Source organism: Bradyrhizobium sp. SUTN9-2 (assembly GCF_003122645.1).
Taxonomy (GTDB): Bacteria; Pseudomonadota; Alphaproteobacteria; order Rhizobiales; family Xanthobacteraceae; genus Bradyrhizobium; species Bradyrhizobium yuanmingense.
Genome location: NZ_LAXE01000001.1, coordinates 3,185,308 through 3,233,596 on the forward strand (window position 1 = coordinate 3,185,308; position 48,289 = coordinate 3,233,596).

Genomic DNA, 48,289 nt, shown 5'->3' on the forward strand with positions numbered 1-48,289 from the left:
CGAGAGGTCGATTACGCCTCGGCGCGGCCGCTCTTCGATCCGGACGTGCTCGCCTTCGGCACCCATAGCGACGTCATCCCCGGCCTCGATCAATGGGTCAAAACCCAATGGGACAATGTCTGGCCGAAGACGACCGACTTCCGTTTCGTCCTCGATCAGACCTCCGTTCTGGCATCACCGGACGGTATGATGGCAACCGTCGTCGCGCCGTGGACGAGCACGGGCTATCATCCCGATGGCAGCACGTTCGCGCGCCCAGGCCGCGCGACGATGGTGTTTTCGAGGAACGGCGATGGCTGGCTGTGCGTGCATTCGCACATGTCGCTCAATCGCGGTGTGCCGCAGGCGAGCCACGCCAATCGGCCGGTAAAGGCCTGGTAGCTCGACCGCGTGCACGATCGACATGCAAAAGGCCCCATTCCGGGGCCTTTTGAGTTCGAGCTGCAGCGAGCCTTATTCCGGCTGGCCGATGCTGACCTTCAGCGTGCCGATGCCGTCGACGCCGCATTCGAGCTTGTCGCCAGGCTGGAGCTGCGACACGCCGGCGGGCGTGCCGGTCATGATGATGTCGCCGGCGGCGAGCTTCACCTGCTGGGAGAGCTGCCAGATGATCTCGGGCACGTTCCAGATCAACTCGGTGAGGTCGCCCTTCTGCGCTTCCTTGCCGTTGACCGTCAGCCAGATCTTGCCCTTGGAGGGATGGCCGATCTTCGAGGCCGGCTGCAGCGCGGAGCAGGGCGCCGAATAGTCGAACGACTTGCCGATCTCCCACGGGCGCTCCTTCTTGCGCGAGGCGATCTGGAGATCGCGCCGGGTGAGGTCGATGCCGACGGCGTAGCCGTAGACGTGGTCCAGAGCCTTGTCGGCGGGAATGTTCAGTCCACCGCTCTTCATCGCGACGACCAGCTCGACCTCGTGATGCAGATCCTTGGTCAGAGGCGGATAGGGAATGGTGGCGCCGTCGGGCACCAGCATGTCGGCATGCTTGGCGAAGAAGAACGGCGGGGCGCGCTCGTCATTGCCCATCTCGCGGATGTGCTCGAGATAGTTGCGGCCGACGCACCAGATGCGGCGTACCGGATAACGGCCGCTCTCGCCGACGACGGGAAGCGAAGCCTGGGGCGGAAGCGGGATGACGTAGGAGGCGGCGTTCATGCGGGTCTCGCTGCTCTTGAGGTGGAACGAACTCTATGCGGTTGCGCTGATCGGCGCCAGAGCGCCGGCGTCGTGATGCTGCAGGCGGAAGAACGAGGCATAGCGGCCGCCGCGACGGAGCAGCTCGTCATGGCGGCCCTGCTCGACGATCTCGCCGCCTTCGACCACCAGGATGCTGTCTGCGTGCATGATGGTGTGCAGGCGGTGCGCGATCACGATGGTGGTGCGGTTCTGGCAGAGATGCTCGATCGCCTCCTGCACCTGCCGCTCGGATTCGGAATCGAGCGCGGCAGTGGCTTCGTCCAGGAGGATGATCGGCGCGTTCTTGAGCAGCGCGCGCGCGACCGCAATGCGCTGGCGCTGTCCGCCCGAGAGCTGGGTGCCGTGCTCGCCGACGGGCGTGTCGTAGCCGAGCGGAAAGCCCGTGATGAAGTCGTGCGCGCAGGCCGCCTTCGCCGCCTCGACGATCTCGTCCTCGCTGGCGTCCGGCTTGCCGAAGGCGATGTTGTTGCGGATGGTGTCGCGGAACAGATAGACGTCCTGGCCGACATAGGCGGTCTGGGCGCGCAGTGATTTGCGCGAGACCGACGAGATCGGCTGGCCGTCGATCACGATGTCGCCCTGCGTCACCTCGTAGAAGCGCAGGAGCAGGCCCAGCACGGTCGACTTGCCGCCGCCGGAGGGGCCGACCAGCGCAGTCACCTTGCCGGGCTCCGCGACGAAGCTCATCCGGTTGAGCACCGTCTCGCCCGAGCGATAGGAGAAACTGACATCGCGCAGCTCGATACGGGCATCTGTCAGCTTCAGCGCCGGCTTGTCATCGTCGGACTGCTCGCTCGCGGGGCTGTCGACGACCTCGAGCAGCATACGGGCGCCGACGAGCTGGCTGTTGAGATCGATGTTGAGCCGGGCCAGCCGCTTGGCCGGCTCGGTCGCCATCAGGAATGCGGTCATGAAGGAGAAGAACGCGCCGGGCGTGGCGTTCAGCGCGACCACGGCATAGCCGCCATACATCAGGCAGCCCGCGACGGCGAAGCCGCCCAGCATCTCCATCAGCGGGTTGGAGCGGTTGGCGACGCGGGCCATCTTGTTGGCGTTGCGCTCGACGACCGCGATGTTCTCGTCGATGCGCTTCTGCATGGTCTCTTCGAGCGTGAACGCCTTGACGGTGCGGATGCCCTGCAGCGATTCCTGCATCGTTTCCATGATGTCGGCGGTGCCGGTGAACTGGTTGAAGGCGAGGCCCTTGATGCGCTTGACCAGCTTGCGCAGCACCAGCATCGCCGGGGGCACTGCGACGAGGCCGATGAACGACATCAGCGGATCCTGCCACACCATCACGCCGATCATGGCGAGCAGCATCAGGAGGTCGCGCCCGACGGCGTTGACCAGCATGTTGAGGACGTCGGTGATCGACTTGGCGCCGGCGGTCAGCCGCGCCAGGAATTCGGAGGAGTGCCGCTCGGAAAAGAAGCCGACGCTCTCGCGCATCAGCTTGGCGAACAGCTGGCGCTGGTTGGTGGCGAGGATGGCGTTGCTGATCTTGGTCAGGATCACCATGTGGCCGTAGGTCGCCACGCCTTTGATGAAGAGCAGAACGACCGTGATCCCCGAAAACATCGCGATGCCCGGGATGTTCTTGTCGACATAGGCCTGGTTGATGACCTGGCCGAGCACGTAGGTCGCGCCTGCGGTCGCACCGGCCGCCAGCGCCATCAGCGCGAAGGCCACGAGGTAGCGCCGCCAGTAGATGATTCCCTGTTCCGTGATCAGGCGGCGAATCAGGACCGCTGCCGCGTAGGGATCGTCGGTGATTTTCTTTGGAAACTGGGCCATCCGGTGTCCATTGACGGCGCAGGACAAAAGCCTGCCCGCGCGTCAGGGATCGATGGGCCTCTGTGCCCGCTCAAGCCGGGTTTTTCAAGCCCAATTAAGGGCTTGCGCTTGGGATGATTCTAGGCGGAGGCGGCGTGGCGGAGCTCGCCGTGGCGCTCGCGGAACAACTTGTCCTCCCAGGCCAGCGCATGGGCTGCGATGGTCTCGAGGTCGTCGTATTGCGGCCGCCAGTCGAGCAGGCTGCGGATGCGGCTGGTGTCGGCGACCATGGTCATGATGTCGCCGGGCCGGCGCGGGGCGTATTGCACGGCGAAGCTGCGGCCCGAAACCCGGCGCACCGCGTCGATGGTCTCCAGCACCGAATAGCCGCGGCCATAGCCGCAATTGAGCGTGGACGAGGCGCCGCCATTGCGCAGATAAGCGAGTGCCGAGCGATGGGCCTGCGACAGGTCCGTGACGTGGATGAAGTCGCGGATGCAGCTGCCGTCCGGGGTCGGATAGTCGGTGCCGAACACGTCAATCTTGGCGCGCTGGCCGGTGGCGGCCTCAACCGCAATCTTGAGCAGGTGCGTGGCGCCGACGGTGGCTAGCCCAATGCGCGCCTGCGGATCGGCGCCGGCGACGTTGAAATAACGCAAGGTCACGTATTGCATGCCGTAGGCGGCAGCGACGTCGTGCAGCATGATCTCGGTCATCAGCTTCGAGGAGCCGTAAGGCGACAGCGGCCGCGTCGGCGCATGCTCGGGCACCGGCACCTGATCCGGATTGCCGTAGACCGCAGCGGTCGAGGAAAAGATGAAGCGGCCGATGCCGCGCTTGACCGCCACGTTGAGCAGGTTACGCGCAGTGGTGAAGTTGTTGCGGTAATAGCCGAGCGGATCGCGCATCGAATCCGGCACGACGACCGAGCCTGCGAAATGGATGATGCTCTCGATGTCGTGCTGAGCGATCACGCCTTCGAGCAGGTTCTCGTCGCCGGCATCGCCGATGAACAGCGGCACGCCTTCGGGCAGGTAGGCCGAGAAACCGGTGGAGAGATCGTCGATCACGACGACGTCCTCGCCGGCTTCCGCCAGCGCCAGGACCGTGTGACTTCCGATATAGCCGGCGCCGCCGGTGACTAGCACAGTCATGATCTCACCCGTCTTCGATCAACGCGCAAGGCTAGCGCTTGCGTGGTGAAGAGGGGGTATCGGAGCGGCTGAACTGGTCACTATGCTTAATGTTGCGTATAGGGACTTTGCGAAATGGAGTGTGACGTGGCGGGTTTCCCCGGCGATCTCGAATTGATCGTGCCAAATCTGCACAGGCGCTATTCCGGGGTCACCGCGACCAACCGGATGGTGGCGCCGCGGCTGGCAAAGCTGTACCGCGCCGCCTGGTTCGGCTCGGACGCGCCGGCGGGGATCGCGCGCCTGAGCATCGGAGATCTCCTCAAGCTATGGCGCCGCAAGCGGTCTGTGATCTGGCATGCGCGCCGCAACAACGAGATGATCGCGGGCGTTGGCTTGCGCGCGCTCGGCTGGCCGCTCAAGCTCGTGTTTACCTCGGCGGCGCAGCGGCACCATAGCTGGATCACGCGCTGGCTGATCCGACAGATGGATGCGATCATCGCGACGAGCGACATCTCGGCCTCGTTCCTGAAGGTGACGGCGACGGTGATCCCGCACGGCGTCGACACCGACGTCTATGCGCCGCCCCAGGACCGCGCTGCGGCCTTTGCCGAAAGCGGCCTGCCGGGCCGCTACGCCATCGGCTGTTTCGGCCGCGTGCGTGCGCAGAAGGGCACCGATCTGTTCGTCGATGCGATGTGCCGTCTGCTGCCGCGTTATCCGGATTTCACTGCTGTCATCGTCGGGCAGGTCACGGCCGAGCAGACGCCCTTTGCCAACGACCTGAAGAAGCGCATCGAAGCAGCAAACCTGCAATCGCGCGTCGTCATCACCGGCGAGCTGCCGATCGAAGCAGTGCAGCGCTGGTATCAGCGGCTGACGATCTACGCCTTCACCTCGCGCAACGAAGGTTTCGGTCTGACGCTGATCGAGGCGATGGCGGCGGGCAGCGCGCTCGTGGCCGCGCGCGCCGGCGCGGCGGAGCTCGTCGTCGAGGATGGTGTCACCGGCGTGCTGATCCCGACGGGAGATGCCGACGCGCTCGCTGCGGCGCTCGAGCCGCTGATGCGTGATGTGGCCGTGGCGACCGCGATGGGCGAGCGCGGGCGGGCGCGGGTGCTCGAGAAGTTCAGCCTCGATGCCGAGGCGGCGCGGATCGGCGCGGTCTATCGGCCGCTGCTCTGAGGCCGTTTTCGCCTGTCGCAAACAAAACCGCGAAATAAACCCCATGCACAGTAGCCGGGGTCAGCAAAATCAAGGAGTTGGCGGAGAGTTCGAGAGATTGCGGATTTTTCGAACGAATTTTGACTCGTCGGGCAAAACAGTGGCAGGATGTCATCATCCGCCCGAGCCACGATCGCCTCAGTTCGTCACCCGCTTCCCGCTTCCCCCAGCACCCTCTCCGCAATCCCCACCACCTCGCTTGCCGCAATATTCCGCATGCAGCGGTGGTCGTTCACCTTGCAGACCGTGCTCTGGCAGGGCTGGCAGGACAGCTTTTCCTTGTCCTGCACCAGTGTCGCGGCGAGGCCGTTCAGCGGGGCCCAGAGATAGGGGCTGGTGGGACCGAAGATGCCCATGGTCGGCGTGCCCAGGGCGGCTGCGATGTGCATCAGGCCGGAATCGTTGGAGATGGCAACGCCGGCGGCGGCCATGGCGAGGATGCCGTTGCGCAAGTCCGAGCCGGTGAGATCGCGGACGCCCGGGCCGCCGGCGGCGACGATCTCCTGGGCGAGCTCCATTTCGGCGGGACCGCCGACCACCCAGACCTCGAGGCCGCGCTCGACCAGCAGGCGGGCGGCTTCGGGATAAGAGGTCCAGCGCTTGGAGACGCCGACCGAGCCCGGGGCGAGTGCCACCGCAGCGCCGGCACCGAGACCATTGGCCTCGCGCCACCGGGCGATCTCCTCGGCCGGGACGCGCAGTTGCGGTACCGGCCATTCCGCGGGCAGGGGCGCGCCGTCGGGCTGGGCGAGGGCGGCGTTCTTGTCGATGAAGCGGGGCAGCTTCTTCTCACCCCAGCGCCAGCGGTTGAGCAGGCCGAACCGGAACTCGCCGACGAAGCCGATCCGTTCAGGAATACCGGCGAGTGCCGGCGCGATGGCCGCTTTCCAGGTCCGGGGCAGCACCAGGGCAGTGCCGTAATTCTGTTTCCGCAGCAGCCCTGCCAAGCCGAACTGGCGTGCGACGGCCAGCCGGCTGCGCGGCATATCCCAGACGATGCCGGCGCGCACCCCGGGCATGTAGTCCACCAGCGGGGCGCACAGGGAGGTGGTGAGGAGATCGACCGGCCGGTTCGGCCAGCGCTCCTTCAGGACCCGCACGACGGTGTGATTCCGCACGAAATCGCCGATCCACATGTAGGGGACGATCAGGATCGGGCGTGTGTCGCTCCGATCTGCATCACTACCAAGTTGCGAATCAATATTCATTCGTTATGAGGGCCGAACACGTGCCGATATGGCGGCTCGGTTAGCCGCTCCGGGCCGGCAGGTAAAGGCGGCAGAAGAGCAATCCCAAAACAGCTTACACTTTGGCGGATCATGCGCTAGGGCAGGATCGGGCACCTAAAATCGGGCAGGTAGGTGGAATGTTGCTGGTGACCGGCGGGGCCGGTTTTATCGGATCGAATGTCGTGGCCGCGCTGAACGAGGCCGGTCGCAGCGACGTCGTGATCTGCGATCTCCTCGGAACCGAAGGCAAATGGCGCAATCTCGCCAAGCGGCAGCTTGTGGATATCGTTCCCCCGACCGAGCTGATGGACTGGCTGAAGGGCCGCAAGCTGGAGGCCATGATCCATCTCGGGGCGATTTCCGCGACCACGGCGACCGACGGTGATCTCGTCGTCGAGACCAATTTCCGCCTGTCGATGCGCCTGCTGGACTGGTGCACGATGAATGCCGTGCCGTTCATCTACGCGTCCTCGGCGGCGACCTATGGCGACGGCACGGAAGGCTTCGACGACGATTCTTCGCTTTCGGCGCTGAAGAAGTTGCGGCCGATGAATCTCTACGGCTGGAGCAAGCACCTGTTCGATCTCGCTGTCGCCGAACGTGTGGCGCGCGGCGATCGGCTCCCGCCGCAATGGGCCGGCCTGAAATTCTTCAACGTGTTCGGGCCGAACGAATATCACAAAGGCTCGATGATGAGCGTGCTGGCGCGGCGCTTCGACGACGTCAGGGCAGGCCGCGTTGTGCAGCTGTTCAAGTCGCATCGCGAGGGCATCGAGGACGGCGATCAGCGTCGCGATTTCATCTATGTCGACGATGTCGTGCGCGTGGTCCTTTGGCTGCTCGCGACGCCGTCGGCGTCCGGCCTGTTCAACGTCGGCACCGGCAAGGCGCGCAGCTTCAAGGACCTCATGCTGGCTGCCTATGCGGCGCTCGGCACCAGGCCCAACATCGAATACATCGACATGCCCGAGCAGATCCGGGACAGCTACCAGTATTTCACCCAGAGCGAGGTCGATCGTCTGCTCCGCGCCGGCTATAACGGCGGCTTCACGACGCTCGAGGACGCGGTGAAGGCCTATGTCGGGGATTATCTCGACCGGCCCGACCGCTTTCGCTGAGGCCCTTTCGACCATGCCGACGCCCATTCTCGATTTCGATGCCCTCGCGCAAGCCATCTCAGGCCGTACGGTGCTGTGCATCGGCGACATCATGCTGGACGAGTTCGTCTACGGCGAGGTGTCGCGGATCTCGCCGGAAGCGCCGGCGCCCGTCATCGCCGCCCAGCGCAGCGAGATCCACGTCGGCGGCGCCGGCAACGTCGCGCGCAACGTCGCTTCGCTCGGCGCGCGCTGCATCTTCGTCGGCCTCGTCGGCGACGACGACGCCGGCACGCGGCTCGAGGCCGCGCTCAATGATCAAGCCGGCATCGAGAGCGTGCTGGTGCGCGACGCCTCGCGGCCGACCACGCGAAAAGTCCGCTTCGTCTCCGAACATTTTTCCACGCACATGCTGCGCGCGGATTGGGAGCAGGCGCTGGCTGCGTCCGACGAGATCGAAACGAAGTTGATCGACGCGATCCTGCCGCAGATCGCGCGCGCCGATATCGTGCTGCTGTCCGATTATGCCAAGGGCGTGCTGACGGCGCGCGTGATCCGCCACACCATCGATGCCGCGCGCAAGCTCGGCAAGCCGGTCATCGTCGATCCCAAGAGCCTGAACTGGGCGATCTATCGCGGCGCGACGCTGCTCACGCCCAACCGCAAGGAATTCTCGGAAGCGACCCGCAGCCGCGCCGACACGGTGCAGAGCATCGTCGAGGCCAGCGAGGACGTGACGCGGCTCGCCGACTGCGAGGCGATCCTGGTCACCCAGGGCGAGCACGGCATGACCTTGGTGCCGCGGAATGGCGGCGCCGTCCACGTGCCGGCCGTCCCGGTGAAGGTGCGCGACGTCTCGGGCGCCGGTGACACCGTCGCCGCTGCGGTTGCGGTGTCGCTCGCGGCCGGCGCGGACTGGGACACGGCACTGCGCATGGCCAACGCCGCCGCCGCCGTCGCGGTCGGCAAGCGGGGCACCGCCAGCGTCAGCGCGGCCGAGCTGCGACGCAAGATCCTGCCGCATGCCACGCTCGCGGCCGAAGAGAAGATCGTGCTCGACCCGGCAGCACTCGACGCGCAGCTCGCCGAATGGAAAAGGCAGGGCCTGCGCGTCGGCTTCACCAACGGCTGTTTCGACATCCTGCATCCCGGCCACGTCAAGGTGCTGACCGCGGCGCGCGCCGCCTGCGACCGCCTGATCGTGGGGCTCAACAGCGACGCCTCGGTGCGGCGGCTGAAAGGTGTCGATCGTCCGGTCCAGGACGAGCGCGCGCGTGCCGAGGTGCTCGCCGCACTGGAGGCCGTCGATCTCGTCGTCATCTTCACGGAGGACACGCCGATCGACCTGATCACCAGGATCAAGCCCGGCGTGCTGGTGAAGGGCGGCGACTACACACGCGAACAGGTCGTCGGCCATGAGGTGGTCGAGGCCGCGGGCGGGGCGGTCGTGCTGGTCGACATTCTCCAGGGCTTCAGCACGACGGCGTTGGTGCATCGCGCCCGGGGAGGGGGCAAGTGACGGCGCTCGCACGCGAGACCCCCGGCCAGATGTTGCGGCGGCGCCTGCGCAGTCCGGCGGCCTGGCGTGAAACAGTCGATCTGTTTGCGATCCTGACTGCGGCCTCGCTGCCCTGGTCGACATCGCTTGCGGGGATCTTCAACGCGCTGATGCTGATCTGCATGGTGCCGTTCCTCGATCTACGCGACTTCCTGCAGTCCTTGAAGCGTCCGATCTGCATTGCGCCGATCGCGCTGGTCGTTCTCGCGCTGCTGGGGACGCTATGGTCGGACGCGGCCTGGGGTGCGCGCTTCTACGCGGTCAATCCGACCGTCAAGCTGCTCGTGCTGCCGGTCCTGCTCTATCATTTCGAGCGCTCGCCGCGTGGCCACTGGATATTCATCGCTTTCCTGGTGTCCTGCGCCTTGCTGTCGGTGATGTCCTGGCTGGTCGCCTTCTACCCGAACCTCGCGCTCAAGACCGATCCGCCCGAGCGCGGCATCTTCGTCAAGAACTACATTGACCAGAGCCAGGAATTCGCGCTTTGCGCGGTGGCGCTCGCCTATCCGATCGTGATGCTGTTGCGCGAGAAGCGATACTGGTTCGCCGCGTTGCTGACGGCGCTGGCGCTTAGCTTCTTCATCAATATGACCTCGTGGTGGTGTCGCGCACCGCGCTCGTCACCATTCCGATCATGTTCGGCGTGTTTGCACTGCTTCACCTCAAATGGCGCAGCATCGCGATCATCTCCGGCGCGCTGCTCGTCGGCGCCGTTCTCGCCTGGCAGGCCTCGCCGCAATTGCGCCACACCGCCGAGAGGTTTACCACCGATTACACCGGCTATGTGGAACGGGGCGAGGCAACCTCCATGGGCATGCGGCTCGAGTTCTGGCGGAAGTCGCTCGGCTTCTTCGCGGAGGCGCCGATCCTGGGGCACGGCACCGGTTCGACCCGCGGGTTGTTCGAACGCGTCGCGACGCCCGCCGGTCAGGGGCGGGCGTCAGCCGAGGTGATCGGCAACCCGCACAACCAGACGCTGAACGTTGCGGTGCAATGGGGCGCGATCGGCGTCGCCATTCTCTACGCGATTTGGATATTGCATCTGCGGTTGTTTCGCGGCGACGGGCTTGCCAATTGGATCGGACTCCTAGTCGTGGTGCAGAACGTCTTTACCTCGCTGTTCAACTCGCATCTGTTCGACTTCCACGAGGGCTGGATGTACGTCATTGGCGTCGGCGTCGCCAGCGGAATGGTGATCCGGGAACAACAGCTTGGGGCGAAGATGAGGGAAGCCGGTTCCTGAGGGGCCACGCGGCTGGCAAGTCTTGTCGAGATGGGCTATCAGCGCGGTCAAGTTGCATTTAACTGGGTTTTCATCGGTCGGCGGATGACGCGACTTTCGCATCTCACCTCGCGCAATTTCCTGATCGCGCTCCACGACCTGCTGGCGACCACGGCGGCGCTTTTTGCCGCCTTCTATCTGCGATTCGAGGGTGGCGACGATTTCTTCGAGCGCCTACCGCTGCTGTTCCAGATCCTGCCCTACTTCCTCGCCTTCAGCGTGGTCGTGTTCTTCCTCTGCAATCTGACCACGACGAAATGGCGTTTCATCTCGCTACCTGACGCGCTGAACATCATTCGCGCGGCGACCGTGCTCACGCTTGCGCTGCTCGTGCTCGACTACATCCTCGTTGCCCCCAACGTTCGCGGCGCCTTCTTTCTCGGCAAGGTGACGATCGTCCTCTACTGGTTTCTCGAGATCTTCTTCCTCAGCGCGCTGCGCATGGCGTACCGCTACTTCCGCTATACGCGGGTGCGGCGTCACGCGAGGGGCGGGGAGGCCGCGCCGACGCTGCTGATCGGCCGCGCCGCGGATGCCGAAGTGCTGCTGCGCGGCATTGAGAGCGGAGCGATCAAGCGCATCTGGCCGATCGGCGTCTTGTCACCATCGCCTGCCGATCGGGGCCAGCTCATTCGCAACGTGCCGGTGCTGGGCGGCATCGACGACGTCGAGGATGTGATCTCGGATTTCGCCAAGCGCGACAAGCCCATCGCGCGCCTCATCATGACACCATCGGCTTTCGAGCCGGAGTCGCATCCGGAATCGATCCTGATGCGGGCGCGCAAACTGGGTGTGATCGTGAGCCGGATGCCCTCGCTGGAGAGCGGCGATACGCCAAGGCTCACGGCGGTTGCGGTCGAGGACCTCCTGCTGCGTCCGAGCGAGAAGATCGACTATGCGCGCCTGGAGGCCTTGATCAGGAGCAAGGCCGTGATCGTCACCGGCGGCGGCGGCTCGATCGGATCCGAGATCTGCGAGCGTGTGGTCGCCTTCGGCGCGGCACGTCTCTTGATCGTGGAAAATTCCGAGCCGGCTCTCTACGCGGTCACCGAGGCGCTGGCCGCGCGTGGTGCCACAGCACAGATCGAAGGCCGGATTGCCGACATTCGCGACCGCGAGCGCGTCATGCGCCTGATGGCCGAGTTCAAGCCCGACATCGTCTTCCATGCCGCGGCGCTCAAGCACGTGCCGATCCTCGAGCGCGATTGGAGTGAGGGCGTCAAAACCAACATCTTCGGTTCCATCAACGTCGCGGACGCCGCCGTTGCCGCCGGCGCCGAGGCGATGGTGATGATCTCTACCGACAAGGCAATCGAGCCGGTGTCGATGCTCGGCCTCACCAAGCGCTTTGCCGAAATGTACTGCCAGGCGCTCGATCGCGACCTCGCAGCCGGAGCGAGCGGCAGCAAGCCGCCGATGCGGCTGATCTCGGTCCGGTTTGGCAACGTGCTGGCCTCGAACGGGTCGGTGGTGCCGAAGTTCAAGGCCCAGATCGAGGCCGGCGGGCCGGTGACGGTAACTCATCCCGACATGGTCCGTTACTTCATGACCATCCGCGAGGCCTGCGATCTCGTCATCACCGCGGCGACGCATGCGCTTGGGACGCAGCGTCCCGACGTCTCGGTCTACGTGCTCAACATGGGCCAGCCGGTGAAGATCGTCGATCTCGCCGAGCGCATGATCCGCCTGTCCGGGCTGCAGCCGGGCTACGACATCGAGATCGTGTTCACCGGCATGCGGCCGGGCGAGCGCCTGCACGAGATCCTGTTTGCCTCGGAGGAGCCGACCCGCGAGATCGGCGTGCCCGGCATCATGGCCGCGCAGCCGAACGAGCCGCCGATGCAGACGCTGCGCAAATGGAATGCGGCGCTTGAGCAGGCGATCGCGCGCGACGATCGCGCCACCATCAGGACCATCCTGAAGGATGCCGTGCCGGAATTTGGATCCACGGCGGCCTGACCATTGTTGCGCAATCCAGCGCTCGGGGAGCGACGATGAGCGAACGCAAACCGGTCGTGCTGGTGACGGGAGCGAGCGGCTTCATCGGCCGTCACCTCGGGCAGGCGCTGGTGCGCAAGGGATGGTCGGTCCGCCCCGTCGTCCGCAAGCGGCAGGGCATCGACGGCGAGGTCGTGATCGAATCGATCGGCCCCGACACCGATTGGCGGGCCGCGCTCGAGGGGGTGGAGGCGGTCGTCCACCTTGCCGCGCGCGTGCATCACAGGCGCGAGGAGCATGCAGCCCAGCTCTACCAGGACGTCAACACCGCCGGCACGGTGCACCTGGCGCGCGCTGCGGCGAAGGCGGGCGTGCGCCATTTCATCTTCATCAGCACCGTGCTGGTGCATGGCCGCAGCAACGAGGGCAGGGCCCCGTTCAACGAGAACGACGTCCCGACGCCGCGCGGCCTCTACGGGACGTCCAAGGCGGCGGCCGAGGCAGGCCTGAGGACGCTCGCGGGCGAGAGCGACATGAAGATCTCTGTGATCAGGCCGCCCATGGTCTATGGCGCGAGCGCCAAGGGAAGTTTCGCTCTGTTGACGCGCGCGATGAACCTTGGGGTGCCGTTGCCGTTCGCCGCGATCCGCAATCGCCGCGCCTTCCTTGCCGTGCAGAACCTGTCGTCCTTCATCCTGCACCGGCTCGCTCATCCAGATGCGGCCGGCCATTTCGAGATATTCCTGCTCGCCGACAGCGAGCAGTTCTCGACGCCCGAATTCATCGCGCGTCTGGCTAAGGCCTCCGGCAAGCGCCCGCGACTGTTCGGCGTGCCGCCGGGCCTGCTCAGCGCGCTTTTCCGAATGATCGGCCGGCAGGACATGCATGACAGCCTGATCGGCTCGCTCGAGCTCGACGTCTCCAAGGCGCTCGCGACCGGCTGGCGGCCGGAGGTTTCGCTCGACGAGGGGCTGCGGCTCGCCGTGTCGGCTCAGGACGCCTGAGGCCGGGAGAAGCGGCGCAGCAGGAGGGCGACCGCGATGGCGCCGGCGATCAGCGCGGGCAGCGTGACGGCCACCGTCGCGGCGCGAACGGCGAGGATCGCCAGCCCTGCGAGCACGAGGTTAAGCAGGAAGACTTCGCCGCTCACCCGGGACACCGAGAAACCGTTGTCGGTCGCGCGCTGATAGAAATGCGAACGGTGCGCCGACCAGAACGGCTCGCGGCGCGCGATGCGCCGAAACAGCGTGATGGTGGCATCGGCGAGGTAGTAGGCCGGCAGCAGCAGCGCCGCAGCCGCTTGTCCGTGCCAGGCGAGCTCGAGCAGGCACCAGCCGAGCAGGAGGCCGATCGGCAGGCTGCCGACATCGCCCAGGAAGACTTTTGCGACAGGACGGTTGAACGGCGCAAAGCCGAGCATGGCGCCGCACAGCGCGGTGGCGATCAGCACGGCCGGCCATGGAAGATCCCCGAGCATTCCCAGCAGCAGCAGCGCAGCGGTGACCGGAACGACTTCCGCCACCGTCATCAGGTCGAGCCCGTCCATGAAGTTGACGAGGTTCACGAACCAGACGCCGGCAAGGACGATGAGGCCGCGCTCCAGCGCGAGCGGCAGCGCCGGCACGATGCGCGCGGTGTCCGGGGCGGTGAACACCACGGCGCCGACGCAGGCGGCCTGCAGCACCAGGCGCACCAGCACGGGCAGCGATACGATGTCGTCGACGAAGCCGACCAGCGCGATCACGATTGTCGCAGCGACCAGCGCCGGCGGGATCGCGACATTGGCGGAGACCCCCCACAGCGAGGCAACGATCAGCGTCGCGGCGATCACCGCGATGCCAGCGCCTGCGGGGTCGGGACGCGATGGGAGGACCTCGCATTCGGCCGCGCCAGCGCGTAGCGCTGCAGCAGGGGGCGGCTGGTCCAGGTCACCAGCGCCGAGATCAGCGCGGCCGCCGCAACGGCAAGCAGCAGGGCCGCGCCGGCGAGCGCATCGGCAGCCGAATTCACTCCGGCACTCCGATCGGGGCCGACCCTTGCGCGGCTTTCTCGGCGCTGAGGATCCAGACCAGGCCGCCGACTGCCCCGACCAGGAAGAACACGGCGCCGAACAGCAGCGAGACGTTGACGCCCTCGTTGGCGGAAAGTCCCGCGAAGCCGAACGCAAGGCTCATCGTGGCCTCACGCACGCCCCAGCCGGCGATCGAGATCGGCATCATCGTGATCAGCATCACCGGCGGCACGAGCAGAAAGACGTCGCTGAAGCGAACCGGGGCCCCAATCGACTGCACGACGCACCAGGCGATGACGACGGCGAGCACGTGAACGAGGACCGACAGGATCGCGACGACGGGGCCGCGGGTGCCGCTGAAGATCACGCGATTGGCGATGACGGCGCAGGCGTGGATGTGATGCGTTGCCCACCAGGTCTTCAGCCAGCGCCATTTCAGCGCGCCGAAGATCAGGAAGCCGAGGCCGCCGGCGAGCGCCAGGAGGTCGATGAGCAGCAGCGCCGAGCGACCGTGCGGATCGGTGATGAGGGTGTAGCTCCAGGGCAGGCTGGCGACGATCAAGATCGCGAGCGCGACCAGGCCAATGGCGCGGTCGACAAAGATCGAGTAGGTCGCCGTGCGCCAGCCGGCGCCGGCGCGGGCGACGAGCCACAGGCGCACCGCATCGCCGCCGATCGCCGACGGCAGCGTCTGGTTGAAGAACGAGCCGATCACGTTGTATCGCATGGCGCGGCCGAGCTCGAGCGGCGCGCCGCAGGCGGCGCTGATCTCGCGCCAGCGCAGCACGCCGACGAAGATCTGCAGGAACGTGACCGCGATCGCGACACCGAGCCAGAACAGGCTGGTCAGGGTGAATCGGGAAAACAGCTCGGATAGGTCGACCTTGCGCAGCGCCAGATAGAGCAGCGCCGCGGAAATCAGGATCTTGGCCGTCGACAACAGGATTCGGCGCATCTCGTCCGCATGAACAGGGTTTGCTAAGATTGAGGCAACCCGACGCGAGGCGCCGAATTCGGCCGCTTTGGTATGGTTTTGGCGCCGATCTTGCAATAGCCGTCGTTAAGGAGGCGTCGTTGAGGAGCCGTCGTTAAGGACGCCATGAGGAGATCGCGTGAAGGAGCGGGGAGCCTATTGCGACCCCGTCGAGGTGGCGGCTAGACAGGATCGGGCGAGGGATCACCCAGGGAACAGGATGACGGATCAGGCGATTTTGGTCACGGGCGCGGCCGGCTTCATCGGCTTCCACGTCGCCCGGCAGCTCCTGGGCGAAGGTCGCGCCGTCGTCGGGCTCGACAATCTCAACAGCTATTACGATCCGGCGCTGAAGAAAGCGCGCCTTGCTCTGCTCCGGGACCAACCGCGTTTCTCGTTCGTCGAGGCCGATCTCGCCGACCGCGAGACCATGGCGGCGCTGTTCGCGCAGCATCGTTTTGCCAAAGTCGTGCATCTGGCCGCGCAGGCCGGCGTGCGCTACTCGATCGAGCAGCCGCAGACCTACGCCGATTCCAATCTCGTCGGCTTTCTCAACGTGCTGGAGGGCTGCCGCAACAATGGCTGCGGTCATCTGGTCTACGCCTCGTCATCCTCCGTTTACGGCGCCAACACAAAACTGCCATTTGCGGTTGCGGACCGCACCGACCATCCGGTCAGCTTCTACGCCGCGACCAAAAAGGCGAACGAGGTGATGGCGCAGTCCTACAGCCATCTTTATCGCCTGCCGGTCACGGGGCTGCGGTTCTTCACCATCTACGGGCCATGGGGCCGCCCCGACATGGCCATGTTTCTGTTCGCGAGCGCCATCATGGCCGGCAAGCCGATCCGGCTCTTCAACCATGGCAAAATGCGCCGCGATTTCACCTATATCGACGATGTGACGCGCGTCGTGTCCAAGCTGATCGATCTTGTGCCTGCGGACGATCCGGCTGCCGCAAATGCGCCGTCAAAGCTCTACAATGTCGGCAATCATCATCCGGAGGAACTGATGCACGTCGTCGGTCTTCTGGAGCGGGAGCTGGGCCGGACGGCGATCAAAGAATTGCTGCCGATGCAGCCGGGAGATGTGCTGGAAACGTTCGCGGATGTCGAGGATCTCTCGCGCGACACCGGCTTTGCACCGTCAACGCCGATCGAGCATGGGGTTCATAACTTCGTCACCTGGTATCGGGACCATTTCAAGGTTTGAGATCACGATGGACAAACGCATAATCCCCCTGATCATGTGCGGCGGTGCCGGCACGCGGCTGTGGCCGGCTTCGCGCGAGGTTCGGCCCAAGCAGTTCCTGCCGCTGTTCGGCACGCGCTCGACGTTCCAGGACACGCTGCTGCGCGTGTCCGATCCCTCTTTGTTCGACCGGCCGATCGTCATCACCAACGCCTCCTACCGCTTCATGGTGCTGGAGCAGCTCGCCGAGATCGGCATTGAGGCCGACGTGATCCTCGAGCCGATGCGGCGCGATTCCGGCCCTGCCATCGCGGCCGGCGCGGTGTTCGCGCAGAACCGCGCCAGCGAGGCGATCGTGCTCGCGCTCGCCGCCGATCACGTCGTGCAGAATAATGCTGCCTTCGTCGCCGCCTGTCGCGAGGGCCTCACCGCCGCGAATGCCGGGCGCATCGTCACCTTCGGCGTCAAGCCGGAACGGCCGGCAACGGAATATGGCTACATCAATCCGGGCGACGTGATCGCGGGCGAGGTGCAGGCGGTTGCGCGCTTCGTCGAGAAGCCGGATGCGGTGAAGGCCTCCGACTACGTCAATTCGGGCTACCTCTGGAACAGCGGCAACTTCATGTTCCCGGCGAGCGTGCTGCTCGACGAATATCGCAGGGTCGATGCGGCAAGCGTCGAGGCCGTCATCAATGCGGTCAACAATGCCGGCCGCGATCTCGGCTTCGTCACGCTGGAGCCCGACGCGTTCGGCGCGGCCAAGGCGATCTCGATCGACTATGCGGTGATGGAGAAGACTTCGCGCGCCGCCGTCGTGCCGGTGTCGTGCGGCTGGTCCGACGTCGGCTCATGGCATGCGGTGTGGGAGCTGTCGGAGAAGGACGCGCAAGGCAATGCCGCGCACGGCACCGCCGTGTTCGAGGATTCCCGCAATTGCAACGTCACCACGGATTCCGCGCTGGTCGCGCTCGAAGGCGTCGACGATCTCGTCGTCGTCGCGACCGCGGACGCGGTGCTGGTCTCGCGGCAGAAGGATGCCAACGGGCTGAAGCGCCTGGTGACGAAATTGAAGTCGGTCGCGCCGAAGGTCACCGAAGAGCATCTCAAGGTGCACCGGCCCTGGGGCAGCTATCAATCCGTCGACAATGGCGAGCGCCACCAGGTCAAGCGCATCGTGGTGAAGCCGGGCGGGCGGCTGTCGCTGCAGAAGCACCATCATCGTGCCGAGCACTGGATCGTGGTCCGCGGCACGGCGCAGGTCACCGTCAACGAGACGGTGAAGACGGTGCATGAGAACGAGTCGATCTACATCCCGATGGGCGCCGTCCACCGGATGGAGAATCCCGGCAAGATCCAGCTGGAGCTGATCGAGGTCCAGACTGGAAGCTATCTGGGGGAAGACGACATCATCCGGATTGAAGACGACTATCAAAGGTCGTAACCAGCAAACTCCGAATCACGCAACCCGGGCCGAGAAGCGGTATCTTTTTCGGCCTAAGGCCCGGGGAACGTGTAACTTTTTGAATCAAATCGTGTCCGGCCCGAAAGGCGGGCATTCGCCACAAATGTGGCGTCCGTGCTAGAAGCGGCCCGGGGATTTGCGTTGAATCGGGGTTTGCTCAGATGAGTTCCAGGGGATCTGCACCGGCAAGAGCCGGCTTGCGCGTCGGTGTCATTGGTGCCGGCGTGATGGGCAGCAACCATGCGCGCGTGCTCAGCGGCCTGCCCGGCGTCAGCCTGGTCGGCGTCGTCGATCCCTCGCCGGCACATCGCGCACGGGCCACCGAACTCGCCAATTGCGAAAGCTTCGAGACGCTCGACCAGCTGTTCTCCGAAGGCGTCGATGCCGTCACCATCGCGGCACCGACCCATCTGCATCACGAGGTCGCGCTCGCATGCATCGCCAAGAACATCCATGTGCTGGTCGAAAAGCCGATCGCATCCACGGTGGAAGAGGGCCGCGAGATCGTCGCCGCCGCGCACAAGGCGGGCGTCACGCTGATGATCGGCCATGTCGAGCGCTTCAATCCGGCGGTCGCCGCGGTCAAGCAGGCGATCGCGGGCGAGGACATTCTCTCCATCGCGATCACCCGCGTCGGCCCGTTCCCGCCGCGCATGTCCAATGTCGGCGTCGTCATCGACCTTGCCGTGCACGACATCGATTTGATCCGCTGGTTCACCGAATCCGACATCGTCGAGGTGCAGCCGCAATTGTCGAGCGCGGTCGCCGAGCGCGAGGACATCGCGCTCTTGCAGTTCCGCACCGAGAGCGGCGTGCTCGCCCACATCAACACCAACTGGCTGACGCCGTTCAAGGCGCGCAGCGTCACGGTCGCAACGCGCGGCAAATACGTGATGGGCGATCTCTTGACGCGCCAGGTCACCGAATGCTTCGGCTTCAAGCCGGACGGCAGCTACTCGATGCGGCATCTGCCGGTCGGCCATGACGAGCCGCTTCGCGCCGAGCTGATCGCATTCCTTAAGGCGGTGCGCAACGGCGAGACGCCGGCAGTGACGGGCGACGAGGGCGTCGCCAGCCTCGAGATCGCCACGCAATGCCTGGAGAGGCCCTCGCGTCCTGCGGCGACGTCACCCGCGCGCAAGGGGCCGCGCCGCGTCGCCGGCTGATCCCTTCCATGTCGACCGCTCAAACGTCACAAGGCGTCATGAACCAGCACTTACGTTCCGAACCCATTCCCTTCATCGACGTCGCCTCGCAGCGCCGCCGGCTCGGCGCCTCGCTCGATGCGGCCGTGAAGCGCGTGATGGATCATTGCCAGTTCGTCAACGGGCCGGAGGTCTTCGAGCTCGAGAAGCAGCTTGCGGCCTACTCAGGGGCCAAGCACGTGATCGGCTGCGCCAGCGGCACCGACGCCATCCTGATGGTGATGATGGCCAGGAATGTCGGGCCCGGCGATGCCGTGCTGTGTCCGTCCTTTACCTTCATCGCGACCGCCTCGCCGGTGGCGCGGACGGGCGCGACGCCTGTCTACGTCGACGTCGACGAGGCGACCTTTAACATGAGCCCGGAATCGCTCAAGCGCGGCATCGCCACCGCCCGCAAGGCCGGCCTCAAGCCGGTCGCGGTGATTCCGGTCGATTTGTTCGGCCAGCCCGCCGATCACGATGCCATCGCCGAGATCGCCAGGGCCGAGGGCCTGTTCGTGCTCGACGACGCCGCGCAAGGCTTTGGCGCGAGCTACAAGGGGCGCAAGCTCGGCACCCTCGGCCACGCCACTGCGACCAGCTTCTTCCCGGCAAAGCCGCTCGGCTGCTTCGGCGACGGCGGCGCCATCTTCACCGATGACGACGAGCTCGCCGCCACCTTGCGCAGCATCCGCGTGCACGGGCAGGGCGTCGACAAATACGACAACGTCCGCCTCGGCCTGACCGGCCGGCTCGACACTATGCAGGCCGCGGTCCTGATCGAGAAGCTGAAGATTTTTGACGACGAGATCGCCGCCCGCAACAGGGTCGCGGAGCGCTATGCGCGCGGCCTGTCCAACGTGGTCACCGTGCCGCGCATCGCGCCGGGCAATACCTCAGTCTGGGCGCAGTACACCATTCGTCTTCCCAAGGGTATCGACCGCGACGGCTTCGCTGCCGCGCTAAAAGCCCAGGGAGTGCCGACCGCGATCTATTACGGCAAGTCGATGCACCAGCAGACCGCCTACAAACAGTACCCGGTCGCCGAGGGCGGATTGCCCGGTTGCGAGAGCCTGTCGCAGGACGTCATCAGCCTGCCGATGCATGCCTACCTGACCGAGGCCGATCAGGAGCGAATCATCGCCGCCGTCCGCGGCGCGCTGGCGGGCTGAGTTCTTCCCTCTCCCCTTGCGGGAGAGGTTGGCTTCGCGAAGCGAAGCCGGGTGAGGGGCCTCTCTCCGTACGGCATGCGCTGAGAGATACCCCTCACCCGATTGAGTCTGTATCTGCCTGCGGTGCTGCCCTCTCCCGCAAGGGGAGAGGGCGCAGTAATGCGCATCGCAAGATGCATCGACCTCCGTCCGATAAGTCTCTACAACAATCCGCATGCTCGGACGCATCTTCACGGTCGGTGGTTACACGCTGCTGTCGCGGCTGACGGGGTTTGCCCGCGACATCATGCTCGCGGCAATCCTCGGCGCCGGTCCGGTGGCGGATGCCTTTTTCGTGGCGCTGCGGCTGCCCAACCATTTCCGCGCGATCTTCGCCGAGGGCGCCTTCAATGCCGCCTGGGTGCCGGCCTATGCGCATGTCCATGGCGAGAAGGGGGAGGCGGCGGCAAAGCTATTCGCCGACCGCATCTTCACGCTGCTCCTGGCCTCGCAGGTGGTGCTGCTGATCGCCGCCTGGCTGTTCATGCCGCAGGCCATGAGCATCCTGGCGCCAGGCTTTGGTGAGGATGCCGAGCAGCGCAAGCTCGCGATCGAGTTGACCCGCATCACCTTTCCCTATCTGCTCTTGATCACGCTGGTGACGCTCTATGGCGGCATGCTCAACGTGATGCAGCGCTTTGCCAGCGCCGCGGCCGCTTCGATCTTCCTCAACGTCGCGATGATGATGACGCTGGCGGTTGCCGTCTGGTTTCCGACCGCAGGCCATGCCGCGGCCTGGGGCGTGCTGATCTCCGGCTTCCTGCAATATTTCCTGCTCGCGGGCGATCTCGCCCGCCATGGCGGCCTGCCGCGCTTTGCGCCCTTGAAGCTTGATGAGGACGTTCGCGGCTTCTTCAAAGCGCTCGGACCTGCGACGCTGGGCTCGATGGGCACGCAGCTCGCGCTGTTCGCCGACACCATCATTGCGACGTTCCTGCCCGCCGGGGCGCTGTCGGCGCTCTATTATGCCGACCGGCTCAACCAGCTGCCGATCGGCGTCATCGGCATCGCTATCGGCACGGTGCTGCTGCCGGAGATGTCGCGGCGGATCACCGCAAACGACCACGACGGTGCGCTGAGCGCGCAGCGCCGTGCCTTCGATTTCACGCTGCTATTCTCGATCCCGTTCGTCGCGGCCTTCCTCACCGTGCCCGATGCGATCATGCGCGCACTGTTCGCCCGCGGTGCGTTCTCCAAGGCCGATGCCGCCGCCGCCGGTGCGACGCTCGCGGCCTATGCCATCGGCCTCATCCCGTTCGTGCTGATCCGCAGTGCGGTCGCGACCTTCTATGCCCGCAAGGACACCGCAACGCCGGTCCGGGCGTCACTGACGGGCATCGCGGTCAATGTCGCGCTGAAGATTGCCTTGATGGGATCGCTCGCCCAGATCGGTCTCGCGCTGGCCACCGCCATCGGCGTCTGGACCAATCTCTTGCTGGTGCTGTTCTTCGCTGTGCGGCGCGGCTTTCTCGTGCTCGACCGCGCCTGGCTGCTGTCGCTCGCCAAGTTCTTGCTAAGCGGCCTCATCCTCGCCGCCGCGTTCTGGCTGATTGCACGTTTCAGCGGCCCCTGGCTGGGCGCGATGCACTTCCGGGATGAGTTGATGCTGGTCCTGCTCGCCGTCGGCGGCACGATCGTCTACGCGCTCGCGATCCTCGTGCTGTTCGGCCGCAAGTGGCTGGTCTCGCTGCTGCGTGGCTAGAGAGCACGGCATTCGCCTCCAGGCTGCAGCCAACATCGGCACATCTCTTGATTTTGCGCGATTGCGGTGGTAGGAGTCGCTCATGATCAAGTGCTCGCGCAAAGTCTCCCGCAACCACATCACCCGCTTCGGCTGGGCGGTGGGAGGAGTCGTGCGCTAGGATTTCGACGACATTTTTTCCACCAGGCCCCGCCGGCATCGGACGGGGCCTTTTCATTGGCCACGCTCCCTGCCGGCTCAACAGGAGGAGCGTCCGATGCCACCACAACTGACGAAGATCTCATCCGAGGCCGAGCACGACGCCGCGGTGCTTCGCCTCGACCGATCCATTGCGCTGGCGAAGGACGCCATGGACGAGGTCTTGGCGGCAGCGGCTCGCCTCAATGTGTCCGTTGCAACGCCGGGCCATGCCTTGTCGGGGAGAGAAGCTGCCGCAGCCGCGCCGGCGCAAAGCCTCCCGGGCCTGCTCAAGCGATATTGGTTTGCTTTTGCGAAGTGGCGTCTGCACCCGCGGGTCAGTTTGCTGGATCTGAGCGACAGGGAGCTGATGGACATCGGCCTGACGCGCGCCGAGATCAACTATCTCGCACCTGGGCGGGCGATCGATGCGCTCAGAGATAGTACGAGGTATCTGTTGAGCCGCGGGATGTGAGTAATCGACGATCCTCACGCTGGCATATGACCTGACGCGCGCGGCTTGAACTCGGCAAGGTCTGGCTCCATCCAGCCGTGCCGCGCCTCTCTCGAGAACAGCGCTTCGCGGCTCCAGAAACGTAAGAGTACGTCCTTTTCGGTTGCCGGGGACGCCAGCACCGCGTTGCAGGCGGCGACAATATCGTGTTGGCCGACCTCCGCGAGAATTCCTTCGATGATCATCAAGAAGGCCATCGTCATCGTGTGGTGATAGCCACGCACATCGTCGTTCACGCCGCCAGCGGCAACATTGTAGGCGCGGATCATCTCGGGGAGTTCGACCCGCCAGTCCCGAGCCGGATCAGTGGCGAGCAAGTAGCTCGTCACGATCAGATGTTCACGATGGCTGAAACGTGCCCCCGGAAGTGTACGCGCGAGGAAGCCCTCGCTCAGTTCGGCGACCTCTGCAGCATCCGTGCAGCAAATTCTGTTGCTCATGGCGGCGTCCTATGTTACCTTGGTACCAAGGTAACATTCTAGAACGGAAAAGGCAAATTGGGATCGGTCAACTCGGCCGCCCAAGCTCTGCCTGTGTGACAACAATCGTTCCGCGATCAGAGCGTCGACCCCGCAGGCGTCCGAACGAATCCAAGATTCACCTGGTCTCTGAGGACGTGAGTTGCAGGGCTGGAGACCGATGCCCGAGCAAGTCCGGCAATGGCATGATGCGACTAAACCCCCGCCTTCCGATCGAGGTCACACATTATGAACTCAGAAGCTCACAAACATTCAGTCCAACGCGTACAGACGGGAGTTCGGATCGAGAAGCGCATTCTCAAGGTCGCGAAGGGCCTCGCCGAATACCTGGATATGAGCCTCGGTGATTTGCTGGAGGGCGTTCTCCTGCATTCGTTCGAAGGCAAGACTCCGTTCGAGCCTGCGACGCTGCAACGCATTTCGACGCTGAAAGATTTGTACGGGCTGACGCTCACGGCCTCCGATGCTCATCAGCTATTTGAAGCTCGGGGTGAGCACGAGAACAGCTAAGTGGGAGCGCTTGGCTCTCGCCGTCAACGTCACACGATCACGCTGGGACCTTGCCGAGCATTCCCGTGAGGCACGCGTGGCGCGATTGAACCTGCGACCCCTGCGCCCGCCTAAACCCGTTTGCCTTGCCAGTTTTTCCACGGCAATATGCCCACAAAACAACCATGAGAACGGGAAGATAAAATGGCGGCTCCCATCAAGTTCGGCGTTGGCCAAAGCGTGCTGCGCAAGGAGGATGACGCGCTCATCCGCGGCAAGGGCCGCTATACCGACGATTACGCGCCGCAGGCCGCGCTCCGCTGCCTGGTGCTGCGCTCGCCGCATGCGCATGCCAAATACAGCATCGATGCGAGCCGCGCGCGCGGCCTGCCGGGCGTTGCGCTGATCCTGACGGCCGACGACGTCGGGGATCTCGGCAATCTGCCCTGCCTGTTCAACCTCGAGACCGATCCCTTCACCGGCCCGCCTTACCCGATCCTGGCCAAGGACGAGGTGCGCCACGTCGGCGATGCCGTCGCCTTCGTGGTCGCCGAGACCATCGACCAGGCTCGCGATGCGATCGAGGCGATCGAGGTCCAATGGTCGCCGCTGCCCGCGGTGACTGGCGTCGTCAACGCCGTGAAGAAGGGCGCAGCCTTGGTCTGGCCCGACAAGCCGGGCAACGTGCTGTTCGACGTCTCGATCGGCGACAAAGCGGCGACGGAAGCTGCCTTCGCGAAAGCACATGCGGTCGCCGAGATCTCCATCGTCAATCCGCGCGTGGTTGCAAGCTTCTTGGAGACCCGCGCGGCGGTCTGCGAATACGATTCCAAGCGCGACCATCTGACGCTGACGGTCGGCAGCCAGGGCAGCCACCGCCTGCGCGACATCCTCTGCCAGAACGTGCTCAACATCCCCACCGACAAGATGCGGGTGATCTGCCCGGACGTCGGCGGCGGGTTCGGCACAAAACTGTTTCCGTATCGGGAATATGCCCTGATGGCCGTCGCTGCGCGCAAACTGAAGAAGGCGGTGAAGTGGGCGGCCGACCGCTCCGAGCATTTCATGGGCGATGCGCAGGGCCGCGACAACGTCACCACTGCCAAGATGGCGCTGGCTGAAGACGGCAAGTTCCTCGCGATGGATTGCGACCTCATGGGCGACATGGGCGCGTATCTGTCGACCTTCGGGCCCTACATCCCGCATGGCGGCGCCGGCATGCTGCCCGGCCTCTACGACATCCAGGCCTTCCATTGCCGGGTGCGCACGATCTTCACCCACAGCGTGCCGGTCGACGCCTATCGCGGCGCGGGCCGGCCCGAAGCCGCCTATGTCATCGAGCGCCTCGTCGATGCCTGCGCGCGAAAGCTCGACATGACGCCGGATGCCATCCGCCGCAAGAATTTCATCCCTCCGAAGGCGCTGCCCTACAAGACTGCGACCGGCAAGGTCTACGATTCCGGCGACTTCGCCGCGCACCTGAAGCGCGCGATGGAGATCGCGGAATGGAAGGAATTCCCCAAGCGCGCCAAGGCGGCCAAGAAGGGCGGCCTGATCCGCGGCATCGGGCTTGCGAGCTATGTCGAGATTTGCGGCGTGATGGGTGAAGAGACGGCCAACGTCCGCCTCGATGCCAATGGCGACGTCACCGTGCTGATCGGCACGCAATCGAGCGGGCAGGGCCATCAGACCGCCTATGCGCAGATCGTCGCCGAACAGTTCGGCGTGGCGCCCGAGCGCGTGCATGTTCGCCAGGGCGACACAGACGAGATCGCGACCGGCCTCGGCACCGGCGGCTCGGCCTCGATCCCCTCCGGCGGCGTCAGCGTCGAGCGCGCCACGCGCGAGCTCGGTTCGAGGCTGAAGGAGATCGCGGCACAGGCGCTGGAAGCCAGCGCGGGCGACCTCGAAATCTCCGAAGGCGTGGTGCGGATCGCCGGCACCGACCGCTCGATCTCGTTTGCCGACCTGGCCAAGCGGCCCGGCGTCGATCCATCGAAGCTGAACGGTAGCGCGACCTTTGCCAGCGCCGACGGCACTTATCCCAACGGCACCCATGTTGCGGAGGTCGAGATCGATCCGGCGACCGGCATCATCAAAATCGTCAACTACGTGATCGTCGACGATTTCGGCAAGACGCTCAATCCGCTGCTCTTGGCCGGCCAGGTGCATGGCGGCGCCATGCAGGGCATCGGCCAGGCCTTGATGGAGCAGGTGGTGTATGGACCGACCGACGGCCAGCTCATCACCGCGACCTTCATGGACTATGCGCTGCCGCGCGCGGCGGACGGGCCGGCCTTCGTGTTCGAGACCCACAACGTGCCCTGCAAGACCAATCCGATGGGCGTGAAGGGGGCCGGCGAGGCCGGTGCGATCGGCTCCTGTCCGGCCGTGGTCAACGCCATCGTCGATGCGCTCTGGCGCGAGTACAAGATCGACCACATCGACATGCCGGCAACGCCCGAGCGGGTGTGGGTTGCGATCAGCGAGCATCACCGCCGTCACAGCTTGTGAAGCCGCGCTCCCCCGCGCGCACGGGAATAAACGCGCCGCGCGGGGTTCTACCTATGATGGGTCCCGGCTTCACCAGAAGCCGGTGACAGTCTCATTCCCCGAACGTCTCGAGAGCCGGAGAAACGAACCAATGAAACGGACGATGATTGTCGCGGGCGCCCTCGTGCTGGGCGCGGGCGCCGTCATGGCGCAACAGGAGATTGCCGTCCAGCAGGACAATCTGATGCGAGCGATCGCCAAGAATCAGTATGGCGTGCTTCAGAAGATGAGCAAGGGCGATATTCCCTTCGACAAGAAGGCTGCCGATGAGGCCATCGCCAGCATCGAGGCCGATGTTGCCAAGATCGCCAAGACCTTCGAGATCAATCCCAAGCAGGATGTCGTCAACGCGACCTACGGCTCGTCGCCGAAGGTCTGGCAGAACAAGGCCGATTTCGATGCCAAGATCCCGCCGGTGCAGAAGGCGATCGCCGACGTCAAAGGCAAGATCACTAATGTCGCGGGCCTGAAGGCGGCCTACACGGCGATCAACGACCGCTGCAATGATTGTCACGAAACCTATCGCGTGAAATTGAAATAGCGGGGCGCAGTTAACGGGCTACCAAGGACTTCGGAAAGGGCGGTTGCGAAAGCAACCGCCTTTTTCTTGACCGCGGCCCGCAGGAACTTCCGTCCGCAAGGCCTGACGGATTGCCGCGAGAGCGGCTATCCTTGCGCCAACGGCCGTGCGCTCACACGAGTCTCCTCCCGGCATCCTCACGTCGGGATTCCCAGCGCGCGGCGAGCACCTCGATCAACAGCGAGACAGGCCATGGCAAAACCGTTCCCCTCCAAGACCCATATCGGCAATCATATGCTGCATCCGGAAACCCTGATGCTGACCTATGGCTATGATCCGCAATTGTCCGAGGGCGCCATCAAGCCGCCGGTGTTCCTGACCTCCACCTTCGTGTTCAAGACCGCCGAGGATGGCCAGGACTTCTTCGACTACGTCGCCGGACGGCGCGAGCCGCCGGAAGGCATGGGCGCGGGCCTGGTCTATTCGCGCTTCAATCATCCCAACAGCGAGATCGTCGAGGATCGGCTCGCGATCTACGAGCGCACGGAGAGTTGCGCGCTGTTCTCGTCCGGCATGGCAGCGATCGCAACCACGATTCTGGCCTTTGTTCGCCCGGGCGATGTCATCCTGCACTCGCAGCCGCTCTATGGCGGGACGGAGACGCTGCTGACGAACACGCTCGCGCGCCTGTCGATCGGCGCCGTCGGCTTTGCCGACGGCATCGACGAGACGGCGGTCAAGCAGGCCTCGGAGGAGGCCATGGGCAAGGGGCGGGTTTCGATGATCCTGATCGAGACGCCGGCCAATCCGACCAACGGCCTCGTCGACATCGCAATGATCCGCCGCATCGCCGATTCCATCGGCAAGGCCCAGGGACATACGCCGGTCATCGCCTGCGACAACACGCTGCTCGGGCCGGTGTTTCAGCGGCCGATCGAGCACGGCGCGGATCTGTCGCTGTATTCGCTGACAAAGTATGTCGGCGGTCATTCCGACCTGATCGCGGGCGCCGCGCTCGGATCGAAGGCGATCATGAAAGGCATCAAGGCGCTGCGCGGCGCCATCGGCACCCAGCTCGATCCGCATTCGTGCTGGATGATCAACCGCTCGCTCGAGACGCTCAGCCTGCGGATGGAGAAGGCCGATGCGAATGCGCGGCTCGTGGCAGACTTCCTGCGCGACCATCCGAAGGTCGCCAGGGTGCACTACCTCGGTCACCACGAGCAGGGCTCGCTGTCCGGCCGTGTGTTCGCGCGGCAATGCCTGGGCGCGGGCTCGACGTTCTCGTTCGACATCGTCGGCGGCAAGGAGGCGGCGGTGAAATTCCTCAACGCGCTGCAGATCCTCAAGCTGGCGGTGAGCCTTGGCGGCACGGAATCGCTCGCAAGCCTGCCGGCGACGATGACCCATTCCGGCGTTCCCGCCGACATCCGCCAAAAGATCGGCGTGCTCGATTCCACGATCCGGCTGTCGATCGGCATCGAGAACCCGTCGGACCTGATCGCCGACCTCGCGCAGGCGCTGAACGCGGCTTGAGCACGGTCAGAGTCGTAGCGTCGTAGCCCGGATGGGGCGCAGCGAAATCCGGGGACCTGTCCGCAACGCGCAGGGCTCCCGGATTGCACCAACGGGCGGCGCTTCGCGCCGACCGTTGGCTCCATCCGGGCTACGAAGTTGCTTGGAATCGAAAAGGCCGGACGCTCCCTCCTTGCGTCCGGCCTTTCCGCGACGAAGCCCGCGTTTTCGCTTTACTTCGTCACCTGACCGCGGATCTCGCCGGCCGGGTTCGCCGCGGTATGGATGTTGATGTAGTACTTGCCGCCGAGCAGATCGGCGGCCTGCGCGTCGGTGAGCGTGGCTTCGCCCTTGACCGGGCTCGAGGCTGCATTCGGGATCGGGACCGCGACGCCGGCGTTCTTGCCGGCTTCGGCAGGCCCGTGGAAATGCGCGGCGGTGGCGGGGCCCGAGAGGCCGGAATAGGTGACGGTCCAGGACAGCTTCTTGCTGGCAGCGTCGTAGTCCAGATCGGCCGTTCCGGTCGCGCTGCTGGTGTTGGCGGGGACTTCGGATTTGCCGTCCAGCGTCGCCTTCAGTTTCTCCGCGCTGGCCGGGGCGGCGAATGCAACGGCGGCTCCGAATACCAGTGTGGCAAAAACGGCTTTGGTCATGGCTTTCTCCTGTTGACGCCTGATTGCTTTTCAAACAGTGCGTCATGCGGTTTATTCCGGCATTACATCCGGGCCGTCTAAAATATTCGTGGTTGGATCGAGCGCGGCATGACCCTTAAGTTCGCGCGTTCACGATGGAATGATCGAATGTTGCGACGAACGCTCCTTGCCGCCCTGATCGCCGCCGCCGCGGCGTTCGCACTCTATTGGTGGTTGACCGCCCCGGCCGTGCTGGCCTTGCCGGCGCCGACACGCAACGCCGATCTCGCCAACGGGCAGGAGCTGTTCAACGCCGGCGGCTGCTCGTCCTGTCATGCCACCCCCAATCAGCCCGATCGCCTGCGGCTCGGCGGCGGGCTGGCGCTGGGCTCGCCGTTCGGGACGTTCTACGTCCCCAATATTTCCCCCGATCCCGCCTACGGGATCGGCCGCTGGAGCGAGGCCGATTTCGTCAACGCCGTGATGCGCGGCATCTCGCCCACGGGCACGCACTATTTCCCCGCCTTTCCCTACACGTCCTATCATCTGGCCAGTGTCGACGACGTCCGCGATCTCTTTGCCTATCTGAAGACGCTTCCGCCGGTGTCCGGCACAGTGGGCGACCACGCGCTGCCGTTTCCGTTCAACATCCGCCGCAATGTCGGCATCTGGAAGCTGCTGTTCATGGACACCGCGCCGTTCGTCGCGGACGCCGCGCGCTCGCCGCAATGGAATCGCGGAGCCTATCTCGTGAACGCTTTCGGCCATTGCGCCGAATGCCACAGCCCGCGCAATGCGCTCGGCGGCATCATCGCCAGCCAGCGCTTTGCCGGTGGGCCCAATCCCGAAGGGGAGGGCTGGGTGCCCAACATCACGCAGCAGGGCATCGGCAACTGGAGCGAGAAGGATATCGCGGATTTTCTCGAGACCGGCGACCTGCCCGAGGGCGACAGCGCTTCGGGCGCGATGCGGGCGGTGATCAAGAATCTGGCGCAACTTACCGCGGAAGACCGCGCCGCGATGGCCGCCTATCTGAAGTCGCTGCCGCCGGTGCAGGGACCGACACCGCCCAAGCGCAAGGAGGGCGGCTAGCGCTGCCGGCGCTTCGGCCGTTGTTTTGCGCGTGATCTAAAGCGCGATGAGATTGGGATGAATCATCATCGCGCTTTAGGTTGTTGTTTACGCATGATCTTTCCGGAAAACCGCTTCGCACTTTTCCGGATCATGCTTTAGCCGGTGCCGAACGCCTTGAAGGTGATGATGGTGAGAGTGTCCTGGATGCCCGGCAGCACCTGCACCTTCTCATTCACGAAGTGGCCGATGTCGGTATCCTTGTCGACGTAGAACTTCACCAGGAGGTCGTATTGGCCGGCCGTGGAGTAGATCTCGGAGGCGATCTCGGCTTCGGCAAGCGCATTGGCCACCGTATAGGACTGGCCGAGCTTGCACTTGATCTGAACGAAAAAAGGAACCATCGCGGGCACTCCGAAAGCGTATTCTTCCGGCTAATAGGCCAAAACCGGCTGGATTTAGCAAGCGAACTTGCTGGATCATCCGAGGTGCATTCGGGCGCGATGCTAGGATGGGACCACTGCGGCGGCCAATGCATCCCTCAGGCGCTGGGCGAGCTCGACCTTGCGGTAGGGCTTGGTCAGCACGACCGCTCGCGCCTGCGCGCGGCCCTGCTCGACCAAGGTCTCCAGCGCGTAGCCCGAGGTGAACAGGACCGGCAGGCCGGGACGCACCCGCCGCGCCTGATCGGCGAGCTCCCAGCCGCTCATGCCGCCCGGCATCACGATATCGGTGAACAGCAAGTCGATGCCGGGATCGCCCTGCAGCTGCTGCAAGGCATCCTTGCCGTTGACCGCGGCGACGACGCGATATCCGAGCGCTTCCACCCTGCGAATGACGGAGGAGCGGACGAACGGATCGTCCTCGACGATCAGGACCGTCTCGTAGCCTCGCGGCGCCGTGTCCTCGCCGTCGGGAAGATCGGCTTGCGACCTACCGGTGCTCGCGCGCGGCAGGTAGATCCTGGCCGTGGTCCCAAGGCCAGCCTCGCTGTAGATCGAGACGTGGCCGCCTGATTGCTTGGCAAAGCCGTAGACCATGCTGAGGCCGAGGCCCGAGCCCTTGCCGACCTCCTTGGTGGTGAAGAACGGCTCGAACGCGCGTGCGGCGACCTCGGGCGTCATGCCTTCGCCGTCATCGGTAACCACGATCAGGGCGTAGCTGCCGGGTGCGACCTCCCGGTGAACGGCACCGTCATCATCCTCGATCGTGACCAGCTCCGTGGCCAGCGTGAGGTGGCCTCCCGATGGCATGGCATCCTGCGCGTTGAGCGCGAGATTGAGCACGGCGGATTCGAGCTGGGCGCGGTCGGCAAAGGCCAGGATCGTGCCGGGCCCGGAGGTCGTCCTGATCTCGATGTCTTCGCGCAAGGTGCGCTTGAGCAGCTTAAACATGGAATCGAGCAGGCTCCGGCAATCGATCGTCTGAGGCCGCAGCAATTGGCGGCGGCTGAAGGCGAGCAGGCGCTGCGTCAGCTCGGCACCCCGTTCGCCCGATTGGCAGATGTCGTCGGCAAAGCGCCCGAGGTCGGGCCTCGCCTTTAGCTGCTCGCTCAGGTGCTCGGCATTGCCGATGATGACGGTCAGCAGATTGTTGAAGTCGTGCGCGATGCCGCCGGAGAGCTGACCGACCGTCTCCATCTTCTGCGCCTGCTGAAGCTGCTGCTCGGTCAGCTTGCGCGCGGTGAGGTCGTGTACGATGCCGACGAAGATCAATTCGCCGTCCTGCCGCGCCTGGCCGACCGACAGCTCCATCGGAAACGTCGTGCCGTCCTTGCGCAGGCCGACGGCCTCGCCGCTGGTCGCGAAATGCCGCACCTGGCGCTCGGATCCTGCATCCGCCTCGGGCATCAGCATGCCGACGTTGCGGTTCATCACCTCGTCGGCACGGTAGCCGAACAAGCGCTCGCAGGCCGGATTGAACAGCAGGATGCGGTCCTGCGCATCGAGCAGGATGACGCCGTCGACCGCGGTCTCGACGATCGCGGTGAGGCGCGCCACGCTCTCGCGCATCGCGCGCTGGGCGTCGCGGACCTGCTGCAGCAGCAGCGTGGCGTCGCGGCTCTTGATTTCCTCCTCCTCGAGCGCGGCCTGGACCTGTCGCAGCTCGAACGGCGAGGGGATCGTGAGGATCTTCGGCAGCAGCGGCCAGAGCGCGGCGGCGGTGAAGACCGACGCGACCGCCGTGGCGGCCTTGAGCATGCCCTCGATGCCGTAGATCGGAACCCAGAGCGTATAGATCGACAGCACGTGGGTCAGGCCGCACGCCATGATGAAGATCGCGAACGCCCAGTAGACCCAGCCGAACTTGAGGTCGCGCCGCTTGGTGACGAGGATAGCGAGGGCGAACGGGATCGAGAAATAGGCAGCGGCAATGCTGGCGTCGGAAACGACGTGAAGCCAGATCAGCTGAGGCTCCCACAACAGGCAGATGCCGTGCGGCGACAGCATGGACGAGTCGAGGAGACGTTCGAAGAAGGCCCACATCGTTCCACCCCAAGGAGTCTTGTTCAGGTGGCTTGCGGGGCCGGCGGCCCGCAACATGGGGGCGCTGGACGGTTCCACCACCTGACGTCTCGCGTAACCGGCGAAGCACGCTAAGGTACGCGACTATACCAAGGGTCCGGCGCGGTTGCATTTTCAAGTCCGCACCATTGCGGGTCTTGGTCCGCGCGGTGTCCGACTGATTCGCAAGGTGCGCAATCGGTTCGCGAATCACGCCTGGCGGCGGCCCGGCGCGCTTGCTGACGTTCCACGGTCGCGCTACGAGAGGCCATGGCGGCCTCCTCAAGCACATGTCTCCCGCGATGACGACCCCGGTCGCACTCACCATCGCCGGTTCCGATTCGAGCGGCGGCGCCGGCATCCAGGCGGACCTGAAAACCTTTGCCGCGCTCGGCGTCTATGGCGCCTCCGTGATCACGGCGCTGACGGCGCAGAACACGCGCGGCGTGACCGGCATTCACGCGGTGCCGGCCGGGTTCGTCACCGAGCAGATCGACGCGGTGTTCTCCGACCTCGACATCGGTGCGGTGAAGATCGGCATGGTGGCCCAGGCCGCCAGCATCGATGCCATCGCGGCCGCGCTGTCGCGCTGGGCGCCGCGGCATGTCGTGCTCGATCCCGTCATGGTGGCGACCTCCGGCGACCGCCTGCTCGCCGCTGAAGCCGTCGACGCCCTGCGCGCCAGGCTGATGCCGCTGGCTGCCGTGATCACGCCGAACCTGCCGGAGGCTGCGGCCCTGCTCGATGCGCCGGTGGCGGCGAGCGAGGCCGAGATCGAAAGCCAAGGACGCCGCCTGCTGGCGCTGGGCTGCCGCGCCGTCCTGATCAAGGGCGGGCACGGCGAGGGCGCCGAGAGCACCGACTATCTCGTCACTGCCGAGACCGCGATCGCGCTCGCCGCGCCGCGTGTGGCCACCCGCAACACCCATGGCACCGGCTGCTCGCTGTCCTCCGCCATCGCGGCCGGGCTGGCCAGGGGCGAGGACCTCGAGGCCGCCGTGCGCAACGCCAAGGCCTGGATCAGCGCCGCGATCGCCGCCGCCGACCGCTTCAGCGTCGGCCACGGCCACGGGCCGATCCATCATTTCCACAAGTTCTACTGAGGCGGGCACCTGAACGCGCGCCCCATCCTTCGAGACGACCGCTTCCAGCGGTCTCCTCAGGATGAGGCTAAGCAGCACTGTGCCCGTTGAAGCTAGGGCCGCACACTCGGTCCTCATCCTGAGGGCCCGCCAAGGGCGGGCGTCTCGAAGGATGTGCCGCGGGGAGGTTTGCCTCAGAGAAGAGCGGGGGCTTGCGCCCCTGCGGCGCCATGTCGCCTGATTGTCGCATGCGACTGATATTCGCGGGGAGGGCGAGGCAAGGCGTGATTCGTATTTGAAGGTGCCTCAAGGGTTCAATCGGTCATCCCCCTGTCACGGGACATTGTTACAGGCTGGCGCATGGGAAGTTACGATGTGAGTGACGAGAGCCCGGAGCGGCGCTTTCGCACGTTGTTCATCTCCGACGTCCATCTCGGGGCCCGCGGTTCACAAGCCGATCTTCTGCTCGACTTCCTGCGCTACCACGATGCCGATACGATCTATCTCGTCGGCGACATCGTCGACGGCTGGGCGCTGAAATCGAGCTGGCACTGGCCGCAATCGCATAACGACCTCGTCCAGAAGCTTTTGCGCAAGGCGCGCAAGGGCGCCAAGGTCATCTACATTCCCGGCAATCACGACGAGTTCCTGCGCAACTATTACGGTACGCATTTCGGCGGCATCGACGTGGTCGAGAACACGGTTCACACCGGCGCCGACGGCAAGCGCTATCTCGTCATTCACGGCGACATCTTCGATCTCGTGGTGCAGAACGCGCGCTGGCTCGCCCATCTCGGCGACAAGGCCTACGACTTCGCGATCCAGATGAACCGCCTGGTGAACTTCTTCCGCCGCCTGTTCGGCGTGCCCTATTGGTCGCTGTCGCAATGGGCCAAGCAGAAGGTCAAGAACGCCGTCAACTATATCGGCGCCTTCGAGCAGGCGCTCGCCGCCGAGGCGCGGCGTCACCAGGCCGACGGCGTGATCTGCGGCCACATCCACTACGCCGTGATCCGCGACGAGGCCGGCATCCGCTACATGAATTGCGGCGACTGGGTGGAGAGCTGCACCGCCCTGGTCGAGCATGACGACGGCCATTTCGAGATCATCACCTGGGCGGATCAGTTGCGGAAGCCGGAGCAGGTGCCACAGGTCGCAGCCAGAGCTGCATAACAAGGACCTCTTGATGCGCATCCTGGTCGCGACCGACGCCTGGCACCCGCAAGTCAACGGTGTGGTTCGGACGCTGACCAAGCTCTCTGACGCTGCAAAAGCGCTCGGGGTCGAGTTCACGTTCCTGACGCCGCAATCGTTCCGCACCTTCGCGATGCCGAGCTATCGCGACGTGCGCCTCGCCATGCCGCGCCCGGCCCGGATCGCAAGGCTGATCGAGGAGGCGCGTCCCGACAGCATCCACATCGCGACCGAAGGGCCGATCGGCCTGATGGTCCGCCGCTATTGCCGCCAGCGCAAGCTGCCGTTCACGACCAGCTTCCATACCCGCTTTCCCGAATATGTCCGCGCCCGCGTGCCAGTGCCGGGCTCGCTGATCTGGCGGGCGCTGCGGCGCTTCCACAGCGCCAGCCGCGCCGTGATGGCGGCGACGCCGGCGCTCGCGCGCGAACTGACCGAGCGCGGCTTCGACAATGTCGTGCTGTGGCCGCGCGGCGTGGACACCACGTTGTTCCACCCGCGCGTCATCGATCTCTGCCTGCCGGCACCCGTGTTCCTGTCGGTCGGCCGCGTCGCAGTCGAGAAGAATCTCGAGGCGTTCCTCGACCTCGACCTACCCGGCACCAAGGTGGTCGTCGGCGACGGCCCGGCGCGCGCCTCGTTGGAAGAGGTCTACCCCGATGCGATCTTCCTCGGCGAGAAGCACGGCGAGGAACTGGCGGATATTTACGCGGCCGCCGACGTGTTCGTGTTCCCGAGCAAGACCGACACTTTCGGCCTGGTCCTGCTGGAGGCGCTCGCGAGCGGCCTGCCGGTCGCGGCCTTCCCCGTGAAGGGTCCCCGCGACGTGATTGGCGATGCGCCGGTCGGCGCGCTCGATCACGATCTGCGCAATGCCTGCTCCGCCGCGCTCGATATCTCCCGGCAGGACTGCGTCGCGTTCGCCGCCAATTACACCTGGGAGGCCTCTGCAACGGTCTTTATCGACAGCATTTTGGCGGTCGGGGCGGTGCTGCCCGGCCGGACCGGCGCGGAACAGCCGCGTTTCGTGGCTTGAGGCAAGAAATCCTCTCGCGGAGGTGTCTTGCCCGGGCCTGATTGGCCGCGATAGCATTCCGCCATGACCGAACAGGCCCTTCCGGTCGGCCCTGCCGACATCGATGCCGCAGCGCGCGTGATCGCGCCTTACGCCATCCGCACCCCGCTGTTGTCCTTCCCCGTGCTCAACGAGCGCGTCGGTGCGAAAGTGTTCCTGAAGCCGGAGATGCTTCAGCGCACCGGCTCGTTCAAGTTCCGCGGTGCGTTCAACAAGGTGTTCTCGATCCCACAGGACAAGCGCGCCGGCGGCGTCGTCGCGTTCTCCTCCGGCAACCACGCCCAAGGCGTGGCGGCGGCGGCAAAGATCCTCGACATGCAGGCCACCATCGTGATGCCAGCGGACGCCCCGCTGTCGAAGCGCGAGCGCACCAAATCCTACGGCGCCGAGGTCGTGCTGTACGACCGCGACAAGGACGACCGCGAGGCGATCTCGCGCGGCATCGCCGAGAAGCGCGGCGCGACGCTTGTCAAACCCTACGACGATCCGTTCGTGATCGCAGGGCAGGGCACCGCCGGCCGCGAGATCGCCGAGGACATGGCAACGCTCGGCCTCGGCCCCGACATCGTGGTGGCGCCGGCCTCCGGCGGCGGCTTGATCGCGGGTGTCGCGACCGCCGTGAAGGCGCGCTATCCGCAAGCCGAGATCGTGGTCGCCGAGCCCGAGGCCTTCGACGATCACGGCATTTCACTCAGCGCAGGCCATCGCGAGCCGCATCCGCCGGCCGGCCGCACCATCTGCGATGCGCTGATGGCCCTGATGCCGGGCGAGATGACGTTTGCGATCAACAGCAAGCTCTTGGCGCGCGGCGTCACGGCGTCGGACAAGGAAGTCGGCGCGGCGGTCGCCTTTGCCTATCGCGAGCTGAAGCTGGTGGTGGAGCCCGGCGGCGCGGTGGGGCTTGCTGCGCTACTCGCGGGCCGCCTCGATGTCGCCGGCAAGAACGTCGTCATCGTGCTGTCAGGCGGCAATGTCGATGCGGATCTGTTCGCGGAGCTGGTGGCCTGATCGTCATTCCGGGGCTCGCGCAGCGAGAGCTATGATGCGCAATTGCGCATCTGAGAATCCATAACCACGATCGGGAGTATGGATTCCGGGCCTGCGCCTTACGGCGCATCCCGGAATGACCAAGAACAGACATGAAGAAGGGGCAGAGCGTTTCCGCTCTGCCCCTCTGTCGTCTCGCTCGCCGCAATCAGCGCGTGAAGCCGCCGCGACGGTTGCCGCCATTGTTCATGCTCGGCGCTTGGTTCATCGACTGCCGGAAGTTGTTGTTGCTGCTGACCATGCGGCTCGGCATCGTGTTGATCTGCGGGCGGGTGCTCTGCACGCTGGTCTGCACCTGCACCTTATTCACCGGGTTATTGTTGAGCTTGACGATGCCGGTGTTGCCGTTGTTGAGCCGGATCGGGCGGTTCGGAGTCTGCACGTTGGCCGGCTTCGACTCGATGTTCGGGCCACCCTTGCCGACATTCACCGGCATGGTCACGATCTTGCCCGGCTTGATGGTGCCGCCATTCGGCATGGTGCTGGTCGCAGGCAGGGTCACGATCTTGCCGATGCCGACCTTGCCGTTGACCGTGCTGGTCGGCGCAGGCAGCGTGACGATCTTGCTCGGGGTCTGCGGCGGCGTGCCGTTCTGCGGGTTCGGCTGGTTGTTGCCGGCAGGCAGGGTGACGATCTGTCCGCCATTGCCGAGCTTGCCGACGACATTGCCGTCGAGCGGCTTCTGCACGACCGGCAGATTGCCGTTCACCTGCGCGCCATTGCCCTGCTGCATCAGCGGCATGTATTTGGGCTGGCCGAGATTGCCGATCTTGATCGTCGGAGCAATGGTCTGCGGCGCCAGGAACTTGGTCGCCTGCATCAGGGGGATCTGCTTCGGCTGCGTCTGCAGCTTCAGCGCGACCTGCGCATAGGGGCTGTTGCCGTAGCTGTCATAGAAGCTCTTGTAGGCGAGCGGCGAGTTGGCGAGCACCGCCTTGTGCCAGGCCTGCGAGATCAGGATGTTGTTGAGCAGCCAGCGGATGTGGTCGCACAGCGGGTCGTGCGGGTACATCCGGATGAACTCCTGATAGTACTCCGGCCGGCCCTCGGACACGACGTAGTCATAGGCCTGGCGGGTGGAGCGGCTCGGCAGGTTGGAGGCCATCTGCACGACCGGCGCTTTCACCGGCGCGCGGTTGGCGGCAACGGCGGTGTCACCGAAGAAGGTGAAGTCGCTCGTCAATGACGAGCTCTCCCACGGAATCTGCGCGCCGCTGGTGGTCTGGTTGACCTGCAGGCGCACGCGCTTGAACAGCTGCTCGATCGGCACGTTGGGCTCGCGCGCGACGTTCAGGAACGCCTGTGTGTACGGGCTGTGGCCATTGGTGCCGTCGAGCGCCTCGGCACCTGGCGCGGTCGAGTAGCCGACGATCGAGCCGTTCGGAGCATCGACGATGGCAAGGCCACGGCCGGCGTCGTTGATTTCAGGGAAAGGGTTGTTGCGGCAGGCATCGAGGATGACGATGCGCATGCGGCTCGGGATCGTCTCCAGCGTCGACATCACGTCGACGAGGCGCAGCGAATTGTTGACCAGCTCGGTCGGGCTGGAAACCTTGGCGTCGACCGGAACGAGATAGTTCTCGCCGGCGAGCTGCACGCCGTGACCGGCGTAATAGACCATCGCCACCGTGTTCGGACCGCGCGAGGCGACCTTGGCGGAGAAGTCCTGGACGACGCGGAGCATGTCGTTCTGGGTCAAGTCGGTCGCGGCGACCACTTCGAACCCGGCGGAGTTCAGGAACTGCGCCATCGACTGGGCGTCATCGTCGGGATTCGCAAGCTGCGGCGCGTTCTGGTAGTTGGCATTGCCGATCACCAGCGCCACCCGCTGCTCCGGGCCTTGCAGCGCGGTGGGGGCAGGCTGCACGGGGGCGACTTGCGCGGAAACGGGCCCGCAGGCGAAGCCGAACAGGCTTCCCAGCAGGCTCGCCGTCATGAAAAAGGGCTTTAGGCGGAACATGGCGTGCTCCTTTGGCACTCATCTCGATGCGAGATTGGTTGCGCGCAAGCTTGGCCGCGTTCGACCCTTGCGGTCCGTGATCCCTGTCACCATGCTGGCCTCCGTGATCTGAATCACGCTCGGAACCTGTTATGGTTAGTGATCGATTGGGAGGACGTCCGCCACATGCTGAAATCGATCGATCCGATCCTCACCCCCGATTTGCTCTGGCTGCTCGCCGCGATGGGCCATGGCGACGACCTCGTGTTCGTCGACGCCAATCACCCCGCCACCCGGATCGCGCAGAGCACCTCGTCGCAGCGCCTGATCCAATTGCCGGGCATGACGATGGAAACTGCCATCCGGGCCATCATGTCGGTCTATCCGCTCGACGATTTCGATCCCGATCCGGTGCGTGTGATGATGCCGGTCGACGATCCCGACCGCGTGCCCGAGGTGCAGCGCGCCGTGCTCGCGGAGATCGCACGTGCGGCTGGCCGGCCGGTCACGCCCGGCAAGCTCGCGCGTCCCGATTTTTATCGCGCGGCAGCGGCAGGCTTTGGCGTCGTGCAGGTCGGTGACAGCAGGGGCTATGGCTGCTTCCTGATCAGGAAGGGCGTGATCGGTTAGGAATATCATGAAGCATCCATCCTCACTGATCGTGTTCGGCGGCCCTCAGGTACCGGTAAGACGACGATCGCTCGCGAACTCACCGCCAGGCTGGCGGCAACCTATCTTCGTATCGATGCGATCGAGCAGCCATTGCGGGACGCAGGTTTCATCGTCGGCGCAGCCGGCTATGCCGTTGCCAACACGCTCGCCGCCGAAAACCTCAAGCTCGGGCGCATCGTCATCGCGGACTGCGTCAATCCCGTGCTGGCAAGCCGCGCCGGATGGCGGCAGACTGCCTTGCGAACCGGCGCAGGCATCGTCGAGATTGAAGTGATTTGCAGCGAACCGGCGTTACACCGGCAGCGCGTGGAAAACCGGCTGCCTGACATTGACGGTCACAGGGTCCCAACCTGGGATGACGTCGTGAGCCTGACTTACGAGCCGTGGGATCGGGAGCACTTGGTGCTCGATACGGCCGAGAGTTCGCTCGATCAGGTCCTGGACCGCGTTGAAGCGCATGTGCGCGAGAAGATCGGCTAGTCGTCTTACTGGCGTTTGCTGGGACGAAACGCCTCGCACTCGAATTTGAGTGGCCTTCTCGCATCCGCCTGTCTATCGTCGATTCATGTCTCGCCTTCTGTGTCTCTTCGTTGCTGTCGTCCTGTCGCTGCTGCCCGCTGTGGCACCGGCCGAGCCCGTGCAAAAGCGCCCCAAGCCGGTCTGGAAGGGCTACGGCTTCCTGCCGGGCTATCGGCAGCCGCTCAGCAACAGCATCCCGCTCTACAAGCAGAAAGACGCCATGCGCCGCCTGTCGCGCGCCGACCGGCGCCATTGGTACATCGACCCGGTTCCACAATATTATCGCTGGGACGGCGAGTGGCACTATTTCGGTCGCCCCGGATTCAACGGCGGCCGCTACAACGGCGGCAGCTATGGCCCGTGCTGGACGCGCACGCCGATCGGTCCGATCTGGAATTGCGGGTGAGGCGCTGACAGTCAGGGAAAGCTGCGGACGACCTCGATCAAGCCGACGATTGCGGCATTGAACGCATCGAGGTCCTCGGCCGGAATCCAATACTCCAGATGTGAGCGTCCGCCCGCTTCCTGCGCATCGTATTTTTCGATGAAGCTGCGCTTGACTGCAAAACGGGTCACGAAGCCCGATCCGCTCGCCGGGACATTCCAGTCCCGCGCGATCTTGATGGCGTAGTCTTCGGTCAGCACCGGATAGAAGATCGGCTGGTCGGGCAGGCGCGGCGGAAACGCGCCCATGCCGGATTGCTGGATCAACTCCAGCTCTTTTGGACCGACGGGCCGCCAGAGAGTGAGGGTATCTTCGGTGGGGGACATGGGCGTGAGGTCCAAGATCGACCGTCGTCGTTGCGAGCGCAGCGAAGCAATCCAGAATCCTCCGCGGAGACAGCCTGGATCGCTTCGCTGCGCTCGCAATGACGGTGTGGGGGGAGTGCGCGCCCCTTACGAAAAGAACGCGATCTTCTCGGCCTGGGTCATGCGGCGGATCGGGGCGAGCGGGTCGTTGGCCGGTGCGCGGGGTTTTTGCAAGATGCCGCTGGCGAGGATGGTGGCGCCGAGCGAGGCGTCGGACATGGACGCGGACATGGACGCGGGCAGGGGCGAGGGCATCGGCAGCGTCGCGGTCGGGGCTGCCGCCATTGATGCTGCGGCCGCCATGGCCGGGGCCTGCTGCTCCATCACTTCGGCGGCGGCTTCCGCGATGGCGTCGGTGAGGCGCGCGAGCGAGTCCAGCGCGATCGGCGCGTCCGCGGCGGGCTCTTCGGCGATGGCTGCGAGGACAGGCTCGGCTGCGACCGGCTCCGGCTGTTCGGTGGCAATAGGCGCCACGACATCCGAGAGCGCCGGCTCCGGCGTCGCGGCTGCCATCTCCACCGGCTCGATGATCTCGTCAAACTCGGGATAGGGCGCGGCCATCTCCATCGCGATGGCCTCGAGGATGGCTTCGTCCTCGGCCTCGGCTGCGGCGTCGAGTGCGAACTCCTCGCGTGCGAACTCCTCGCTTGCTTCCGTCAAGACCTCCGGCTGAGCGGCCGGCTCTTCAAACGCGACGGCTTCGAGCTCGGCATCATCAGGCGCGCCGTTTTCGAGCGCCGCGCTTTCGGCAGGGATCTGGCTTTCGGCCGCGATCTCCTGTGCGGCAGCCGCGTCCATCGCCTGCCCCGCGATGGCGGCGGTTTCAGCGACGGCCGCTGCTTCGACGGCCGCATCGAGTTCCGGAGCTGCTGCGATCTCTTCGCGCGTCTCCGTAAAAGCCACGGGTGCATCGCCCGCCATCGCCGCCGTCTCGACGGGCGAGGCTGCTGCGACTGATGACGGCGCCTCCTGCGTCGGAGCCGGAGCGGCCTGTGGCGTTGCGTCGCCGTCGAGCTGCTCGACGCGGTCCTTCAGCAGATCGAACGCAGCCTTGAGCTCGATCCGGGGATCGAGGGTCGAGATCTGCCCGCAGGCGGCCTCGATCGAGGCCAGCTGCGAATCAATGAGGTCGCAGATTCGCCCGTCGGCGCCGATCTCGCGCCAGCGCCAGGAGATCTCCTTGATGATGCGCACCCCGCGCGGGATCGGCGCGAGACTCGCCTCGATCGCGCCGGGATCGATCGCGGCGAGCGCGATCGTCTCGGCCTCGCAGATGGCGCGGCGGATCTCGACCAGCGCCTCGGGCAGGCGGTCCTCGACCATCGGTTGCCGCTGTGCCGCAAGGGTTTCCTCGATTTTGGCGACCGCATCCAGCACCATGCGCGTGTCGGCATTGCGGTTGCGCTTGGCATATTCGCCAAGGAACCAGCGGCCACGCGCGGTCTCCATGAAGGCTTCGCGGATCGCGTCGTAATCCTGCTCGTTCGGCGCGGCCGCGCGGGCAGACATGGGCGAGAGGGCGAATGCTTCGTTGGCCATGACAATCTCGTCGCGCAAATCAGTGCGCGTTACTGTAACGATCACCACGATATCGACCGAATCGCAATTGGTTTGATGCAGTCCGAATCACAAATCCCCATCGCGGCAGCGACGAAGCGGCGATTCGCCGTGAGCCTCGCCGTGTTCTATTCGGCCTTCTTTGCGGTCCTGGGCACGCATGTGCCGTTCTTCCCGATCTGGCTGAAGGCAATCGGCATTGACGCTGTCTGGATCGGCATCATCGCCGCGCTGCCGGCGATCACGCGCTTCACCACGCTGCCGCAAGTGACCGCTTTTGCCGAAAAGCGGCAGGCCATTCGCGCCGCCATCATGGTGTCGGCGCTGGCCACCGCGATCGGATTTACGATGGTCGGCCTGCAGCAGCAGCCGCTGGCGCTGTTCCTGGTCTACGCGCTGACCTGCATGGTGTGGACGCCGACGATGCCGCTGACCGATGCCTATGCGTTGCGCGGTGTCGCCCGCTACGGGCTCGATTACGGACCCCTGCGGCTGTGGGGGTCGGCGGCGTTTGCCGCCGGCTCGCTCGCCTGCGGCTATCTCGTCGACGTCGTCGCTCCGCGCGACCTGATCTGGGTCATCGTCGCCTGGGCCGTCGTCGCGGTTCTCGCCAGCCTGCTGCTGCAGCCGCTCGACGATCTCAGGCGGAGGACGCCGGAGCGGCATGCCGGCAAGCCGCTGCTGCGCGATGCAACCTTCTGGGCCGTGATCGCGTCGGCGGCGCTGATCCAGAGCAGTCACATCGCCTTCTACACCTTCTCGGCCATCAACTGGCAGCTCCAAGGCATCAGCGGGCTGACCATCGCGGTGCTGTGGACGCTCGGCATCATGGCAGAGATCGTCGTGTTCGCGCTGTCGCCGCGCTTCTCGCTGCAGCCGTCCACGCTGATGGCGATCGGCGGCGTGGTCGCCGTGCTGCGCTGGATCGTCACCGCGAGCGAGCCGCCGCTCGTGCTGCTCGCGATCGCCCAGCTCGGCCACGGCTTCAGCTTCGGCCTGACCATCGTCGGCACCATGAACCTTTTGGCGCAGCGCGTGTCTTCGCATCAGATCGCGCGCGGGCAGGGCTATTACGCCGCCTGCAACGGGCTCCTGGGGGCGGCGACGTCGATCGCATCAGGCGCGATCTACGCCCGCATCGGCGACAATGTCTATTACGTCATGGCGGCGATGGCCGCTGCCGGTGCCATTCTGATCTGGTCGGCGCGGCATCGCCTCACGGCTCAGCCCCAGAGCGAAACATCCGGCGGGTAGACCAGGCTGCCGTCATAACGCAGGCCGTGGTCGCGGTCGCGCGCCAGCAGCAAGGGGCCGTCGAGATCGACGAAGCGCGCTTGGGGCGTCACCAGCATCGCCGGCGCCATCGACAGCGAGCTCGCGACCATGCAGCCGATCATGATTTCGAAGCCGAGCGCCCGGGCAGCATCGGCCATGGCCAGCGCCTCGGTGAGGCCGCCGGTCTTGTCGAGCTTGATGTTCACCGCGTCGTAGCGTTCGCGCAAGGGCGCAAGCGACTTGCGGTCATGCACGCTCTCGTCGGCGCAGACGGCGAGGGGGCGCCTGATCCGCGCCAAGGCTTCGTCGCGGCCTGCCCGCAGCGGCTGCTCCACCAGGGTCACGCCGGCGGCGGCGCAGGCGGCGAGATTGGCTTCCAGATCGGCCTCGGTCCATGCCTCATTGGCATCGACGATCAGCTCGGCCTCAGGGGCGGCCTTGCGCACGGCCGCGATGCGCTCCGGATCGCCGTCGCCGCCGAGCTTGATCTTGAGCAGCGGACGGTGCGCCGCTTTGGCGGTCGCGGCTGCCATGGCCTCTGGGGTCGCTAACGAGATCGTGTAAGCCGTGGTGCGCTCTTCCGGGGCCGTGCGGCCCAGCAGGTTCCAGGCGCGCAAGCCGGCCGCCTTGGCCTCGAGGTCGATCAGGGCGCAATCCAGGGCGTTGCGGGCCGCACCTGATGGCATTGCGGCCTGGAGGGTCTCTCGCGTCAGCCCGCCCGCGACGGCCTCCTGCATGGCCTGGATCGCGGCCAGCGTCGCCTCCGGCGTCTCGCCGTAGCGGGGATAGGGCACGCATTCGCCGCGGCCGGTCAGGCCGCCCCGGCTGACCTCCGCCACGACCGTGACGGCCTCGGTTTTGGCGCCCCGACTGATGGTAAAACTGCCGGCGATCGGGAAGCGCTCGATTCGCGCCGCCAAAGCTGCAAATTTCATGGAAGTCATTTTGAACTCTGGCGAAATCTGAACCTGCTAGTTACCTCTAGCAACTAACATTAACCCCTTGGGGATACCTTCTCTGGGTAAGGGCGCGTGCGCAACCATCTGATTTTCTCCGCCCCGGCGCGGGAGCGGACATGAGTGGCGATCCGAAGCTGGAACGGATTGCCAAGGGCAACGCGCTGGCACTGTGCGCCACCGGCACCTGGACCGCGAGCTTTGCGCCGGTCCTGGAGCGCATGGTGGCGGACGCCGAGAAGCTCGCAGGCACCCCGCAAAGCATCTTCATCGACGTCTCCGAGGTCGCCAAGCTCGACACGTTCGGTGCCTGGCTGATCGAGCGGCTGCGCCGCAGCCTGACCCAGGGGGCCGTCGAGGCGCAGATCGCGGGGCTCTCCGCCAATTATTCTAGCCTCGTGGACGAGGTGCGGCGGGTCAGGGGGGCGGCCGTGGTCGACAGCGACCCGATCACCATCTCCGGGATGCTGGAGCAGATCGGCCGGACCGTGGCCGGCGTCGCCGGCACGGTGGCAGGCCTCGTCGACATGCTGGGGGCCGTGCTCGCGGCGTGGTTTCGCGTCCTGATTCATCCGCGCTCGTTCCGCCTGACCTCGACCGTGCATCACATGGAGCAGGTCTGCTGGCGCGCGGTGCCGATCATCGTGCTGATCACCTTCCTGATCGGCTGCATCATCGCGCAGCAGGGCATCTTCCATTTCCGCCGCTTCGGCGCCGACATCTTCGTCGTCGACATGCTCGGCGTGCTGGTGCTGCGCGAGATCGGCGTGCTCCTGGTCGCGATCATGGTCGCGGGCCGTTCGGGCAGCGCCTACACCGCCGAGCTCGGCTCGATGAAGATGCGCGAGGAGATCGACGCGCTGCGCACCATGGGGTTCGATCCGATCGAGGTCCTGGTGCTGCCGCGCATGATGGCGCTGGTGCTGGCGCTGCCGATCCTCGCATTCCTCGGCGCCATGGCCGCGCTCTATGGCGGCGGTCTGGTGGCCTGGCTCTATGGCGGCGTCCAGCCCGAGGCCTTCCTGCTGCGCCTGCGCGACGCCATCTCGATCGACCATTTCATCGTCGGCATCGTCAAGGCGCCGGTGATGGCCGCCGTGATCGGCATCGTCGCCTGCGTCGAAGGGCTCGCCGTGCAGGGCAGCGCGGAATCGCTGGGTCAGCACACCACCGCGTCGGTGGTGAAGGGCATCTTCTTCGTCATCGTCATGGACGGCATCTTCGCCATCTTCTTCGCCTCGATCGGGATGTGACGATGGCAGGCGAGATTCAGGATCCGATCATCCGCGTCCGCGACATCACCGTGCAGTTCGGCGCCACGCGCGTGCTGGACGGGCTCAACCTCGACGTCAAGCGCGGCGAGATTTTGGGATTTGTCGGCCCCTCGGGCGCGGGCAAGTCGGTGCTGACGCGCACCATCATCGGCCTCGTGCCGAAGGTCGCGGGCTCCATCGAAGTGTTCGGCGTTGACCTCGATTCATCGAGCGCGTCGCAGCGGCGCAATGTCGAGCGGCGCTGGGGCGTCCTGTTCCAGCAGGGTGCGCTGTTCTCCTCGCTGACCGTGCGGCAGAACATCCAGTTTCCGATGCGCGAATATCTGCGCGTCTCGCAGCGGCTGATGGACGAGATCACCATGGCCAAGCTCACTATGGTCGGCCTCAAGCCCGAGGTCGCCGAGCGTTTCCCGTCCGAACTCTCCGGCGGCATGATCAAGCGCGTGGCGCTGGCGCGTGCGTTGTCGCTCGATCCCGACCTCGTCTTTCTGGACGAGCCGACCTCCGGCCTCGATCCGATCGGCGCGGGCGACTTCGACGAGCTGGTTCGGACCCTGCAGCGCACTTTGGGGCTGACGGTTTTCATGGTAACCCACGACCTCGATAGCCTATACACAGCATGTGACCGCATCGCCGTTTTAGGGAACGGTAAGATCATTGCGGCAGGGTCGATCGCCGACATGCAGGCCTCGCAGCATCCCTGGCTGAGGCAGTATTTTCATGGCAAGCGCGCCCGCGCGGTCATGGGTTGAGAGCTGGGTTGAGTAGCCGGAGCACCTGATGGAAACGCGGGCGAACTACATTTTGATCGGCTCGTTCACGCTGGCGGTGATCGCCGCCGCGATCGGCTTCGTGCTGTGGTTTCAGTCGCTGCACACGACCAAGCAGCGCAGCCCCTTGCGCGTCGTGTTCGAGGGCCCGGCGGCGGGCCTGCGCAACGGCGGCAGCGTCAATTTCAACGGTATCAGGGTGGGCGAGGTGGTCTCGGTGAAGCTGGACAACCCGCGGCGGGTTGTCGCACTCGCCATGATCGAGAATAACGCCCCGATCCGCAAGGATACCCTGGTCGGCCTCGAATTCCAGGGTCTCACCGGCGTTGCGGCGATCTCGCTGAAGGGCGGCGAGGAGGCCGCGCCGGCTCCGCCGCTCGACCAGGACGGCATCCCGACGCTCACGGCCGACCCCAACAAGCTCCAGGATGTCACCGAGGCGATCCGCGCCACGCTGCAGAACGTCAACAAGATCGTCGCCGACAATCAGGAATCGGTGAAGAACTCGCTGAAGAACCTCGAGACCTTTACCAACTCGCTGGCGCGCAATTCCGAAAAGATCGACGCCGTGATGGCCAAGGTCGACGGCGTCATGCTCAAGGCCGACAATCTCATGCTCGGCCTCAACACGCTGGCCGGCGGCAAGGATGGCGGCGAGCTGTTCCAGGCGGTGAAGTCGATCCGCGAGCTAGCCGAAGATTTCGACAAGCGCTCGGGCGCTCTGATGGCCGACGGCCGCCGCACCCTCGGCGATATTAGCCGCGCCGTGAACAATTTCGACCGCAACCCGACCCGCGTCCTGTTCGGCGCCAGCAACTCGTCGCAGCCCGCCCCGCCGCCCGAGCCGCCGAAGCCTGCGGCAGCGCCGAGGCGGTAGGCGGTAGGAAAGCGCGAATGGGGAGTGGCGAATAGCGAGTAGCGTATACAGCCTTCCTCACGGATCGATCCCAAACAAAAACGGAGCCCGCGAGGGCTCCGTTTTCATTCGCTATTCGCAATTCGCCATTGGCGAGCTTCCGCTCACCCCAGCCGGCCCGCCGCGTGCGCGAGCAGGGTGTAGACCAGGCCCGTTTCCGAGATCAGGTGGCTGCGCAGCTCCTGCGGGCCGCGGCCGTCGCGGGCGACTTCGTCGAGCAGGCGCTCGAACTCGGCGACGTAGCGGTCGACCGTGCCCTTGAAGTTGCGGTCCGCGCGGTACTTGCGGGCGACCTCGTCGAAGGCCTTCTGGCCGGCGGGCGTGTACAGGCGCTTGGTGAAGGCCTTGTTCTCGCCGCGCTGGTAGCGGTCCCACATCTCGGCGGCGAGGTTGCGGTCCATCAGCCGGCCGATGTCGAGCGACAGCGATTCCAGCGGATTGCTGCTTGCCTGCGGCGCCTGCGGCTGCGGCGCGGGTGCCGCGCGGCCACGCGGAGCCTGACCGGCCGGTGCGCCCTGATTGGCGTCGGTGCGGTTGAGCAGGTCCGACAGCCAGCCGTCACGGCCCTGGTCGTTGCCACCGGGCG

The 48,289-nt window shown here is 65.4% G+C and carries 42 protein-coding genes and 2 pseudogenes; 29 read left to right on the plus strand and 15 right to left on the minus strand.

Annotated features, from left to right (window positions below):
* On the plus strand, positions 1 to 381 hold a 381-nt coding region (locus XF30_RS14560; protein WP_109143128.1), incomplete at its 5' end, for a YybH family protein.
* A gap of 72 nt (positions 382 to 453) precedes the next feature.
* On the opposite strand, the gene XF30_RS14565 is transcribed toward XF30_RS14560, so the two are convergent.
* From XF30_RS14565 to galE, 3 genes are all read right to left on the minus strand, one after another.
* Complete coding sequence (locus XF30_RS14565; RefSeq protein ID WP_036029941.1) at positions 454 to 1,155, minus strand: fumarylacetoacetate hydrolase family protein; 702 nt, start codon at positions 1,153 to 1,155, stop codon at positions 454 to 456.
* A gap of 33 nt (positions 1,156 to 1,188) precedes the next feature.
* Complete coding sequence (locus tag XF30_RS14570) at positions 1,189 to 2,991, minus strand: ABC transporter ATP-binding protein (protein WP_109143129.1); 1,803 nt, start codon at positions 2,989 to 2,991, stop codon at positions 1,189 to 1,191.
* A 119-nt stretch (positions 2,992 to 3,110) separates the two neighbouring features.
* On the minus strand, positions 3,111 to 4,124 hold the full coding sequence (gene galE / locus XF30_RS14575; protein ID WP_036015779.1) for a UDP-glucose 4-epimerase GalE: 1,014 nt from the start codon (positions 4,122 to 4,124) through the stop codon (positions 3,111 to 3,113).
* Between the two features lie 126 nt (positions 4,125 to 4,250).
* Between galE and XF30_RS14580 the strand changes: the two genes are divergently transcribed.
* On the plus strand, positions 4,251 to 5,288 hold the full coding sequence (locus XF30_RS14580) for a glycosyltransferase family 4 protein (protein ID WP_109143130.1): 1,038 nt from the start codon (positions 4,251 to 4,253) through the stop codon (positions 5,286 to 5,288).
* Between the two features lie 185 nt (positions 5,289 to 5,473).
* On the opposite strand, the gene waaF is transcribed toward XF30_RS14580, so the two are convergent.
* Positions 5,474 to 6,535, minus strand: coding sequence for a lipopolysaccharide heptosyltransferase II (gene waaF / locus XF30_RS14585; RefSeq protein WP_109143131.1), 1,062 nt, complete (start codon positions 6,533 to 6,535; stop codon positions 5,474 to 5,476).
* Between the two features lie 158 nt (positions 6,536 to 6,693).
* Between waaF and rfaD the strand changes: the two genes are divergently transcribed.
* The 5 genes and pseudogenes from rfaD to XF30_RS14610 all read left to right on the plus strand — a co-directional run bounded on the left by rfaD (position 6,694) and on the right by XF30_RS14610 (position 13,435).
* Positions 6,694 to 7,674, plus strand: coding sequence for an ADP-glyceromanno-heptose 6-epimerase (gene rfaD / locus XF30_RS14590; protein ID WP_109143132.1), 981 nt, complete (start codon positions 6,694 to 6,696; stop codon positions 7,672 to 7,674).
* 13 nt (positions 7,675 to 7,687) lie between these two features.
* Positions 7,688 to 9,172, plus strand: a complete 1,485-nt coding sequence (rfaE1, locus tag XF30_RS14595; protein ID WP_109143133.1) for a D-glycero-beta-D-manno-heptose-7-phosphate kinase — start codon at positions 7,688 to 7,690, stop codon at positions 9,170 to 9,172.
* Positions 9,169 to 10,454, plus strand: a pseudogene (locus tag XF30_RS14600) (O-antigen ligase family protein). Before rfaE1 ends, XF30_RS14600 begins: the two are co-directional and overlap by 4 nt.
* 84 nt (positions 10,455 to 10,538) lie before the next feature.
* Positions 10,539 to 12,452, plus strand: a complete 1,914-nt coding sequence (locus XF30_RS14605) for an SDR family NAD(P)-dependent oxidoreductase (RefSeq protein WP_192893140.1) — start codon at positions 10,539 to 10,541, stop codon at positions 12,450 to 12,452.
* Between the two features lie 35 nt (positions 12,453 to 12,487).
* Positions 12,488 to 13,435: an NAD-dependent epimerase/dehydratase family protein gene (locus XF30_RS14610; RefSeq protein ID WP_109143135.1), complete on the plus strand. Its 948-nt coding sequence runs from the start codon at positions 12,488 to 12,490 to the stop codon at positions 13,433 to 13,435.
* On the opposite strand, the pseudogene XF30_RS14615 reads toward XF30_RS14610, so the two are convergent.
* Both XF30_RS14615 and XF30_RS14620 read right to left on the minus strand, forming a co-directional pair.
* Positions 13,423 to 14,441, minus strand: a pseudogene (locus XF30_RS14615) (MraY family glycosyltransferase). The gene XF30_RS14610 and the pseudogene XF30_RS14615 sit on opposite strands and share 13 nt — an antisense overlap.
* Positions 14,438 to 15,397 carry a lysylphosphatidylglycerol synthase transmembrane domain-containing protein gene (locus tag XF30_RS14620; protein WP_109143136.1) on the minus strand — a complete coding sequence of 320 codons (960 nt, stop codon included), beginning with the start codon at positions 15,395 to 15,397 and terminating at the stop codon, positions 14,438 to 14,440. Before XF30_RS14620 ends, XF30_RS14615 begins: the two are co-directional and overlap by 4 nt.
* Positions 15,398 to 15,635: 238 nt before the next feature.
* Between XF30_RS14620 and XF30_RS14625 the strand changes: the two genes are divergently transcribed.
* The 6 genes from XF30_RS14625 (at position 15,636) to XF30_RS14655 (ending at position 22,815) form a co-directional block, all read left to right on the plus strand.
* Entirely contained in the window at positions 15,636 to 16,625 is a 990-nt protein-coding gene (locus XF30_RS14625; RefSeq protein ID WP_109145713.1) for an SDR family NAD(P)-dependent oxidoreductase, read from the plus strand.
* 7 nt (positions 16,626 to 16,632) lie between these two features.
* Entirely contained in the window at positions 16,633 to 18,045 is a 1,413-nt protein-coding gene (locus XF30_RS14630; protein WP_192893141.1) for a mannose-1-phosphate guanylyltransferase/mannose-6-phosphate isomerase, read from the plus strand.
* Positions 18,046 to 18,227: 182 nt separating this feature from the next.
* The gene (locus XF30_RS14635) at positions 18,228 to 19,232 is read left to right on the plus strand and encodes a Gfo/Idh/MocA family protein (RefSeq protein WP_109143137.1); all 1,005 of its coding nucleotides are present in this window, start codon (positions 18,228 to 18,230) and stop codon (positions 19,230 to 19,232) included.
* A 38-nt stretch (positions 19,233 to 19,270) separates the two neighbouring features.
* Positions 19,271 to 20,422 carry a DegT/DnrJ/EryC1/StrS family aminotransferase gene (locus XF30_RS14640; protein WP_192893412.1) on the plus strand — a complete coding sequence of 384 codons (1,152 nt, stop codon included), beginning with the start codon at positions 19,271 to 19,273 and terminating at the stop codon, positions 20,420 to 20,422.
* 214 nt (positions 20,423 to 20,636) lie between these two features.
* A complete protein-coding gene (gene murJ / locus XF30_RS14650; protein ID WP_109143139.1) occupies positions 20,637 to 22,163 on the plus strand; it encodes a murein biosynthesis integral membrane protein MurJ in 1,527 nt (508 codons plus the stop codon).
* 256 nt (positions 22,164 to 22,419) lie between these two features.
* Complete coding sequence (locus tag XF30_RS14655) at positions 22,420 to 22,815, plus strand: YjiS-like domain-containing protein (RefSeq protein ID WP_109143140.1); 396 nt, start codon at positions 22,420 to 22,422, stop codon at positions 22,813 to 22,815.
* Positions 22,816 to 22,829: 14 nt separating this feature from the next.
* On the opposite strand, the gene XF30_RS14660 is transcribed toward XF30_RS14655, so the two are convergent.
* The gene (locus XF30_RS14660) at positions 22,830 to 23,294 is read right to left on the minus strand and encodes a hypothetical protein (protein WP_204524510.1); all 465 of its coding nucleotides are present in this window, start codon (positions 23,292 to 23,294) and stop codon (positions 22,830 to 22,832) included.
* A 267-nt stretch (positions 23,295 to 23,561) separates the two neighbouring features.
* On the opposite strand from XF30_RS14660, the gene XF30_RS14665 reads away from it, so the two are divergent.
* From XF30_RS14665 to XF30_RS14680, 4 genes are all read left to right on the plus strand, one after another.
* On the plus strand, positions 23,562 to 23,843 hold the full coding sequence (locus tag XF30_RS14665; protein WP_036015526.1) for a hypothetical protein: 282 nt from the start codon (positions 23,562 to 23,564) through the stop codon (positions 23,841 to 23,843).
* Positions 23,844 to 24,026: 183 nt separating this feature from the next.
* Entirely contained in the window at positions 24,027 to 26,336 is a 2,310-nt protein-coding gene (locus XF30_RS14670; protein WP_057028750.1) for a xanthine dehydrogenase family protein molybdopterin-binding subunit, read from the plus strand.
* A gap of 130 nt (positions 26,337 to 26,466) precedes the next feature.
* Positions 26,467 to 26,916 (plus strand): cytochrome c, encoded by a 450-nt coding sequence (locus tag XF30_RS14675; RefSeq protein WP_109143141.1) that lies wholly within the window; start codon positions 26,467 to 26,469, stop codon positions 26,914 to 26,916.
* A 231-nt stretch (positions 26,917 to 27,147) separates the two neighbouring features.
* Positions 27,148 to 28,431, plus strand: a complete 1,284-nt coding sequence (locus XF30_RS14680) for a cystathionine gamma-synthase family protein (protein WP_109143142.1) — start codon at positions 27,148 to 27,150, stop codon at positions 28,429 to 28,431.
* Positions 28,432 to 28,643: 212 nt separating this feature from the next.
* On the opposite strand, the gene XF30_RS14685 is transcribed toward XF30_RS14680, so the two are convergent.
* Positions 28,644 to 29,063 carry a CHRD domain-containing protein gene (locus tag XF30_RS14685; protein ID WP_109143143.1) on the minus strand — a complete coding sequence of 140 codons (420 nt, stop codon included), beginning with the start codon at positions 29,061 to 29,063 and terminating at the stop codon, positions 28,644 to 28,646.
* Positions 29,064 to 29,210: 147 nt separating this feature from the next.
* Between XF30_RS14685 and XF30_RS14690 the strand changes: the two genes are divergently transcribed.
* The gene (locus XF30_RS14690) at positions 29,211 to 30,134 is read left to right on the plus strand and encodes a c-type cytochrome (RefSeq protein WP_109143144.1); all 924 of its coding nucleotides are present in this window, start codon (positions 29,211 to 29,213) and stop codon (positions 30,132 to 30,134) included.
* Between the two features lie 137 nt (positions 30,135 to 30,271).
* Here XF30_RS14690 and XF30_RS14695 read toward each other — a convergent pair whose 3' ends face one another.
* Positions 30,272 to 30,517 carry an Lrp/AsnC ligand binding domain-containing protein gene (locus tag XF30_RS14695; RefSeq protein WP_018642903.1) on the minus strand — a complete coding sequence of 82 codons (246 nt, stop codon included), beginning with the start codon at positions 30,515 to 30,517 and terminating at the stop codon, positions 30,272 to 30,274.
* A 102-nt stretch (positions 30,518 to 30,619) separates the two neighbouring features.
* On the minus strand, positions 30,620 to 32,599 hold the full coding sequence (locus XF30_RS14700; RefSeq protein ID WP_109143145.1) for a PAS domain S-box protein: 1,980 nt from the start codon (positions 32,597 to 32,599) through the stop codon (positions 30,620 to 30,622).
* Positions 32,600 to 32,919: 320 nt separating this feature from the next.
* On the opposite strand from XF30_RS14700, the gene thiD reads away from it, so the two are divergent.
* The 4 genes from thiD to XF30_RS14720 all read left to right on the plus strand — a co-directional run bounded on the left by thiD (position 32,920) and on the right by XF30_RS14720 (position 36,976).
* A complete protein-coding gene (thiD, locus tag XF30_RS14705; protein WP_109143146.1) occupies positions 32,920 to 33,720 on the plus strand; it encodes a bifunctional hydroxymethylpyrimidine kinase/phosphomethylpyrimidine kinase in 801 nt (266 codons plus the stop codon).
* 339 nt (positions 33,721 to 34,059) lie between these two features.
* On the plus strand, positions 34,060 to 34,872 hold the full coding sequence (locus XF30_RS14710; RefSeq protein WP_109143147.1) for a UDP-2,3-diacylglucosamine diphosphatase: 813 nt from the start codon (positions 34,060 to 34,062) through the stop codon (positions 34,870 to 34,872).
* Positions 34,873 to 34,885: 13 nt separating this feature from the next.
* Complete coding sequence (locus XF30_RS14715) at positions 34,886 to 35,929, plus strand: glycosyltransferase family 4 protein (RefSeq protein WP_109143148.1); 1,044 nt, start codon at positions 34,886 to 34,888, stop codon at positions 35,927 to 35,929.
* A gap of 63 nt (positions 35,930 to 35,992) precedes the next feature.
* Entirely contained in the window at positions 35,993 to 36,976 is a 984-nt protein-coding gene (locus XF30_RS14720) for a threonine/serine dehydratase family protein (protein ID WP_109143149.1), read from the plus strand.
* A 187-nt stretch (positions 36,977 to 37,163) separates the two neighbouring features.
* Here the strand turns inward: XF30_RS14720 and XF30_RS14725 are convergent, their stop codons facing one another.
* Positions 37,164 to 38,975 carry a caspase family protein gene (locus XF30_RS14725; protein ID WP_192893142.1) on the minus strand — a complete coding sequence of 604 codons (1,812 nt, stop codon included), beginning with the start codon at positions 38,973 to 38,975 and terminating at the stop codon, positions 37,164 to 37,166.
* 165 nt (positions 38,976 to 39,140) lie between these two features.
* Here XF30_RS14725 and XF30_RS14730 point away from each other — a divergent pair, with 165 nt between their 5' ends.
* From XF30_RS14730 to XF30_RS14740, 3 genes are all read left to right on the plus strand, one after another.
* On the plus strand, positions 39,141 to 39,584 hold the full coding sequence (locus tag XF30_RS14730) for an RbsD/FucU family protein (RefSeq protein WP_036015548.1): 444 nt from the start codon (positions 39,141 to 39,143) through the stop codon (positions 39,582 to 39,584).
* Between the two features lie 90 nt (positions 39,585 to 39,674).
* Positions 39,675 to 40,106 (plus strand): P-loop nucleotide/nucleoside kinase family protein, encoded by a 432-nt coding sequence (locus tag XF30_RS14735; RefSeq protein ID WP_244609099.1) that lies wholly within the window; start codon positions 39,675 to 39,677, stop codon positions 40,104 to 40,106.
* Between the two features lie 85 nt (positions 40,107 to 40,191).
* On the plus strand, positions 40,192 to 40,551 hold the full coding sequence (locus XF30_RS14740; protein ID WP_036015565.1) for a hypothetical protein: 360 nt from the start codon (positions 40,192 to 40,194) through the stop codon (positions 40,549 to 40,551).
* Positions 40,552 to 40,562: 11 nt separating this feature from the next.
* On the opposite strand, the gene XF30_RS14745 is transcribed toward XF30_RS14740, so the two are convergent.
* A complete protein-coding gene (locus XF30_RS14745) occupies positions 40,563 to 40,916 on the minus strand; it encodes an ADP-ribosylation/crystallin J1 (RefSeq protein WP_109145717.1) in 354 nt (117 codons plus the stop codon).
* Between the two features lie 126 nt (positions 40,917 to 41,042).
* Positions 41,043 to 42,494, minus strand: coding sequence for a hypothetical protein (locus XF30_RS14750; RefSeq protein WP_192893143.1), 1,452 nt, complete (start codon positions 42,492 to 42,494; stop codon positions 41,043 to 41,045).
* 75 nt (positions 42,495 to 42,569) lie between these two features.
* On the opposite strand from XF30_RS14750, the gene XF30_RS14755 reads away from it, so the two are divergent.
* Positions 42,570 to 43,766 (plus strand): MFS transporter, encoded by a 1,197-nt coding sequence (locus XF30_RS14755; RefSeq protein ID WP_109143153.1) that lies wholly within the window; start codon positions 42,570 to 42,572, stop codon positions 43,764 to 43,766.
* Here the strand turns inward: XF30_RS14755 and dgcA are convergent.
* Positions 43,736 to 44,731 carry an N-acetyl-D-Glu racemase DgcA gene (gene dgcA, locus XF30_RS14760; RefSeq protein ID WP_109143154.1) on the minus strand — a complete coding sequence of 332 codons (996 nt, stop codon included), beginning with the start codon at positions 44,729 to 44,731 and terminating at the stop codon, positions 43,736 to 43,738. The two genes, XF30_RS14755 and dgcA, sit on opposite strands and share 31 nt — an antisense overlap.
* Before the next feature lie 131 nt (positions 44,732 to 44,862).
* Here dgcA and XF30_RS14765 point away from each other — a divergent pair, with 131 nt between their 5' ends.
* Genes XF30_RS14765 through XF30_RS14775 form a run of 3 tightly spaced genes read left to right on the plus strand, consistent with a single transcriptional unit; the run spans position 44,863 to position 47,664 of the window.
* Positions 44,863 to 45,996, plus strand: coding sequence for an MlaE family ABC transporter permease (locus tag XF30_RS14765; protein ID WP_036030239.1), 1,134 nt, complete (start codon positions 44,863 to 44,865; stop codon positions 45,994 to 45,996).
* A 2-nt stretch (positions 45,997 to 45,998) separates the two neighbouring features.
* Positions 45,999 to 46,769: an ABC transporter ATP-binding protein gene (locus XF30_RS14770; RefSeq protein WP_036044529.1), complete on the plus strand. Its 771-nt coding sequence runs from the start codon at positions 45,999 to 46,001 to the stop codon at positions 46,767 to 46,769.
* A gap of 28 nt (positions 46,770 to 46,797) precedes the next feature.
* The gene (locus XF30_RS14775; protein WP_036015558.1) at positions 46,798 to 47,664 is read left to right on the plus strand and encodes an MlaD family protein; all 867 of its coding nucleotides are present in this window, start codon (positions 46,798 to 46,800) and stop codon (positions 47,662 to 47,664) included.
* Positions 47,665 to 47,807: 143 nt separating this feature from the next.
* On the opposite strand, the gene XF30_RS38140 is transcribed toward XF30_RS14775, so the two are convergent.
* Positions 47,808 to 48,289 (minus strand): hypothetical protein (locus XF30_RS38140; RefSeq protein WP_158284383.1); only part of this gene is annotated, 482 nt, incomplete at its 5' end.

Excerpts from the sequence above, each read along its gene's own strand:
- XF30_RS14685 (WP_109143143.1), bottom strand. The coding sequence starts at position 29,063 with ATGACCAAAGCCGTTTTTGCCACACTGGTATTCGGAGCCGCCGTTGCA.
- XF30_RS14690 (WP_109143144.1), top strand. The coding sequence starts at position 29,211 with ATGTTGCGACGAACGCTCCTTGCCGCCCTGATCGCCGCCGCCGCGGCG.
- XF30_RS14750 (WP_192893143.1), bottom strand. The coding sequence starts at position 42,494 with ATGGCCAACGAAGCATTCGCCCTCTCGCCCATGTCTGCCCGCGCGGCC.
- XF30_RS14640 (WP_192893412.1), top strand. The coding sequence starts at position 19,271 with ATGAACCAGCACTTACGTTCCGAACCCATTCCCTTCATCGACGTCGCC.
- dgcA (WP_109143154.1), bottom strand. The coding sequence starts at position 44,731 with ATGACTTCCATGAAATTTGCAGCTTTGGCGGCGCGAATCGAGCGCTTC.
- XF30_RS14730 (WP_036015548.1), top strand. The coding sequence starts at position 39,141 with ATGCTGAAATCGATCGATCCGATCCTCACCCCCGATTTGCTCTGGCTG.
- XF30_RS14660 (WP_204524510.1), bottom strand. The coding sequence starts at position 23,294 with ATGAGCAACAGAATTTGCTGCACGGATGCTGCAGAGGTCGCCGAACTG.
- XF30_RS14610 (WP_109143135.1), top strand. The coding sequence starts at position 12,488 with ATGAGCGAACGCAAACCGGTCGTGCTGGTGACGGGAGCGAGCGGCTTC.
- rfaD (WP_109143132.1), top strand. The coding sequence starts at position 6,694 with ATGTTGCTGGTGACCGGCGGGGCCGGTTTTATCGGATCGAATGTCGTG.
- XF30_RS14605 (WP_192893140.1), top strand. The coding sequence starts at position 10,539 with ATGACGCGACTTTCGCATCTCACCTCGCGCAATTTCCTGATCGCGCTC.
- XF30_RS14740 (WP_036015565.1), top strand. The coding sequence starts at position 40,192 with ATGTCTCGCCTTCTGTGTCTCTTCGTTGCTGTCGTCCTGTCGCTGCTG.
- XF30_RS14675 (WP_109143141.1), top strand. The coding sequence starts at position 26,467 with ATGAAACGGACGATGATTGTCGCGGGCGCCCTCGTGCTGGGCGCGGGC.
- rfaE1 (WP_109143133.1), top strand. The coding sequence starts at position 7,688 with ATGCCGACGCCCATTCTCGATTTCGATGCCCTCGCGCAAGCCATCTCA.
- XF30_RS14655 (WP_109143140.1), top strand. The coding sequence starts at position 22,420 with ATGCCACCACAACTGACGAAGATCTCATCCGAGGCCGAGCACGACGCC.
- XF30_RS14620 (WP_109143136.1), bottom strand. The coding sequence starts at position 15,397 with ATGCGCCGAATCCTGTTGTCGACGGCCAAGATCCTGATTTCCGCGGCG.
- XF30_RS14775 (WP_036015558.1), top strand. The coding sequence starts at position 46,798 with ATGGAAACGCGGGCGAACTACATTTTGATCGGCTCGTTCACGCTGGCG.
- galE (WP_036015779.1), bottom strand. The coding sequence starts at position 4,124 with ATGACTGTGCTAGTCACCGGCGGCGCCGGCTATATCGGAAGTCACACG.
- XF30_RS14715 (WP_109143148.1), top strand. The coding sequence starts at position 34,886 with ATGCGCATCCTGGTCGCGACCGACGCCTGGCACCCGCAAGTCAACGGT.
- XF30_RS14665 (WP_036015526.1), top strand. The coding sequence starts at position 23,562 with ATGAACTCAGAAGCTCACAAACATTCAGTCCAACGCGTACAGACGGGA.
- XF30_RS14720 (WP_109143149.1), top strand. The coding sequence starts at position 35,993 with ATGACCGAACAGGCCCTTCCGGTCGGCCCTGCCGACATCGATGCCGCA.
- XF30_RS14755 (WP_109143153.1), top strand. The coding sequence starts at position 42,570 with ATGCAGTCCGAATCACAAATCCCCATCGCGGCAGCGACGAAGCGGCGA.
- XF30_RS14570 (WP_109143129.1), bottom strand. The coding sequence starts at position 2,991 with ATGGCCCAGTTTCCAAAGAAAATCACCGACGATCCCTACGCGGCAGCG.
- XF30_RS14745 (WP_109145717.1), bottom strand. The coding sequence starts at position 40,916 with ATGTCCCCCACCGAAGATACCCTCACTCTCTGGCGGCCCGTCGGTCCA.
- XF30_RS14725 (WP_192893142.1), bottom strand. The coding sequence starts at position 38,975 with ATGTTCCGCCTAAAGCCCTTTTTCATGACGGCGAGCCTGCTGGGAAGC.
- XF30_RS14695 (WP_018642903.1), bottom strand. The coding sequence starts at position 30,517 with ATGGTTCCTTTTTTCGTTCAGATCAAGTGCAAGCTCGGCCAGTCCTAT.
- XF30_RS14710 (WP_109143147.1), top strand. The coding sequence starts at position 34,060 with ATGGGAAGTTACGATGTGAGTGACGAGAGCCCGGAGCGGCGCTTTCGC.
- XF30_RS14565 (WP_036029941.1), bottom strand. The coding sequence starts at position 1,155 with ATGAACGCCGCCTCCTACGTCATCCCGCTTCCGCCCCAGGCTTCGCTT.
- XF30_RS14670 (WP_057028750.1), top strand. The coding sequence starts at position 24,027 with ATGGCGGCTCCCATCAAGTTCGGCGTTGGCCAAAGCGTGCTGCGCAAG.
- XF30_RS14765 (WP_036030239.1), top strand. The coding sequence starts at position 44,863 with ATGAGTGGCGATCCGAAGCTGGAACGGATTGCCAAGGGCAACGCGCTG.
- thiD (WP_109143146.1), top strand. The coding sequence starts at position 32,920 with ATGACGACCCCGGTCGCACTCACCATCGCCGGTTCCGATTCGAGCGGC.
- XF30_RS14630 (WP_192893141.1), top strand. The coding sequence starts at position 16,633 with ATGGACAAACGCATAATCCCCCTGATCATGTGCGGCGGTGCCGGCACG.
- XF30_RS14680 (WP_109143142.1), top strand. The coding sequence starts at position 27,148 with ATGGCAAAACCGTTCCCCTCCAAGACCCATATCGGCAATCATATGCTG.
- XF30_RS14770 (WP_036044529.1), top strand. The coding sequence starts at position 45,999 with ATGGCAGGCGAGATTCAGGATCCGATCATCCGCGTCCGCGACATCACC.
- waaF (WP_109143131.1), bottom strand. The coding sequence starts at position 6,535 with ATGAATATTGATTCGCAACTTGGTAGTGATGCAGATCGGAGCGACACA.
- XF30_RS14625 (WP_109145713.1), top strand. The coding sequence starts at position 15,636 with ATGACGGATCAGGCGATTTTGGTCACGGGCGCGGCCGGCTTCATCGGC.
- XF30_RS14700 (WP_109143145.1), bottom strand. The coding sequence starts at position 32,599 with ATGTGGGCCTTCTTCGAACGTCTCCTCGACTCGTCCATGCTGTCGCCG.
- XF30_RS14635 (WP_109143137.1), top strand. The coding sequence starts at position 18,228 with ATGAGTTCCAGGGGATCTGCACCGGCAAGAGCCGGCTTGCGCGTCGGT.
- murJ (WP_109143139.1), top strand. The coding sequence starts at position 20,637 with ATGCTCGGACGCATCTTCACGGTCGGTGGTTACACGCTGCTGTCGCGG.